This is a genomic window from Lactiplantibacillus nangangensis (assembly GCF_005405065.1).
GTDB lineage: Bacteria > Bacillota > Bacilli > Lactobacillales > Lactobacillaceae > Lactiplantibacillus > Lactiplantibacillus nangangensis.
The window spans coordinates 1-57671 of record NZ_BJDI01000008.1 but is presented as its reverse complement, the minus strand read 5'-3'; the positions used below and the strand labels follow the sequence as shown (position 1 = coordinate 57671).

The 57671-nt window shown below is 45.2% G+C and carries 56 protein-coding genes and 1 tRNA gene (1 of these 57 running past the window's edge); 44 read left to right on the top strand and 13 right to left on the bottom strand.

Annotation, left to right across the window (positions count from 1 at the left end; genetic code table 11):
* A protein-coding gene (uvrC, locus tag FFM70_RS07960; RefSeq protein WP_137616322.1) for an excinuclease ABC subunit UvrC crosses the window boundary here: on the top strand, positions 1 to 1015 show its 3' portion. It extends 800 nt beyond the left edge of the window; the window shows 1015 of its 1815 coding nt (coding positions 801-1815); the start codon falls outside the window, past its left edge; it ends in the stop codon at positions 1013 to 1015.
* A 65-nt stretch (positions 1016 to 1080) separates the two neighbouring features.
* Here the strand turns inward: uvrC and FFM70_RS07955 are convergent, their stop codons facing one another.
* The 4 genes from FFM70_RS07955 to FFM70_RS07940 form a co-directional block, all read right to left on the bottom strand.
* Entirely contained in the window at positions 1081 to 2403 is a 1323-nt protein-coding gene (locus FFM70_RS07955; RefSeq protein ID WP_223877459.1) for a metallophosphoesterase family protein, read from the bottom strand.
* A 544-nt stretch (positions 2404 to 2947) separates the two neighbouring features.
* Positions 2948 to 4912: a PTS fructose transporter subunit IIABC gene (locus FFM70_RS07950; RefSeq protein ID WP_137616320.1), complete on the bottom strand. Its 1965-nt coding sequence runs from the start codon at positions 4910 to 4912 to the stop codon at positions 2948 to 2950.
* A 28-nt stretch (positions 4913 to 4940) separates the two neighbouring features.
* Positions 4941 to 5858, bottom strand: coding sequence for a 1-phosphofructokinase (gene pfkB, locus FFM70_RS07945; protein ID WP_137616319.1), 918 nt, complete (start codon positions 5856 to 5858; stop codon positions 4941 to 4943).
* A complete protein-coding gene (locus tag FFM70_RS07940; RefSeq protein ID WP_137616318.1) occupies positions 5855 to 6610 on the bottom strand; it encodes a DeoR/GlpR family DNA-binding transcription regulator in 756 nt (251 codons plus the stop codon). The genes pfkB and FFM70_RS07940 overlap by 4 nt, the downstream gene beginning before the upstream one ends.
* 451 nt (positions 6611 to 7061) lie before the next feature.
* Here FFM70_RS07940 and obgE point away from each other — a divergent pair, with 451 nt between their 5' ends.
* Positions 7062 to 8357 carry a GTPase ObgE gene (gene obgE / locus FFM70_RS07935; RefSeq protein ID WP_137616317.1) on the top strand — a complete coding sequence of 432 codons (1296 nt, stop codon included), beginning with the start codon at positions 7062 to 7064 and terminating at the stop codon, positions 8355 to 8357.
* A gap of 91 nt (positions 8358 to 8448) precedes the next feature.
* Here the strand turns inward: obgE and FFM70_RS07930 are convergent, their stop codons facing one another.
* Complete coding sequence (locus FFM70_RS07930; RefSeq protein WP_137616316.1) at positions 8449 to 8730, bottom strand: hypothetical protein; 282 nt, start codon at positions 8728 to 8730, stop codon at positions 8449 to 8451.
* A gap of 145 nt (positions 8731 to 8875) precedes the next feature.
* On the opposite strand from FFM70_RS07930, the gene rnz reads away from it, so the two are divergent.
* From rnz to FFM70_RS07905, 5 genes are read left to right on the top strand one after another with little or no spacing between them, the layout of a single operon-like run.
* Positions 8876 to 9811 (top strand): ribonuclease Z, encoded by a 936-nt coding sequence (gene rnz, locus FFM70_RS07925; RefSeq protein WP_137616315.1) that lies wholly within the window; start codon positions 8876 to 8878, stop codon positions 9809 to 9811.
* Between the two features lie 9 nt (positions 9812 to 9820).
* Complete coding sequence (locus tag FFM70_RS07920; protein ID WP_137616405.1) at positions 9821 to 10612, top strand: SDR family NAD(P)-dependent oxidoreductase; 792 nt, start codon at positions 9821 to 9823, stop codon at positions 10610 to 10612.
* 15 nt (positions 10613 to 10627) lie between these two features.
* Complete coding sequence (locus tag FFM70_RS07915; protein WP_137616314.1) at positions 10628 to 10972, top strand: LapA family protein; 345 nt, start codon at positions 10628 to 10630, stop codon at positions 10970 to 10972.
* Positions 10973 to 10999: 27 nt separating this feature from the next.
* On the top strand, positions 11000 to 13336 hold the full coding sequence (recJ, locus tag FFM70_RS07910) for a single-stranded-DNA-specific exonuclease RecJ (RefSeq protein WP_137616313.1): 2337 nt from the start codon (positions 11000 to 11002) through the stop codon (positions 13334 to 13336).
* A gap of 18 nt (positions 13337 to 13354) precedes the next feature.
* Entirely contained in the window at positions 13355 to 13873 is a 519-nt protein-coding gene (locus FFM70_RS07905; RefSeq protein ID WP_137607236.1) for an adenine phosphoribosyltransferase, read from the top strand.
* A 49-nt stretch (positions 13874 to 13922) separates the two neighbouring features.
* Here FFM70_RS07905 and FFM70_RS07900 read toward each other — a convergent pair whose 3' ends face one another.
* A complete protein-coding gene (locus FFM70_RS07900) occupies positions 13923 to 14504 on the bottom strand; it encodes a winged helix-turn-helix domain-containing protein (protein WP_137616312.1) in 582 nt (193 codons plus the stop codon).
* Between the two features lie 115 nt (positions 14505 to 14619).
* On the opposite strand from FFM70_RS07900, the gene FFM70_RS07895 reads away from it, so the two are divergent.
* From FFM70_RS07895 to FFM70_RS07855, 9 genes are all read left to right on the top strand, one after another.
* Entirely contained in the window at positions 14620 to 15849 is a 1230-nt protein-coding gene (locus FFM70_RS07895) for an MFS transporter (RefSeq protein WP_137616311.1), read from the top strand.
* A gap of 88 nt (positions 15850 to 15937) precedes the next feature.
* Positions 15938 to 16360 (top strand): Rrf2 family transcriptional regulator, encoded by a 423-nt coding sequence (locus tag FFM70_RS07890; RefSeq protein WP_137616310.1) that lies wholly within the window; start codon positions 15938 to 15940, stop codon positions 16358 to 16360.
* A gap of 91 nt (positions 16361 to 16451) precedes the next feature.
* A complete protein-coding gene (locus tag FFM70_RS07885; protein WP_137616309.1) occupies positions 16452 to 18206 on the top strand; it encodes a thiamine pyrophosphate-binding protein in 1755 nt (584 codons plus the stop codon).
* Between the two features lie 145 nt (positions 18207 to 18351).
* Positions 18352 to 18741, top strand: coding sequence for a GntR family transcriptional regulator (locus FFM70_RS07880; RefSeq protein WP_137616308.1), 390 nt, complete (start codon positions 18352 to 18354; stop codon positions 18739 to 18741).
* Positions 18725 to 19618, top strand: a complete 894-nt coding sequence (locus tag FFM70_RS07875) for an ATP-binding cassette domain-containing protein (protein WP_137616307.1) — start codon at positions 18725 to 18727, stop codon at positions 19616 to 19618. The genes FFM70_RS07880 and FFM70_RS07875 overlap by 17 nt, the downstream gene beginning before the upstream one ends.
* Complete coding sequence (locus FFM70_RS07870) at positions 19619 to 20692, top strand: hypothetical protein (protein ID WP_137616306.1); 1074 nt, start codon at positions 19619 to 19621, stop codon at positions 20690 to 20692.
* A complete protein-coding gene (locus tag FFM70_RS07865; protein ID WP_137616305.1) occupies positions 20679 to 21755 on the top strand; it encodes a hypothetical protein in 1077 nt (358 codons plus the stop codon). The genes FFM70_RS07870 and FFM70_RS07865 overlap by 14 nt, the downstream gene beginning before the upstream one ends.
* Before the next feature lie 165 nt (positions 21756 to 21920).
* On the top strand, positions 21921 to 22334 hold the full coding sequence (locus FFM70_RS07860; RefSeq protein WP_137616304.1) for a PTS sugar transporter subunit IIA: 414 nt from the start codon (positions 21921 to 21923) through the stop codon (positions 22332 to 22334).
* Between the two features lie 119 nt (positions 22335 to 22453).
* A tRNA-Ser gene (locus FFM70_RS07855) sits at positions 22454 to 22541 on the top strand.
* 252 nt (positions 22542 to 22793) lie between these two features.
* Here the strand turns inward: FFM70_RS07855 and FFM70_RS07850 are convergent.
* A complete protein-coding gene (locus FFM70_RS07850; protein ID WP_223877458.1) occupies positions 22794 to 23495 on the bottom strand; it encodes a site-specific integrase in 702 nt (233 codons plus the stop codon).
* A 458-nt stretch (positions 23496 to 23953) separates the two neighbouring features.
* Here FFM70_RS07850 and FFM70_RS07845 point away from each other — a divergent pair, with 458 nt between their 5' ends.
* The 3 genes from FFM70_RS07845 (at position 23954) to FFM70_RS07835 (ending at position 26249) form a co-directional block, all read left to right on the top strand.
* Entirely contained in the window at positions 23954 to 24571 is a 618-nt protein-coding gene (locus FFM70_RS07845) for a hypothetical protein (protein WP_137616302.1), read from the top strand.
* Positions 24572 to 24665: 94 nt separating this feature from the next.
* The gene (locus tag FFM70_RS07840; RefSeq protein WP_137616301.1) at positions 24666 to 25820 is read left to right on the top strand and encodes a hypothetical protein; all 1155 of its coding nucleotides are present in this window, start codon (positions 24666 to 24668) and stop codon (positions 25818 to 25820) included.
* 69 nt (positions 25821 to 25889) lie between these two features.
* The gene (locus FFM70_RS07835; RefSeq protein ID WP_137616300.1) at positions 25890 to 26249 is read left to right on the top strand and encodes a hypothetical protein; all 360 of its coding nucleotides are present in this window, start codon (positions 25890 to 25892) and stop codon (positions 26247 to 26249) included.
* 71 nt (positions 26250 to 26320) lie between these two features.
* Here FFM70_RS07835 and FFM70_RS07830 read toward each other — a convergent pair whose 3' ends face one another.
* Complete coding sequence (locus FFM70_RS07830) at positions 26321 to 26941, bottom strand: hypothetical protein (protein ID WP_137616299.1); 621 nt, start codon at positions 26939 to 26941, stop codon at positions 26321 to 26323.
* A gap of 161 nt (positions 26942 to 27102) precedes the next feature.
* On the opposite strand from FFM70_RS07830, the gene FFM70_RS07825 reads away from it, so the two are divergent.
* Both FFM70_RS07825 and FFM70_RS07820 read left to right on the top strand, forming a co-directional pair.
* Positions 27103 to 27489, top strand: coding sequence for a hypothetical protein (locus FFM70_RS07825; protein ID WP_137616298.1), 387 nt, complete (start codon positions 27103 to 27105; stop codon positions 27487 to 27489).
* A 34-nt stretch (positions 27490 to 27523) separates the two neighbouring features.
* The gene (locus FFM70_RS07820; RefSeq protein ID WP_137616297.1) at positions 27524 to 28693 is read left to right on the top strand and encodes a hydroxymethylglutaryl-CoA synthase; all 1170 of its coding nucleotides are present in this window, start codon (positions 27524 to 27526) and stop codon (positions 28691 to 28693) included.
* Positions 28694 to 28739: 46 nt separating this feature from the next.
* Here FFM70_RS07820 and FFM70_RS07815 read toward each other — a convergent pair whose 3' ends face one another.
* Positions 28740 to 29366, bottom strand: a complete 627-nt coding sequence (locus FFM70_RS07815; protein WP_137616296.1) for a hypothetical protein — start codon at positions 29364 to 29366, stop codon at positions 28740 to 28742.
* 97 nt (positions 29367 to 29463) lie between these two features.
* On the opposite strand from FFM70_RS07815, the gene FFM70_RS07810 reads away from it, so the two are divergent.
* A complete protein-coding gene (locus FFM70_RS07810) occupies positions 29464 to 30111 on the top strand; it encodes a DNA alkylation repair protein (protein WP_137616295.1) in 648 nt (215 codons plus the stop codon).
* Positions 30112 to 30140: 29 nt separating this feature from the next.
* Here the strand turns inward: FFM70_RS07810 and lexA are convergent, their stop codons facing one another.
* Positions 30141 to 30770, bottom strand: coding sequence for a transcriptional repressor LexA (gene lexA / locus FFM70_RS07805; RefSeq protein WP_137616294.1), 630 nt, complete (start codon positions 30768 to 30770; stop codon positions 30141 to 30143).
* A 154-nt stretch (positions 30771 to 30924) separates the two neighbouring features.
* On the opposite strand from lexA, the gene FFM70_RS07800 reads away from it, so the two are divergent.
* Positions 30925 to 31164, top strand: coding sequence for a DUF896 domain-containing protein (locus tag FFM70_RS07800; RefSeq protein WP_137607226.1), 240 nt, complete (start codon positions 30925 to 30927; stop codon positions 31162 to 31164).
* Between the two features lie 97 nt (positions 31165 to 31261).
* Complete coding sequence (locus tag FFM70_RS07795) at positions 31262 to 31498, top strand: YneF family protein (RefSeq protein WP_137616293.1); 237 nt, start codon at positions 31262 to 31264, stop codon at positions 31496 to 31498.
* 20 nt (positions 31499 to 31518) lie between these two features.
* Here the strand turns inward: FFM70_RS07795 and FFM70_RS07790 are convergent, their stop codons facing one another.
* Positions 31519 to 32154 carry a lysophospholipid acyltransferase family protein gene (locus FFM70_RS07790; protein WP_137616292.1) on the bottom strand — a complete coding sequence of 212 codons (636 nt, stop codon included), beginning with the start codon at positions 32152 to 32154 and terminating at the stop codon, positions 31519 to 31521.
* Positions 32155 to 32264: 110 nt separating this feature from the next.
* On the opposite strand from FFM70_RS07790, the gene FFM70_RS07785 reads away from it, so the two are divergent.
* From FFM70_RS07785 to FFM70_RS07765, 5 genes are all read left to right on the top strand, one after another.
* Positions 32265 to 33017 (top strand): tRNA1(Val) (adenine(37)-N6)-methyltransferase, encoded by a 753-nt coding sequence (locus tag FFM70_RS07785; RefSeq protein WP_137616291.1) that lies wholly within the window; start codon positions 32265 to 32267, stop codon positions 33015 to 33017.
* A complete protein-coding gene (locus tag FFM70_RS07780; RefSeq protein ID WP_223877457.1) occupies positions 33007 to 33297 on the top strand; it encodes a GIY-YIG nuclease family protein in 291 nt (96 codons plus the stop codon). Before FFM70_RS07785 ends, FFM70_RS07780 begins: the two co-directional genes overlap by 11 nt.
* Before the next feature lie 66 nt (positions 33298 to 33363).
* Positions 33364 to 34362, top strand: coding sequence for a D-2-hydroxyacid dehydrogenase (locus tag FFM70_RS07775; protein ID WP_137616289.1), 999 nt, complete (start codon positions 33364 to 33366; stop codon positions 34360 to 34362).
* A gap of 196 nt (positions 34363 to 34558) precedes the next feature.
* Complete coding sequence (locus FFM70_RS07770) at positions 34559 to 36283, top strand: ABC transporter ATP-binding protein (RefSeq protein ID WP_137616288.1); 1725 nt, start codon at positions 34559 to 34561, stop codon at positions 36281 to 36283.
* Positions 36280 to 38061 carry an ABC transporter ATP-binding protein gene (locus tag FFM70_RS07765; RefSeq protein ID WP_137616287.1) on the top strand — a complete coding sequence of 594 codons (1782 nt, stop codon included), beginning with the start codon at positions 36280 to 36282 and terminating at the stop codon, positions 38059 to 38061. Before FFM70_RS07770 ends, FFM70_RS07765 begins: the two co-directional genes overlap by 4 nt.
* A 76-nt stretch (positions 38062 to 38137) precedes the next feature.
* Here FFM70_RS07765 and FFM70_RS07760 read toward each other — a convergent pair whose 3' ends face one another.
* A complete protein-coding gene (locus tag FFM70_RS07760) occupies positions 38138 to 38860 on the bottom strand; it encodes an HAD family hydrolase (RefSeq protein WP_137616286.1) in 723 nt (240 codons plus the stop codon).
* A 223-nt stretch (positions 38861 to 39083) separates the two neighbouring features.
* On the opposite strand from FFM70_RS07760, the gene rpsB reads away from it, so the two are divergent.
* The 15 genes from rpsB (at position 39084) to rbfA (ending at position 57108) form a co-directional block, all read left to right on the top strand.
* Positions 39084 to 39890 (top strand): 30S ribosomal protein S2, encoded by an 807-nt coding sequence (gene rpsB / locus FFM70_RS07755; protein WP_137616285.1) that lies wholly within the window; start codon positions 39084 to 39086, stop codon positions 39888 to 39890.
* Positions 39891 to 39992: 102 nt separating this feature from the next.
* Positions 39993 to 40871: a translation elongation factor Ts gene (gene tsf, locus FFM70_RS07750; RefSeq protein ID WP_137616284.1), complete on the top strand. Its 879-nt coding sequence runs from the start codon at positions 39993 to 39995 to the stop codon at positions 40869 to 40871.
* 167 nt (positions 40872 to 41038) lie between these two features.
* Positions 41039 to 41761: a UMP kinase gene (pyrH, locus tag FFM70_RS07745; RefSeq protein WP_137616283.1), complete on the top strand. Its 723-nt coding sequence runs from the start codon at positions 41039 to 41041 to the stop codon at positions 41759 to 41761.
* 1 nt (position 41762) lies between these two features.
* Entirely contained in the window at positions 41763 to 42326 is a 564-nt protein-coding gene (gene frr / locus FFM70_RS07740; RefSeq protein WP_137616282.1) for a ribosome recycling factor, read from the top strand.
* A 119-nt stretch (positions 42327 to 42445) separates the two neighbouring features.
* The gene (locus tag FFM70_RS07735) at positions 42446 to 43225 is read left to right on the top strand and encodes an isoprenyl transferase (protein WP_137616281.1); all 780 of its coding nucleotides are present in this window, start codon (positions 42446 to 42448) and stop codon (positions 43223 to 43225) included.
* A 15-nt stretch (positions 43226 to 43240) separates the two neighbouring features.
* The gene (locus FFM70_RS07730; protein WP_137616280.1) at positions 43241 to 44026 is read left to right on the top strand and encodes a phosphatidate cytidylyltransferase; all 786 of its coding nucleotides are present in this window, start codon (positions 43241 to 43243) and stop codon (positions 44024 to 44026) included.
* 42 nt (positions 44027 to 44068) lie between these two features.
* On the top strand, positions 44069 to 45346 hold the full coding sequence (rseP, locus tag FFM70_RS07725) for an RIP metalloprotease RseP (protein ID WP_137616279.1): 1278 nt from the start codon (positions 44069 to 44071) through the stop codon (positions 45344 to 45346).
* A gap of 41 nt (positions 45347 to 45387) precedes the next feature.
* Complete coding sequence (locus FFM70_RS07720) at positions 45388 to 47097, top strand: proline--tRNA ligase (RefSeq protein ID WP_137616278.1); 1710 nt, start codon at positions 45388 to 45390, stop codon at positions 47095 to 47097.
* A 145-nt stretch (positions 47098 to 47242) separates the two neighbouring features.
* On the top strand, positions 47243 to 51559 hold the full coding sequence (locus FFM70_RS07715; protein WP_137616277.1) for a PolC-type DNA polymerase III: 4317 nt from the start codon (positions 47243 to 47245) through the stop codon (positions 51557 to 51559).
* A 91-nt stretch (positions 51560 to 51650) separates the two neighbouring features.
* Positions 51651 to 52172, top strand: a complete 522-nt coding sequence (rimP, locus tag FFM70_RS07710) for a ribosome maturation factor RimP (protein WP_171002333.1) — start codon at positions 51651 to 51653, stop codon at positions 52170 to 52172.
* Positions 52173 to 52191: 19 nt separating this feature from the next.
* Positions 52192 to 53427, top strand: a complete 1236-nt coding sequence (nusA, locus tag FFM70_RS07705) for a transcription termination factor NusA (RefSeq protein WP_137616275.1) — start codon at positions 52192 to 52194, stop codon at positions 53425 to 53427.
* An 18-nt stretch (positions 53428 to 53445) separates the two neighbouring features.
* The gene (rnpM, locus tag FFM70_RS07700) at positions 53446 to 53745 is read left to right on the top strand and encodes an RNase P modulator RnpM (RefSeq protein ID WP_137616274.1); all 300 of its coding nucleotides are present in this window, start codon (positions 53446 to 53448) and stop codon (positions 53743 to 53745) included.
* On the top strand, positions 53735 to 54040 hold the full coding sequence (locus tag FFM70_RS07695; protein WP_137616273.1) for a YlxQ-related RNA-binding protein: 306 nt from the start codon (positions 53735 to 53737) through the stop codon (positions 54038 to 54040). The genes rnpM and FFM70_RS07695 overlap by 11 nt, the downstream gene beginning before the upstream one ends.
* A gap of 13 nt (positions 54041 to 54053) precedes the next feature.
* Positions 54054 to 56729, top strand: coding sequence for a translation initiation factor IF-2 (gene infB, locus FFM70_RS07690; RefSeq protein WP_137616272.1), 2676 nt, complete (start codon positions 54054 to 54056; stop codon positions 56727 to 56729).
* Positions 56730 to 56754: 25 nt separating this feature from the next.
* Entirely contained in the window at positions 56755 to 57108 is a 354-nt protein-coding gene (gene rbfA, locus FFM70_RS07685) for a 30S ribosome-binding factor RbfA (protein ID WP_137607206.1), read from the top strand.
* Between the two features lie 155 nt (positions 57109 to 57263).
* Here rbfA and FFM70_RS07680 read toward each other — a convergent pair.
* A partial coding sequence (locus tag FFM70_RS07680) for an IS66 family transposase (RefSeq protein ID WP_137616271.1) occupies positions 57264 to 57671 on the bottom strand: 408 nt, incomplete at its 5' end.

Below are 57671 nucleotides of genomic sequence, written 5' to 3'. Positions count from 1 at the left end.
AGCACGGTTGATGAAACGGGAAAAACGGTTATTCCCAATCGTCTCAACTGCCCCGGAAGAAATGACAAGTTTTATTTTGCAATTTTATAATCGTAAAAACAATGTGTTACCCCGCGAAGTGCTGGTCCCAGCCGGACTAGATAAAGAAGTCCTGAGCGATATTCTTGGGATTCCTGTGCGGACGCCGCAACGCGGCCAAAAGCGGGAATTGTTGGACCTAGCCGAGAAGAATGCGCGCATCGTATTGGAAGAAAAGTTCCGTTTGTTGGAAATGGATGAGCAGAAGACGACCGGTGCGATGAAAGAAATCACGGATGCTTTGGGGTTACCACCTGGTCACAAGATTGAAGCGTTTGACCACTCACACATTCAAGGGTCGGATTTGGTTTCAGCGATGGTCGTCTTTACGGATGGCCAACCGAATAAAAAACTTTATCGAAAATATAAATTGCGAACGGTCGATCATGCGGATGAAGCCGCTTCGACGCGTGAAGTCATCCGACGACGTTATACACGAGTGCTAAAAGAGCACGCAGCCTTGCCTGATTTAATTTTAATGGATGGTGGGGACATTCAGTTGGATGCGGCTAAAGACGTCTTAGAAAACGAATTAGGGCTATCAACGCCAGTAGCGGCGATGGTCAAAAATGATCATCATAAGACGGCGGATCTGTTGGCCTCAGCTGGCGATGCCCATTTAAATCTGGATCCTAAGAGTCAAGGCTTCTACTTGTTACAACGGATTCAAGACGAAGTGCACCGGTTTGCGATTACGTTCCATCGACAAGTGCATACGAAGCACTCTCTAAGCTCACGCCTGGATGAAATTCCAGGGGTAGGGCCCAAGACGCGGAATAAACTCTTACGTAAATTTGGGTCGATGCCTAAAATTGCGGCAGCGCCCATTGAAGAAATTCAGAAGTTGGGGATTTCAAAGCCCGTTGCACAAACGGTCAAGTTTTCATTAGCTGGCGGTGGGGTGACACCGAAACATTATCAGAAGGGTGCTACATAGACCCCGATTTAAACAATCAAAAATCCTTCAGAAATCTAACCAGATTTCTGAAGGATTTTTTTAGGTTAGCGAGTAGCGCCAGACCAACTTAAATTACCATGTAGGTTCTTAGTTCTTAAAATAAATTCTTTCAAGCCAACCGAATTAGGCAGCTGTTCCCAAGCTTTGACTGCGGCAGTTTGCTTTACCGGAGTGCCACGGAACATGGCGATATTCGCTTCACCCATGCCGGTGGCTAACGTTTTGATCTTTTTAGCCGAATAATGGGTCTCATCACGATCTTCATATAGTGAGCTGAGGGCAGCATTATAGCCGGCGGCATAGAGGACGTCATGATCGTACTTCTGATAAGCCTTGACTGCCCGAGTACCTTGATGTTGCTTGATATAGGTGCTGACATTCAGCGGTGTCGCGTGATAGGTAGCTTGACCGGTCTGCTGGTTGAGCTTCAAGGTGCCATAATAATGCTGGCCTAAAATTAACGCCCCGCTGGCAATATCCGTTAATTCTTGACCGTTGACCGTCTTGTGTTTGATACTTTGGGCGTGAATGTGCCCGCTCAGCGTCAGCTTGATGTTGGCTTTGCTAAAGACATTGCGAACTTGATCAGCGTAACCAATCGTGTAGCCCTGGTTGATCATCGTATGGTTCATAATATTGTGATGCAGGACTGGAATTAACGTGGCGTGTTGCTTTTTAGCTTCACGGCCAACTTTGGCGACCCACTCTAAGGTGCCATCCGGCAAGCCACCACCAACAGTCGAGCTGCCTTGTTGGTAATTACTCTTGTAAATAGCGGAGTTCAACATTAAAAACCAAGTTTTCTTACTAGGTTTAACGAGGTAGCTTAAAGAATTGCTGTCATGCGAAACAGCCTCATTATAGCCAGCTTTGGCATAGATTTCTTTGAACTGAGCTGCGTCAATGGCATCGACTTCGTACTGCTTTTTACCCTTGAAGCCACGTGTCATCGGGTTATTTAAATCATGATTACCAGGGATGACGTAAACGTGGATACGTTGTTTAGTGAGTCGCTTAAGCTGTTTAGCGACGTATTCATGGCTGGCTTTTTCGCCGTTGTTCGTAATGTCACCGCTGACAATCACGACATCAGGCTTGGTGGCGAGCACTTTCGCGATAAAAGCCTTGAAAATGGTCGCACTATACTTTAAATCGGCCCCAGCGTCATTGCCGGCGTAAGTGTCAAATGATTGCCCATTGTCGTGCAAGCTTGGCGCAATCACGTGGTCGTCACTGATCACCATGGCGGTCAAGTTGTTTCCGCGGACTGGTGGGAGCGTCTTTGAGTTCTTCTGATGGCAACCGGTTAATAGGAGGGCACTGCTTAGTAGAACTGTTAGCGTCAGTGCTCGTAGTTTGAATTTCAAAAAATCGTCTCGTTTCAATAAATAGATTAATAATCTCATTATACCCGTATCATTGCAGGGTTGGATAGTTATTTGTCCAAATTAGCTTGACTAAAGACTGCAGATGGTGAAACTGTTGTAATCCGTTGAACCCCTCAAATGGACTCATACGGGAGGACGGTGCCAACCAGAGCACAGTCGGACGTAGCCATTGTCAGATACTTACCTCTTCAGCATACCCAATCTGATTGATTCCGCCGAATCTTAATAACCGGTGGATTATTCAAAGCAGTTTACTAGCTGTAGGTTGTTGTTGATGGCATCGGCCGTGTGGGTGGCGTTTGACCGGTGGTTTTCCGGTCTTACACCACGGACCGGCCGGAAGACTTGCGGTTTATGCAAGGCTCCCGGGCGAGGGGCAAGACGTCTCTGAGGCTTGAACCGGTCCCTCGGCCGCATGTCATCAGCAACAACCGGAAGCGGCAATCAGCGACTAACGTTCTAAGTGCTCCCAACAAAAAGTTCCGACCATCAATTGACAGTCGGAACTTAAAAGGTAACTTATTTAAGCTTTTTTAGCAGGCTTCCAAAGACCTAAGACGACTCCGGCAATTACGGCCCCAATGACCGTTGCACCAACGTAACCCCAAATATTAGTAGCGAGTAAGGCAACCCATAACCCACCATGAGGGGCAGGGACGGAAACATGCCATAATTGGGTTAAGCCACCGGCAATGGCAGCACCAAGTACACCAGAACCGATAACGTGCAATGGATCGGCAGTCGCAAATGGAATCGCACCTTCAGTAATGAAGGAAATCCCTAAGATCCAGTTCGAAATCCCGGCTTTACGTTCATCATCAGTGAACTTCTTTGGCCAGAAAGCGGTCGCGATGGCAGTTGCCAATGGTGGCACCATCCCACCGGCCATAACAGCAGCCATCAAATTCCCATCTTGTGTGGCCGTAAAGGCACCAGTAGCGAAGACGTAAGCAGCCTTGTTGAAAGGACCACCCATATCGATCGACATCATCCCACCAAGGATGATCCCTAAGATCACGGCATTCCCAGTACCCATTGAGTTCAAGAAGTGGGTGATAAATTGATTAATAACAGAGAAGATTGGGTTGATAATGAAGAACATCAACGCAGCGACGATCAATAGGCCAATAATTGGGTAGATCAGCATTGGCTTCATGCCTTCAAGTGATTGTGGCATGTGCTTCGTCCACTTCTTCATCCAAACGGTGACATAACCAGCTAAGAACCCAGCGGCGATCCCACCTAAGAACCCGGCTGGACTCTTGGCATGTGCTGATAAGGAAGCGACATAGACGCCACCGTATGCACCACTATAAACGGTCGCCATGAAACCACCAACGAACCCGGGCATTAACGCAGGACGATCACCAATTGATTCGGCGATGTAACCGGCTAAGACTGGCACCATGAAGGCAAAGGCCATATTCCCAGCTTGGTTGAAGAAGGTAAAGGCTAAACTCTTGTCACCGGCAAATTGTTCGATGACGAAGGAGAGGGCCATTAAAATCCCACCACCAACGACGAATGGTAACATATGTGAAATTCCGTTCATTAAATCTTTGTAGATTTCACTCCAAACGCCGCCGTTACTGCTTTCAGCATCATCGCTGTCAGCAGCACCACCATCAGCATCGTGATAGACTGGCGCTTTGCCTTCTAAGACTTCGTTGATGAGTTCTTCTGATTTGTTGATCCCATCAGTGACTGGGCGGTTAACCAGTGGCTTACCATCAAAACGCGCCATCTTAACTTTTTTATCAGCGGCAATGATGACCCCTTTAGCACGGGCAATTTCATCGGCAGTCAACAAATGTTTGACCCCTTCAGAACCGTTCGTTTCGATCTTAATGTCAACGTTCATGGCTTCCGCTTGCTTGATTAATGCGGCTTCAGCCATGTAAGTATGGGCAATCCCATTAGGACAAGCGGTGACCCCAACGATGTAAGGGCGTTGTTCGTCAGCAGCTGCACTTGAGGCATCGGCTGCTTTGCGTGCTTTAGCAGCCGCGTCTTTAGCTTCTTTTAATTCTTTAGCAGCTTGCGCATCACCGAAGAGTTGTTGAACTTCTTCAGGCGTGGTTGCTTTTTTCAGTTTACCAACTAACTCGGGGTCAATTAACAAGCTGGACAGAGCAGCCAAGGCGGCCAAATGAGTATTGTTGGCTCCTTCAGGCGCAGCAATCATGAAGAACAAATGAACAGGTTGGCCATCTAAAGCATTAAAGTCAACACCGGCGGCACTTTTAGCAAATAGCACTGTGGCGCGTTGAACCGCTTTGTCTTTGGCATGTGGCATGGCAATACCATCACCAATCCCAGTGGTCGATTCAGCTTCACGTTTGATAATGTCCTTTTTGTAGAGGGCTTCATCATTGATGACACCTTGTTCGGCATATTTATGAACTAACTCATCAATTGCCTCGTCTTTGGTCGTGGCGTGCATGTCCATGATCATGACATTTTTTAATAATAAGTCGCGAATATCCATGTGTGTGTAACAGTCCTTTCTAAAGCAACTACTTAGTTACAGTTTCAATTTTGATTAATGGTAAGATTTCGTCGATCTTAGCGCGGGTCGCGATATCTTCAGAGAAGGCGGTCGCGGAACCACAGGCTAAGCCGTAACGAAAGCTTTCAACAGCGTCGTGTGTCTTTGCAAAAGTCCCCACGAAGCCACCAATCATTGAATCACCAGCCCCAACGGAATTGATGACGTGACCCTTAGGTGCGGGGCTGAAGTAAACGTGATCAGGGGTGATCAGCAGGCCACCATCGCCAGCCATTGAAATCAACACATGTTGGGCGCCTTCTTTCAGCATCCGTTTCCCAGCGGCAATGATGTCGGCTTGGCTGTTGAAAGTGGTGTGATAATAATCAGCTAATTCATGATTATTTGGTTTGACCACTAATGGTTGGCTTGGCAAGGTCTTCTTCAACGCCTCACCAGTCGTATCGATGACGAAGTTGGCACCGGCCGCTTTGGCTTTTTGAATGATATCGTAATAGAACGTATCTGGCAGGCTAGGTGCTAAGCTCCCAGACATGACCACCACGTCATCGGCGGTTAAATGCGACAATTCTTCATAGAACTGGTCAACTTCAAGACTCGTAATGTCCGGACCAGCCCCGTTCAATTCCGTTTCTTCATCGGCGTGAATTTTAACGTTGATGCGAGTGTCATCAGCAATCTTGGTGAAGTGACAATCAAGACCCTTGGCTTTCAATGCTTCACTGATAAAGGTGCCAGTAAAGCCACCAATGAAACCAAGTGCGCGATTAGGTTGATTGAGATCATTTAAAATTTGTGAAACATTGATGCCTTTGCCACCAGGTAATTTGGCGGTGTGGGCCAGGCGGTTAACGCTGCCGAGTGTCATGTGTGGTAGTTGAACCACGTAGTCGATCGACGGGTTAACAGTAATGGTGTAAATCATGATTTGACCTCCTGGATAGTGGTTAATGGTTGGTACTGTTCAGCCAACTTTGGCATCAGTTGGTCGGTAATGATCGTCGCACTGGCGAGATCACCGACACGTGCAAAGGAAACATGGTCGAACTTAGTATTGTCAACCAGAATGAAGGCTTCTTCACTCTGGGCGATTGCGGTTTTTTTAACGATTGCTTCGTCGGGATCGGGGGTCGTCAAGCCAAACTTCAGGTGGACGCCGTTGATTCCGAGAAAGACCTTATTGAATCGGTATTCTTGTAACGATTTGACGGCTTCAGGACCGATGACGGCTTTAGTGATGCCTTTGAGGTTACCACCAAGCAAGTAGGTCTTGATGCCCATGTCCGCCAAGGCGGAAGCATGGACGACCCCGTTCGTCACGACGCGCAAGTTATAACTGGGATTTAAATGATGAATCATCGCGAGCGTCGAAGTTCCGGCGTCCAAATAAATCACATCATCAACCTGAATATTAGCCACAGCTTGCTGGGCAATGCGGTCTTTAGCGTCCACATTACGTGAAACCTTATCGTTCATGGCCGGTTCTTCTTGGAGCGAGTTCATATATTTAGCGCCACCATGGACGCGCAATAAGTCACCCTGTTCTTCCAGTTGTTGGAGATCCCGGCGAGCCGTGGATTCGGAACAATTGGTTTCTGAACAAATGTCCTTGATTTTAATAATGCCTTTGAAACGGATCGTATTTAAAATGTATTGTTGACGTTCTTCTGTAAGCACTTTCAAATCCCTCCAACGACTAATATACACGCTCACCTATCAAAACACAACAAAAACCTTCAAAAAACGTCAAAATAATTCACAACCCGTCATTGACCAGTCATTTTACGGTGAACAACCGCTATGGAAAGGGGTCGACCACTGTTTGAGTTGTGGGAGAGAGTGCTGAAAAGATGGCTTTTCCGGAAGTCTCATAAGTTATAGTGGTCAATCATCGTCGTAAAAGGACGAATTTCTGCGATCTGATGATTGAAACCGCTTAAGCCGTCGCTAAACTGTGGCCGTCAGTGGTGGCAGAAAAACGGGAATCGCCAACCGCTAAATTTTGAATCCGACCAACTAACGCGGATACTTTGACGGCGGGCGCGAACATTTGTATACTAGGTCAGGTATCTAATTTCGCACGGAGTCATTTCGTAGATAAATAATATAGAAGAAACAGGAGAAAAACATGTTTGTAGATCAAGTCAAGGTAGATGTAAAAGCCGGTAACGGTGGTAACGGCATGGTCGCATTTCGGCGCGAAAAATTTGTGCCCAATGGTGGCCCAGCTGGTGGTGATGGTGGCCGCGGTGGGAGTGTGATCGTGGAAGCAGATGAAGGTTTGCGGACGTTAATGGATTTTCGTTATACGCGTAAATTCAAGGCGGACAATGGCGGCAATGGGATGATCAAGCAAATGACTGGTCGTTCTGCCAGCAATACGATTATCAAAGTCCCACTTGGCACCGTCGTGACCGATTTCAATACCGGCAAGATTATTGGTGATATTGTCGATAAGGATCAGAAACTCGTCATTGCTAAAGGCGGCCGTGGCGGTCGTGGCAATATTCACTTTGCCAGTCCTAAAAATCCGGCGCCAGAAATTGCTGAAAACGGTGAACCTGGGGACGAATTGACGATTCGAATGGAATTAAAAGTTTTGGCGGATGTTGGCTTAGTTGGGTTCCCATCCGTGGGTAAGTCAACTTTGCTGTCAGTCGTTACGAGTGCTAAGCCTAAGATCGCGGCGTATCACTTTACGACTTTGGTCCCTAATCTTGGGATGGTGCGGCTGGATGACGGCCGTGATTTCGTCATGGCGGATTTGCCGGGATTAATTGAAGGCGCTGCGAACGGGGTTGGCTTGGGAATTCAATTCTTGCGCCATATTGAGCGGACGCGGGTTATCTTGCATCTGATTGATATGAGTGGTGTTGAAGAAAATGATCCGTTTGAAGATTATTTGAAGATCAACCATGAATTGACAAGCTATGATCCAGAACTGTTGAAACGGCCCCAGATCGTCGTTGCAACTAAGATGGACATGCCGGATGCTGCCGATAATTTAGCGAAGTTTGAAGCGAAATTAAAGACGGATCACACATTGGCAGAGGTACCAGCCATCTATCCAATCTCATCGATTACGCAACAAGGAATCAAGGCCTTGCTTGCGCAAACGGCGAACTTGCTCGATACGACACCACAATTCCCAGTTAAGGGTGTTGATGACGTTGAACATCGTGACTACAATAGTGACGTGACGCAAGACTTCACGGTCGACAATCCAGAACCAGGGTTGTTCGTCTTGTCTGGTGAAAAGTTGGAACGCTTATTTAAGATGACCAACTTGGAGCACGAAGAAAGTGTCATGCGCTTTGCTCGTCAATTACGTGGGATGGGGATCGATGATGCGTTACGTGCCGCCGGTGCTAAGAACGACGATACGATTCAAATCTTAGATTATCAATTCCAGTTCATGGATTAAGCGAACTGGTTTAAAAAGTTTCATTGAAGCTAAAAGGGCCTGTAATTGCGTCAGTAATTACAGGCCCTTTTATGGGCGCTGGGATAAGTGATTAGCCCAGTAGCAGTTGGCCATCACTGAGTCGGTAGCCAAACAATGGGACGACACCGTCACCGGTGAGGACAAATAGCTCAGTGGGGCCATTGACTTGCCGTGTGCGGGCAGAAAATTGGTCTAAGGTCATTGGTTTGGTATTCGCTTTGAGTGTGAGGACCAAGCGCTGTTGTGTGAGGGTCAACGCAATAATCGGTAGCCGGTCATGATCGTGTTCCCAAAAGAGTGGCAACTGTCGGTCAAGGTCGGCGGTTGAGAGGTTGAAATCAATGAGTCGCATAGGGAGGCCTCCAATAATTCGTTATCGTTATTACTGCTTGAAATGATACAATAGTGTGAGTGCAAAAACAAAGACTAATCGTTGTTAATTATCATTATCTTCGGTAAAATAATTAGCAGACTGTACAGATAAGGACGAACATAACATGCAATTAGAATTTCTAGGTACCGGTGCCGGTTCGCCGGGTAAATTTCGAAATGTGACTAGCACGGCATTGCGTTTGCTAGATGAACGTAATGAAGTCTGGCTCTTTGATGTGGGCGAAGGGACCCAACATCAAATCTTGCGGACGACCTTAAAGCCACGCAAAATCACTAAAATTTTTATCACCCATCTCCATGGTGATCATATTTTTGGGTTGCCGGGCTTTTTGAGTTCGCGATCGTTTCAAGGTGGCGAAGAACCACTGACCATTTATGGTCCCGTTGGGGTGAAGGATTTTGTGAAGACCTCATTACGGGTGTCTGGGACGCGACTATCGTATCCACTCAACTTTGTTGAACTCGGTGACGATGGGGTGATTTTTGAAGATGCGACATTCAAGGTTTCATTTCAACATCTTGAGCATCGGATCGAGTGTGTCGGCTATCGGGTCGAGGAAGCGGCCCATCCCGGTGAACTCCAAGTGGCCAAGCTCAAAGCCATGCAGATTCCAAGTGGGCCAGTTTATGGTCAGTTAAAAGCCGGTCAGACAGTGACCTTGCCAGATGGTCGCACAATCAATGGGCAAGACTTCATTGCGGCACCGCAACCCGGTCGCATCGTCACAATTCTTGGCGACACCCGGCAGACGCCTAATGCGGTCAGCTTGGCTCAAAATGCGACGGTGCTAGTGCATGAAAGTACCTTTGGTAAAGATGAGGGCAAACTGGCACATAATTATTATCATTCAACGAGTACGCAAGCGGCCCAAGTGGCGAAAAAAGCCGGCGTGCATCAATTACTATTGACGCATATTTCGGCGCGTTATACGGGTAAGTTATCAAAAGAATTGCAAAAACAAGCGCAACAAGTTTTTAAAAAGACCAAGGTCGTTCGTGACTTTGATTTGATTGAGGTCCCATTAACTGAGAAAGCTTAGGTGATTGAAATGGGTGATTTGACTGGGCAAACGGTTCTAGTGACTGGCGCATCCAGTGGCCTAGGTGAGCAGCTGGCTTATGCCGCAGCGGCGCGAGGGGCCAACTTGGTTTTAGCGGCACGACGACAAGCTCAACTTAGCAGCGTCGCCGATCAGTGTCGTTTGTTATCTAAAGCTCAAGCCGTGGCGATTCGCTGCGACCTCGGCCGAGTGAGTGAAATTGATGGGTTGTTCGCGCAAATTGATGCCTTATTCGGTCGGCTAGATCTAGTGATCAATGCCGCGGGCTTCGGTTATTTAGCCCCGGCGGTCGAGATCGATGTTGCGACGATGGCAAAAATGCTGCGGGTTAATAGTTTAGGTGTGATGGTCGTGAGTCAGTTGGCCGCGCAACGGATGCTAACAGCGAAACATGGGGAAATCGTCAACATTGCCTCAATCGCGGGTAAGATTGCGACCCCTAAGTCGGCGGTGTATGCCGCAACCAAGGCTGCGTTGATTGCCTACGACAATGCCTTACGGTTGGAACTCAAACCGGCTGGTATCAATGTGATGACGGTCAATCCCGGCCCAATTGAAACGGCGTTCTTTAAAACGGCCGATCCAACCGGGCACTATTTGGACTCAGTTCGCTGGTTAGCACTGAATCCTGTTAAATTTGCTGAAGTGATCATGAGTAAGGTGGGTCACCATCATCGTGAGCTTAATCGGCCACGATTGATGGCGGCGGCCAATCTAGGCTATCAAGTTGCCCCCAAATTAGGCGATTGGTTAGCTGGGACAGTTTTTAATTTTAAATAAAAGGGGGCCGTTGAAATGAAAAATCAATGGCGGTTAGTGAGTGCGTTAGTAATTGTGTTAATTATTGTGGTCTTTGCCATCTTGAATGTCGATTCAGTGGCAGTTAACTTTGGGGTCGCAACGGTACAGTGGCCATTGATTTTGGTCATTGTCATTACGCTGATCCTAGGGGTCGCGATTGCGGCTTTGATGGCAACCTTCAATTCTGTCAAAACGGCGAACGCTCATAAAGAAGCCATGGCAGCTGCGCAAGCAAAAATCGACAAGTTAACGGCTGAAAACAAAAGTTTAACGTTACGTTTGAATAATAAAGGCAAGCAAACGCGTGGTAAAGCAGTCGAACCGACCACTACTAAATAAATCTGAGTTTAAGAAAGGAAGGATGCCATGTTAGCGGCCAAGAAAAAATGGGTGACACGTCCTGCAACGGAACCCTCAGCTGCGACGGTTGAAACCTTAGCAACAGCGTTATCAGTCCCAACTTTAGTGGCAAAGTTGTTAGTTGAACGTGGACTCACGACGACCGCTGCTGCGGAGGCCTTTTTACATGCGGATCAGCAGCCATTGAATGATCCGTTAGCGATGCATGATATGGCACGGGCTGTTGAACGGATTCAAGCGGCGGTCATGGCCGGGGATCAAATTACCGTCTATGGGGATTATGATGCCGATGGCTTGACCAGTACCGCCATTATGTATGAGACTTTGGACCAGATTGGTGCGCAGGTCAACTACTATATTCCAGATCGGTTTAAGGATGGTTATGGCCCAAACCAGGCCGCTTTTGACCGTTTGATTGCAGCTGGCACCAAGCTTTTTGTGACGGTTGATAACGGGGTCGCCGGGAATGCGGTCATTGACGCCGTTCAGGCACAAGGTGTGGACGTGGTCGTAACTGACCATCATGAGCTACCGGCAGTGTTACCGAAAGCTTATGCGATCGTGCATCCGCGTCACCCAGAAGGCCATTATCCTTTCGGCGACTTGTCTGGTGCAGGCGTGGCTTTTAAAGTCGCCACTGCGCTCCTTGAAGAAGTTCCAGAAGATTTAATGGACTTGGCCGCGATTGGGACTGTTGCTGATTTGGTCAGTTTAACGGCCGAAAATCGGACCATTGTCACGTTAGGTTTAACGGTTTTACGTCAAACGGCGCGACCGGGTTTAGCTGCGTTGATCAAAGCAGCGGGGTTAGATGCTGACAAATTGGATGAAACGAGTATCGGTTTTGGAATTGCCCCACGTTTAAATGCGTTGGGACGTCTGCAATCCGCTCAGAGTGGTGTCGAATTGTTGACGACCTTTGACGATGAACGGGCGACTGAACTAGCAACACAGGTCAATCAGTTGAACGAAAAACGGCAAGGCTTAGTGCGGGATATTGCGACAAGTGCTTTGCAACAAGCCCAAAATGCTGATAATCAGAGCCGTCAAACTTTGGTCATTACGGGCCATGATTGGCATGAAGGGGTCTTAGGGATTGTTGCAAGTCGCATTGTTGAAAGTACAGGTAAGCCGACGTTGGTCTTAAACGAAGATACAGATGGTCGGTTAAAGGGCAGTGGCCGTAGTGTCGAAGCTTATAACCTCTTTGCGGCCATCGATCCGGTTCGTGAGTCATTAGTGGCTTTCGGAGGACATCACATGGCGGTTGGCTTAACCGTGATGGCTGATCAATTGCCGACCTTGAAAGCGGCCCTTGAGACAGTGGCGAGCACGCAGCATCTCGCTGAGCACGCACAACCAGCCCTGACAATTGACGGGGCGTTGGCGATTAAAGATGCGAGTCTGGACACCTTGGCGGCGATTCAACAATTGGCGCCATTTGGGACTGATAATCCGGCACCGTTGTTTGAACTCAAGCCCACTAATGTGCCACAAGTGCGGGCGATTGGGAGTGACCACCAACATTTAAAGTTGCAACTGACGGATGGTCAAACGCAATTAGATGCGATCGCCTTTTCAATGGGGGCAGCTGCACCCGCGATTGAAGCCAGTCCTGCTGATGTTGCAGTCGTTGGTGAACTGAGCTCGAATACTTGGCAGGGGCGGACGAAGCCTCAGATCATGGTGAAAGATTTGGCCGTGACTGGCACGCAGGTAATCGATGCGCGAACGCATCATTTGACAGCCCAGCAATTTCGAACTGCCGGCGTCTATCTGTTCTTCCATCAAAAGCTGATGAAACAGTTGGCTGATTTTATGGGGTCACAGACCCAAGCTATTCTGGTCACGGATCAAACAACGGATCTAAGCGCCATCAGTGCTGATCAGCCAGTGTTTGTCGTTGACTGTCCAGATACGTTAGCTGACTTTACACAAGTGTTGACGGCCTTGCCACTCAATCAGCTCACCTTATATTTGTACCGACGTGATTCAATCTACATGGCAGGCATGCCCAGCCGTGATCAATTTGCGAAATTGTACAAGTTCACGCTGAGCCAACATGATGTTGATATTCATCATCAACTGGCGTTGGTCGCTGGTCACTTGCATTTAGACCGAAATCTACTTATTTTTATGATACAGGTGTTTTTTGAGGTCGGATTTGTTAAAATAAATGATGGTGTCATGAATGGCGTTTCGAATCCGCCGAAAGCGGATCTCCATCACGCCCCAAGTTATCAGCTACGCGAGCAACAACTCGTCGCTGAAGAAACGCTTTTGTATAGTAAATCTGCAGCGCTTCAAATCTGGGTCAAAGACCAGGCTGCAGTTAAGAATTAAAGGAGCTGTTAATAAGCAATGGCATTAGATTTAAAAAAATATATTGCTAGTATTCCGGATTATCCAGAACCTGGCATTATCTTTCGGGATATTTCACCATTGATGGCGGACGGCGAAGCTTACCGTGAAGCTACGGATCAAATCGTCAAATTTGCGCGCGACAAGCAAGTGGATATGATTGTTGGTCCTGAAGCCCGCGGATTTATCGTCGGTTGTCCGGTGGCCTATGAATTAGGCGTTGGATTTGCACCTGCTCGTAAGAAGGGTAAGTTGCCACGGGCGACCGTTAAAGCCACTTATGACTTGGAATATGGTCAATCAGCCCTTTATCTCCACAAGGATGCCATCAAGCCTGGCCAGAAAGTTTTGGTGACGGATGATTTATTGGCAACCGGTGGGACGATTTCAGCAACCATTCAACTCGTTGAAGAATTGGGTGGAATTGTGGTTGGAACGGCCTTCTTGGTTGAACTCAAGGATCTCCATGGCAGTGACAAACTCAAGGGTTATGATAAATTGAGTTTAATGGAATTTTAAAACAAAAAAGTACGCAAAATCAGCACAAGTGATTTTGCGTACTTTTTGTTTACCATGATTTAATTAAAAGATGCAGTGGGGCCCGATGCTCTGGGTCAGGATCGTTTTTTTCAGCATCAGCCATGAGCTTTAAGATGGCTTGTCGCAGTTCATAGCGTCCTTTGGCTGAAAGCTGGTAATCGGCATTCGCTAGCATAATGGTCGACTCGTCAGGATTAGTAACAGGCTCTTCTTTAAAGTCGTGCGTCAGACTAGTTAAAAATTGTTGGTCTAAATAAAGTAACCAGCGGGTCATCTCATCAAAATGCGCGGTTGTCCAATTGGGAGCAATATCCGTGATATCCGGATAGTCAGCCATGAGCGCGCGTTCATTAGTTGGCTGTTCAGTGAGTAAGTAACTTGAATAGTAATACTCGTCTAAATTTTTAACTTTGGTTTGTTTCACGACAGTCAGTAGGTCGGCTGCTAGCATTTTTTTGATTGTGTAGTACAACTGGTTAGTTGGTAATTGTGTGGCCTTAGCAATTTGCTTAGGTGTTAGGCCAGTGGGCGCCTTGGTGGCATTGATAATGGCGGTCACTTTTTCATCGGCCATTAGTTGAGCTAACTTTGACACGGTCAATTTTGGCATGTTTTTCACCTCTTCTTCAGAATAACCGATTGACAAAATAAAATCAATCGGTTATATTTTATTCATCGTTATAAAATATTCAAACGATAGATAAAAATTATACGAGGCGATTAAAATGACTCAATTAGTAAAAAATCGCGCGTTCATGACATTGACGGGGGCCGACGTGTTTGAAACGGTTGGGATGAGCTTGTTTAATATTGCGTTACTCATGTATGCGAAAACATTTCAGCAGGCGTCCTTACTTGTCAGTATCGTTTCCGTGGCCACTGTGTTACCGGCGCCACTTGGGATTGTGACCGGTCGTTTGGCAGATTTGACCGGACACAAACGGGACTGGCTGATTGGGACTAAGTTTGTCCAAGCTGGCCTGTACCTTGTCTTAGCCCAAGTCATTGATCAGCGTAGTTTAGTCGTTTTCGGCATTGTGATTGGGATCAATATGTGTTCGGATGTGTTGGGACTCTTCAGTAGTAGTTTACGGTTGCCGATCATTCAGGCAAAAGTCGCACGTGATGACCAAGAACAGGCGACGGGACTCAATCAAGGGGTAATGGTCTTGATGGAAACCGTGGGTCAGGCGCTCGGCGTCAGTTTGCTGGCACTGACGCATGACTATCAACTAACTGGATTAGTGAATGCGGGAACATTTTTGCTGGCGGGCCTGATTCTTTTAAGCGGTCGCCGTCAGTTGTCAGTGGTAGTTGCGCCAGCGTCACATCAGTCATTCTGGGTGCTGATCAAACAAGTTAAACAGGTCTTAGCACAAAGCGCAGGAATCAACGTGGTGGGGCTACTATTGAGTATGGGGTTCATTAATGCCGTTGGGGCCAGTATTGATGCAGTGTTAAATTTGTTTTTGCTCCAAAAAGCGACGCAGCTGCCATTATCATTTAGTCTGGGAGTATGGGTTTTAAATACAGTATTTGTGATTGGGACGATTGGCGGCAACTTGTGTCATACCGGCTGGTTTCAGCGGTTTTCATTTCGAGCGGTTGAACTGATGACTTTGGCGGTGCTAGGATCAATCTATCTCGACTTACTCACGTTTCAAAATTATTGGGTGATTGTCGTCGGGATGGGCGTTGCTGGTTTTGGGATGGGACAGATGAATCCCCAATTATATGCCAATTTGATGAAGATTGCGGCCGCTGACGAGCTTGGCAGTATCAATGGGGTTTTAAGTGCACTCGCGACGATCTCAATTCCGGTTGGTAGTGTTGGGATCGTCTTGATTTATAACGCTATTTCACCAATCGCGGCTTACGGGGTATCACTGGGACTGTTGGGGCTTTCGGCTGTCAGTTTGTTCTTACCAATGTCGCATGAGCGGGGACTTGACTAGGACTAACTCGTTGAACAAATTAGTGTCGTTTTTATGACTGCTGTGATATTATTTAACACAACAAAAGGGTAGAAAAGTGGTGATAAAAATGGCGAATACACAGTTGAGTGATGCGACGCACATCATGGCGTATGTCGCATTACATGCTAATGACAATTTGAAGAGTGATCGGATTGCTAGTAGCTTGAATACTGATCCGACCATGGTCCGCCGATTGATGAGCAAATTGCGCAAGGCTGGGCTATTATTATCGACTAAAGGGGTTGCCCGGCCAACACTTGCTTGTGCGCCGGAAGATATTAATTTGAGACAGATTTATTTAGCCGTTAGTACGCGACCGGAGTTATTATCAGTTGATCATGATACATCGCAGGACTGTCCGGTTGGCAGCGTGGTCCCCAAAGTGATGGCCGGTTATTATCGGGAAATTCAAAGTAGTGCCGAGGGGCGAATGGCACGCATTACCTTACAGGACGTGATGAATGACATTGAAAATTATCAACACAGTTAATCACTGAAGCCAAATCGTTGACAGGCAACAGTGATTGTTTTACCCTTTACATGTGCTTAAAAAGTACACAACAAATCTGGGAGGATTACATATGACAAAAATGACAGCAGGCCAAGCGTTGGCCAAGGTTTTGGAAGATTGGAAAATTGATCATTTGTACGGCATCACCGCGGATTCCATCAATAATACGGTCGATGGTTTGTACCAAGAACGGGACCAAATTAAGTATATTCAAGTTCGCCATGAAGAGGTCGGGGCCTTAGCGGCGGCGGCCGATGCCAAGTTAACCGGTAAGATTGGGGTTAGTTTTGGGTCAGCCGGCCCTGGTGCAGTCCATTTGTTGAATGGTCTGTATGATGCAAAGATGGATCATGTTCCAGTTTTGGCCTTAGTGGGTCAATCTGCAACGGGCATCATGAATACGAACTTTTTCCAAGAAATGAATCAAGATCCAATGTTTGCTGATGTGGCTGAATTTCATAAACAGGTCACTAATGCTGAGCAAATTCCTTATGTCGTTGATGAAGCCATTCGTTCCGCCTATGCGAGTCGTTCGGTTTCGGTCGTGATTTTACCAGATGATTTATCCGGACAGACGATTGATTTTGACGGTTTCAAGACCGCGCCACTCGCAACGGTGCCACAAAAGCCAGTATTAGACTCAGCAACGGTCAACGATGTGGCTGAACAGCTCAAAGCGGCTAAACATCCGATTATGTACGTCGGCAAAGGGGCTCGGCATGCACGCGAAGCTGTGATCAAGGTGGCTGAACAGTTTAACTTGCCAACATTGAGTACGGCGCCTGCTACTGGGGCGATGCCTACCGACCATCCTTTATTTATGGGGTCACGGGGGCGGTTAGGAACGAAGCCTGGATTTGAAGTTTCACAAGCCGCCGATTTGGTGCTTTTCGTCGGGACCAACTTCCCATTTGCACGCTACTTCCCAGCAAATATTAAGTTTATTCAAGTTAATAATAATTTGGCTGACTTGGGCAAGCAACGCGACGCAGATACGACGGTTTTGGCGGATGCTGGTGAATTCTTGACCAACTTAGCCGCAACTGGTGTTACTCGGCCAGAAACGGCCTTTGTTAAAGCTGCGAAGCAAGACAAAGCCAACTGGGATGCTTGGTTGACCAAACTAGCTGAGGATGATAAGGACGGGCTAGCGGCTGAAGGCGTTATGGCGGCAATCAAAGCTGCTGCGACCGATGATGCGGTCTTTGGCCTCGATGTCGGTAACAACACTGAATGGGCGATTCGCCAATTGCCATTTAACCATGATCAACGTTTTGCGATGTCAGGTTGGTATGGCACGATGGGCTTTGGGTTACCAGCTGGGTTAGCTGGCCAATTGAGTTTTCCAGATCAACAAGTTTGGAGTGTTTCTGGTGACGGTGGTTACGCGATGGTTATGCCAGATATTTTGACCGAAGTGAAGTATCAATTGCCAGTGGTCAATGTGGTGCTTGAAAACAAAGTGCTTGGATTTATCGCTCATGAAAAGATCACGGCTGGTCAAGCGCCATATGGGATTGACTTGTTAGGTGCTGACTGGGCTGGGATGGCCGACAATATGGGCGCCATTGGGTTACGTGCCACTAATTTGGCAGAACTAAAGACTGCTATGGCTAAAATTAAGTCGTTGCAAGCGGCTGGTAACAAGCGGCCAATTGTATTGGATGCTAAGATCAAAAATGTTGATCCCATCGATACAAGTTTTGTCCCCGTTGACCCTGACAATTTTGATGCTAAAACGATTGCGGGTTATCGGCAACAATATGCGGTCGATGAAGCGACACAACCAGCATTTTCAACCTTATTAAAACAAGTTAAAGCTTAATTAAATTAAGTCAGCACGCGGCACTGCGTTTGGAAGAACTTTCTTTCAAATGTGGTGCTTTTTTTGGTTGCAATTGTGTCCGTGACATGATAATGTACTAGTTGAAATAGAACACACCACACACAGATTGAAACGAGGTGGCAAAATGGCATTTGCAACGACTGGTGCGCCGTATTATGAACAGTTGTTGATGCAGATCAAGCAACAGATTGTGGATGGGAGTCTACGACCAGGAGATAAATTACCGTCGATTCGGGCAATGGCCATGGAGATGCATTTGAACCCGAATACTGTCAGTAAAACGTATCAATTATTAGAAAGTCAACAAGCAGTCTATACCGTGAAGGGACGGGGAACTTTTGTGAACACACCAACGAAAACGATGATCAATCCGATTGCGGTGGCGGAAATGCAAACGAAGTTAGAAACCGTATTAACAGAAGCACGATTCTTGGGCGTGACGGAGGAGCAAGTCCAAGCTTGGGTCACTAAAGCTTATCGAACGGGGGAACAGGCGGATGAGCATCAAAGTTGAAGGACTAAGTAAGACAATCGGCCGGCAGCCGATTTTAACGGCGCTGAATTTTGAGTGGCCAGCGGGCCGAATTGTGGGGTTAGTTGGGCGCAATGGTGCCGGCAAGACCACCTTGTTTCGGACGTTAGCAGATCATTATTTACCAGATGCTGGGACGATTATGATTGATGAGCAAGATGTTGTCAAAAATCCAATTATGCGGCAACAGTTATTTTATGTGGATACGCAGCATAATTTCTTTGGCACATTAACCTTGGGGCAAATCGCAGCCATTTATGCCCAAGGTTATCCGAATTTTGACCGTGATCGATTTGAACAACTGCTGACAACGGAACAATTGTCAGCCAAGCGTCATTATCGCCAATTATCAAAAGGTCAACGGATGCTCAGCCAGATTTTGCTTGCACTTGCAAGTGGGACGCCCTATGTGATTTTGGATGAACCGTTCGATGGCTTGGATATTTTGGTTCGAGAACGGATCGTCGCTCGCATTGTGAGTGATGCGGTTGACCGCCAGACCAGCTTCTTGATTTCATCACATAATCTGGAAGAGTTAGATGGGTTATGTGATCAGGCTTTGTTTTTGAAAGATCATCGGCTGGTCGCAAACTATGATTTAGAACTGTTACGGCAACGGGCTAAAAAACTACAATTGGTTTTCAAAACCAAGGCAGTTCCGGCAGTGGTCAAAACGTCTGGTCAACTAATTAAGGTTTATGGCCGAGTCCTCGAGGTTTATTTTGATGATTATACGACTGAAATTGACACGGCCCTCAAAGCAGCTGATCCGGTGATGATGACCGTTTGTCCACTCACGATCACGGATGTTTTCCGAGTGAAATTAGGTGACACGCGTGCTGTTTTAGGTGGTGATTAGATGACGTTCAAACAAGTCAATCGGCTTTGGTGGGCACAAAGTTGGCACTGGTTGCTAGGCTTTATGGCGATTATGTTGCTCATTGGCCTTGGAACGGCCGTCAAAACCACCCAACAGCACGTCCAGAATACGCACCAATCAGCGACAATGCACGCACAAGAAGTTGAAGAATACCGGAAACATCCCGAAGACTTTCAACTGGATGGGCATCAGGTTAGCTTGTCGGCTTATAATTCTGAGCAAAATCAGATTTTTCCAAAGAATCAGTTTAAATTGCACAGTTACATGCTCCGGGCGGAAGTGCCATCAAACAATTGGCTCTATTTAGTGATGGCCGTCGCGGGACTGATTTTAGCGTTTTGGGGTCGGCGAACACACTACACCGAATTGATGCTAAGTTTTGGGGTAACGCGGACTCAGCTATTTTTGGTGCAGTTGCTGCAAGGCTTGGCATTGGCCGCAACCGTGGCAGTGGCACAACTATTGCATTGGACTTGGATCATCATGGTTGTGCCAAAAAATTATCAAATTTATCGTGACCTACCTGGTTTATTTGGCAATAATGTTGCCATCGTGACGATCAGTTTTGGGCTGTTAGCGCTTGGTTGGCTGATGGGGCAATTGACGGACCGCTTTTGGTTGGCCGGGCTACTAGCAGCGTTAAGTTGGCGGTTTATGAACGGTGTTGCTTCCAGCTATGGCTACGCCGCGTTTTTCTTCGGTCAATCGGTGATTCCGCCAGAGTTTTGGTTTTACGCGCACTCTTACGTGGCCAGCGCCGTCAGTGCGGGGTTAGCGCTGATTGCGATTGGACTCATTTGGCGATTAAGTGTGACGTGGAGTGCCGATCAACCGGCGTTTACACGTCAAAGCGGTTTGAAAAAGTGGGCCATGATCGCCGTAATGACGATTGCAGGTGGTGCTTTAGTCGGGGATGTCTTGTTTCAGCCGTTTGCGAAGAGTGGCTTGCCATGGTTCGAATTACTAGGAATGGCGGTCCTTTGTGGCGGACTGTTAGGCGGCTTAACTTATCAGCAGCACCGCTCAAAGGAGGCTCACTATGACGCATCATAACTTACAAAACTTAATTTGGCGGCAACATTGGCCGATACTTTTAGTTGTCGTGCTCGGGTTATTCGGCTTAGGCGCATCCCAAGGGGTGTCGGGTAGCCGGGCCTGGTCGTATCAAAGTGCGCCAAATTTGATTGAAGCGCAGGTGCATTATCAGAAATGGACCAAGAGTTATGTCGATGCAACTGGTCGGCATTATCCTTCCAAAGCTGCGTTTATGAAAGCCTATCGCGCTGATCATTTGCAACTGTATCGTCAGCACCCAAGTAAAAGTACGGGGTCCACCCGTGGCCGCTTTGGGACTGGAATTAACCAGAATTATTTTTTTCTCAGCTTGTTGGTTGGGTCGGTGATGATTTGGATGTCACGGCGGCGCTTTTTGAATGAGTTTTTACAATCGTTAGGGTATCGACGGGCGGCAATTTATCGCCAACAGAGTTTTAATTACGTGGGGGCCGTCGCAGTCGGCGTTATCGCCGGTAGTATGGCAAATTTAGCCCTGATGTGGCTGCGAATTCCAGCCGCTTACTTCCATTATTTTAGTTGGTGGCTTTGGCTGAAAGATTTAACGAGTGATGTGTTGGTGGCGAGCTGCCTAGTGATACTAGCTAGTTTGGGCACGATTGTGGTGAACAACATTCTCATCGTCTGGGCATTTGGGCTGGTTGGCTACTTGTGGTGGTGGATGCCACTGGTAGTCATTAAAAATGCGACAACTCGTCTTGGGGCCGATTACTTGTCTCGTCATTGGGTCATTGGCTTCGGGTTAACGCTTGTCTTGATGGGCTTGGCCTGGGGGCTGGCACAGTGGTGTGCGACACGCTATTCTGCTGAACAGTACTCACAAACGGTCCTTTTTAACTGGTGTCGGCTACCACTAGTGGTACTTTTGAGTATTCCGCTGAGTGTTGGTTTGAGCCGGTTGTTCACGGGCTTTATTCCAGGCGAAAACGGCTGGCCAGGGTTATTACTCGGTTGGTTGCTGGGGTTAGTTGGTTTGATTGGCTGGTTTTATCGACCAAAATGGTGCCAGCGATTATGGCAACTGGTGGCACAATTACGATAAGCGTCTCTAAATTGAAGCAATTGCTGAAACTTGGTGATTGCTTTTTTGCGTTCAACTTTGAAGCAAAAGCTGAGTCGTAACTTTTTAGAACTAAGCCCTTGACCTGGGACGCGTTTCACAAGTTATTCTAACAGTGTAAGCAAATGTGATGGGAGGTTTTATAAAATGCGATTATTTAAACGGATGAGTACTAGTGATCGTTTATCATTGCCAGTTAGTGGGCAATCACTTTCACTTGCTAATGAACCTGCTAAATGTCGACTAGCAATCAAGCCAGCGAATATGGCCGTATATGCCCCAGTTAATGGTGAAGTTCGTGAAATCACCGCAACCGGGCTAACTTTGATGTCGATTAATGGTAGGCAGTACTGGTTAGGGCTACATGTTCAGGATGATCAATCGGCTGGACATTTTGACTGGCAAGTACGGGTCGGGGATTCAGTTTCACCGTTGACGTTACTAGGGACGCTCAGCTCAGCTGCAATGATGGCGACGGTCGTCGTTTACGATGAATTAATAACCGCTCCCGTAACAACTGTGCGCAGTGACCATTCCAGACTACGGGCGCTCTTTGGCTAGCAGTTGACTGGTCATTTAGCTGTAAAAATGAGTCTATTTTTCGCCAACTTCAAGTGGAATTGTTTTGAATAATTATTTGTTCTCAACAAAAATTATGCTATACTATTTAGGTACCACATGGAGAGTTGGCAGAGTGGTAATGCACCGGACTCGAAATCCGGCGAACCGGCTAATACCGGCGCGCAGGTTCAAATCCTGTACTCTCCTTAAATTGAACAGCTAGAACTATTCAGAACCCCGCTAATCGTTGAGATAGCGGGGTTCTTTGTTACTCGTAAAACGTTGTAAAACGGCATAAATAGATATCTTGGTGCACTTTTTGGTGCATTCGTACATAAAAGTGAGCAATTTGACCATTTGAAGTGATTTAAAAGTGCACCATTTTTTAATTTTGAAATTGTTGTACTCCTTTGATACCAACTGATACAGCCGATATTTGGAGTGCACAAATCGTACTTTTTAATTGATCTTTCTAAGTGCATTAATGGTTCTGGAGTCTTCTTGTGCTTGGTCTTCCTGCATCAAGTGTGCGTATACGTTTCGAGTTATGGAACTGTTTTTATGCCCCAACCTCTTGGAAATGTATTCCATTTTCACACCACAATAGAGTAGGTAGCTAGCATGAGTATGACGGAGGCCGTGGAAACTAATACGCTTAATACCTAGTGTATCGTGATACTTCTTTAGCAAATTGTCACAGGCACCTGGAGTAGGAATGCGTCCACGATTATTTAAGAAGACAAGATGATCGGAATTTTCAAGACCAGCACCAATCTGTAAGGCATGTAGTTGTTTTAGATGGTTCAATAATTCGTCGATGACTGTGATTGTACGGATGCTCGACTCAGTCTTAGTCTTCTTGAATTTTTTACCATAAACATAGTCCCATGATTTATCAACATGGATAGTCTTTTTTTGCCGATCAATATCTGGCCAAGTAAGAGCGGATACCTCGGCGACGCGCATTCCAGTCATGAGTCCGGTAAAAATCATTGACTTACTAGTAGAAGTTAGCTTGATGTTCTGATTGACTTCCGTAGCAAGTTTTTGCATATCGGCTGCATCCAAGTATTTGAGCTGTGCGGCTTTTCCACTGTGCCTGCCTAGTTCGACGTGAAAGCAGAAATCAGAATGGATAATTTGATCTGCAACAGCGTCCACGATTGTGGCATGGATATGACCGTGTAACTTCTCAACTGAGGCTTTGCTATGATATGGCTCAGTAGCATCGCACAAAAATGGACGTTTATGAAAATTCCTGACTATTTCAACGTGTTAGAGAAGACCATTATGCCGGATCAAAAGAAGCTATTCAGAAATTTTCAATCTTTTTGTTTGGAATTGTCAGCTTGGAAGAAATGGTTAGATAATTGTCCGTTTATAGATGGTCTATTGATAGCGTAAATGAGTGGGTGCTCGAAAGTCACCCGCACGTTTTTTCTCCAAATATTAATACAGACGTACGGTGTTGCCGTGGCTAATTGATAAGTCACAATGTGATGCGGGTTCGAGTCCTGCCGGCGGTATAGATGTAATTTTCTTCATTTCTAACATCATTTAATACATCTAGTGATAAGTTAAGACTTTTGTTATGCTTATATCTGGAAGGCAGGACAGAAATGAGAAAAAAAGATATTAAAGAAATGAATAGTAGATTAAAGGCTGCAATGAAAGAAAACTCTCAACTGACCAATTCTGAGAAACAAGATTTATTGGAAGAAGCAGAAAGCATGCTGGGGAAAACAAAAAGAACACAAAAAAGTATTGACATAATCAGTATGGTATCTGAAAAAATGATGTTATATTTGACGGTGCCCGTTGGAGTAGTTTTTTCTTTTTGGGGAGGACTGTTCCTCTTTCAAAATAATAAAAGTGTGATACTTTTAAATGATAACAAAGCTTCATATTTAGGAATACTTGGAATGGGTATTGGAGTATTTTTGCTAGGTATTTCATATTTTTTAGACTTAAATAGTCTTATACGGGCAACAGATGCTTTCATAACTTTCACTTCTATTGTTGCTTTTGCAATTTCATTTGTTGGTATTTCTTTTATGTGGTTAAGCCCGACACTTTGGATAAGCCTAATAATTTATTCAATAGTGATTTGTTTGATTCAATTTATAAAGGCTGGAATTGCTGCACTTCATAAATCAGTAAAAGACCCTAAGGACAGGCTTACAATTATTGTAGCAATTATTGGTTCCTTGATTGCGTTGATAGCATTATTTAAATAAGTTATCATGATTTTTTAATTGATATATTTTCTTCAAACTAACTCTCGCTTAATGGTGGGAGTTTTTGTATAGTTATAGTTTGGAGGAACAAATTATGAAGTATTACAGTCAATCTCTAGAGTTTTCAAGTTATCCTGACAGAAAAGATTATTGGGGTGTTAGTTACAATGAAATTAGATTAATCCTTGATGAGCTTTGTCAATTCATTATGTCCGACGGTCTGGATGCGTCTTTCACAAAGAAACAGTTGCGAGTTATTAGTCCATATCATTGTGCTATGGGGGCTAATAAGAATACCGTTATTGTGGCTATTTCAAATAGTATGGCGTTGAGGGGAAATACAATACTCTCAACGTTTGCAAAAGATCAAGATATAAGCGATGATCAATTAAAGCTATCTTTGGGCGAAATGACAATGAATCAAATTGGGTATTCCAACAATATATTTACTAGTTTTCCTAAGGACTTTTTTCTGAATCCGTATTTAAAAAGTATTTTGAATAAAGCAGGCGACTCATTGAGTTTTGTTGACGCTTTTAATAAATTGGTGAAAGAGACAAATCAAGAGTCTGAGGAAAGCCAACAAATTCTTGGTGATTTGATGTCTCAAGGACAATCAACAATTGAAATCGAGACAGCAACAAAACGGCTTGAAAAAATTTCTAATACACAAACTGGAATTTCTGAAATCATTAACATAATTAGAAAAGCTGCTGCGGAGTTTATCAAAAACGTTAAACAGGAGGAGCATAAGATGGAATTCAATCCAATTTTTAAGGCAAGGGATCTTGTCGTTGATGACACACTTATATTTGTAGCGTTACCATTTTCTAAAGATAGGTTGGAAATCTTGGATGATGTAGTTAAGCCGGCATTGGAACGAGATGAAAATATGTCGGTTTTACGTTCTGGAAACATGTTTGACGCAAATTTGGATATTATGGAGAACATTTGGACGTATCTCAATAAGGCACGGATTGTGATTGTAGATATTAGCGAAAAAAATCCGAATGTTTTTTATGAGCTTGGTATCTGCAACACCATTGGCAAACCAGTGATTACAATTTGTGATGAAGAAAGCTACCACAAGGATTATTTTGATAAGCTTCCTTTTGACATAATTGGAAAGAATGTTATTTTTTATCGCAATCATGGCAATGGTATGCAGGAGCTGGTAGACTCCCTTGAAAAGACAATTGATTCAGTAATCAAAGGATCTCCAGTTATTGATTCATCATTAAAATCATAAATATTCAAGGTGCCTATAACGCTTTGTACTAGTAATTTATGTATAGTTATCACTTGGAGGGTCACAATTATGAATGCATTTTTAGATTTTATTAATTTCGAGTATACCAGAGAAGAATTAATTGAACGAGTTCAAGACTATTTAGGCTATTATGTTGAGGCTGATAAGTTGCTCAATGAAAAAGGGCCAAATAGCGCGGTCAAGTACATTCGACCAATTCGTCAGCAAATTGATAATGAATATAGTAATTATTCGCGACCAACTGTTCAAAAAATTGTCAGCAAGAACGAGGGCATGCGCAGTTATTATGACTGGTTACAAGCGGTCTCAACGAAGACGATTGGACCAGTCACGTCTAAAAATATTGAGTCATTTTTAGACAATATGAAAGCTTATGCCCACTTTTATTTTCCAGATGCCATTAACTAATTGGTTACAAAGAAACTCTCGCTTAACGGTGAGAGTTTTTATATGGCGCGATTTAATATCGAACAGTATAGTTACTTCAAGCTGATTGTTGTCGGCACATCAACGGTAGCGTGGTTACCGCTGTCTTTAGTCAGCTCCGCGGAGACTAAGCGATATTTTGAGAGCTGATTAATGTCGTTCTTCTGAGCGACCGCTTGTAAAATGCCATTTTTTTTGTGATCAGATAGTAGCTTTTCGTCAACCAGACCGTCAATGGCACCGCGATTTGACAGTTGCTGAGTCCCTTGGGGCGTAATCAATTCAACGCCATTTGATGTGACGCGTTGATGGCTATTGTTTTGTAGTGTATATTCCAGTTGATACTCGTAGTAAGTGGCTGAGAGCGTTTTGCCAAAATTGTTGGCGTCAGCTTCACGTTGCGAGGGCTTGGTGGTTTCAATTTTAAGTAATTTTGCGTCTTTAAAATAATATGTTGCTGATTTGGTCTTAACGGATCGGTGGTGGTAATTTTTAATCGCGAGTAATGTAATCTTCCCGGAGTCATGGTCCTTCGTGTAAGTGCCAACTTTTTTCAGCGGCCCGGAGACTTGCTTCGTTGCCGGTGTACTAGTATCAGTAGCTTTCGAACAACCAGCCATGACTGAACCTGTTAATAATGTGGCACCGAGGATTAGGACTTTGTTAAAGGTCATTGAAATTGAGACTCCCTTGATAAAATGATTTATCAATAATTATAAGTGAATCATTTTACCCTGCAAAGCTGACTAGTGATGAGACTCATTTCAAACTGGTCACTTGCCGAATCAGGCCGAGTTAAGTACACTTAGGCATAGAAGTTTAAGAGGTGACTCGGATGGATTTTATTGATCTAAAGCCGATTGATTTGCAACATACGCCACTGGGCACGCATATCAAAAATCCCAATCGCCACGAGTGGCAGCTTGATTGGGAACGGTTGGCATGGCTAATACACGACAATCAAGATGTGATCGCCATGGTCCAAGCTGGCCTAGCTGAAGACTGGTTAAATACGCATGGGACAATTTGGGATGACAAGTGGGGCTATTACCGCTACCCCAACGATTATCGTGAATTTGATGATACGGTCTTTTGGGCCGCGTCAACTTGGGAGACCCCCGCAATTTTGGTAACCTTTCATAATGAACTAGCCAAGTCATTTGCGTGCTACAAACATGGCGCTGACCCGGACTTTCACTATCTGGGGCGGGACCATGACTGAAACTAATTGGGACTAACAAATTGGAGGAATTGTGTTGAAAGTTGGGATAGATAAGCTACATTTTGCCAGTTCACATTTATATGTCGACATGGCCGAACTAGCGACTGCGCGCAAAGAAGCGCCAGACAAATATTTAATTGGTATCGGTCAATCTAAGATGGCCGTGATTCCGCCTAGTCAAGATGCGGTCACACTGGCCGCAAATGCTGCGGCGCCAATGTTAACAGCTGAGGATATTGCTGCAATTGATCTTTTAATTGTGGCGACTGAATCTGGCGTGGATAACTCTAAGGCTGCCGCTATCTATGTAGCGCAGTTATTGGGCCTTGACCGGCGTGTTCGTACCGTTGAGATGAAGGAAGCCTGTTATGCGGCGACCGCTGGGGTGAAGTTGGCCCAGGACCATGTCCGGGTTCATCCAGCCAAAAAGGCCCTAGTTATTGGGACTGATATTGCGCGCTATGGGCTACATACGCCGGGAGAACCGACCCAAGGTGGTGGTGCGATGGCAATGTTGATCAGTGCTGAACCACAGGTGTTGGCTCTAGCAGATGATTCGGTGTTGCTCAGTCAAGATGTCATGGACTTTTGGCGGCCATTGTATCATACGACAGCCTTAGTTGACGGCAAATATTCGTCAAACATTTATATTGATTATTTTCAAGATGTCTTCAAAACTTATCTCAATGAGCAGCAGGCTAATATCGCAGATTTTAAAGCATTGACGTTCCATTTGCCATATACAAAAATGGGCTTGAAGGCATTACAGAGTGTATTACCACTAGCTTCAGAAACACAACAAGCCGCTTTATTAGCTCACTTTGAACACGCCCGTCAGCTAAATCGACAGGTGGGCAATCTTTACACCGGATCATTATATTTAAGCCTGTTGTCATTGTTATTGACCGATGCCAGTTTAGCCGCCGATGATTTGATTGGGCTCTTTAGTTATGGGTCTGGCGCTGAAGGCGAGTTTTATACTGGTCGATTACAACCTAATTATCAATTGGGCTTGGACCAAGGCTTACCGCAACGGTTAGCTCGTCGTCGGCGTGTCAGTGTCGCTGAATATGAACAATTATTTAATGGTCAGCTTGCCTTGACGGCGGCAGATCAAACCATCGACATTGCTGATGATCCCCATCGATTCGTGTTGGTTGGCCAACAAAATGAACAACGCCAGTATCGAGATCAATGGTTGTAAAAAAACTCGTTGTCAGTAACAAGAAGGCGTTACGACAACGAGTCTTTTATTTGAAGTTAGACGTTACGACGGCACCGTCTTTGACACTTAATAGCGTCGTGTTGGGGGTGCTTGGGTCTAGCAAACGAACTGTGTAGCCCTTGGCAAGATGCTTCTTAATGGAAGTTGAGAGTGATTCAAAGTTTTGCGTAATCGTGGTGATGGCTTTTTCATTCTGGTCAGGATATTTTTTAACTGTTTTTAGTGATTTGACGTATTTTTTATCGGTTGGGGTAACGGTAAATGTTTTGGTAGAATCATCAAAACTGACGGTTCCCATCGATCGATAGTTTGCTTTTAGCTGTTTGAGAATACTTTCTTCTTTTAACTTAGTGGTCGCGGCCGCTTTTTTCTCGTTTGCTTCATTAAAGACGACCTGCGAAGATCCAATTTTAGCACTCTTTGCCGCGGCGCTACTGCTACTTGCGGTCGCGGTCGTTTTAGTGGCTTTGGCAGCGTGCGTTTGGTTATAGGGCCAGTATGGCAATTTGATAATTGCAAAAATCGTTAGCAAAGCACTCAGAGTCGCAACTGTGGCTAAGAATTTCCAACCGCCACCATTTTGACGGGCAGATAGGACTGAAAAAAAGGCAAGTAGAAAGATAAGTAAGCCAATAATGGCTAAGAATAACATGTCATCAACTCCTGAGTTTTAAATTAGTGTCACTATTATACCATTGACTGCTTAGCTCTCGCGGCCAAATTGACAAAATCAAAAGGAGGTTATTAAAATGCCACCCTTATTTTTACCGACACATCCAGAAAACCAAGCGGCAATGGCCGCGTACATGCGAAACCAATTTCCTTTTTTAGGCGTCAAGACCACTGAACGACGTCAATTAGCCCGGCCAATTGTTCAGGCGAGTCGTCAATTGCCCCTTGTCCAGTTACAAAACTGGTTGGCGGGTTATTATCAGCAACCAGAACGTGAATATCAGTATGTTGCGATTGATTTGGCACTCGCCAATGTTAAGCGACTGACACCAGCGACATTTGCCTGGTGTCAGAACCAAATTCCAGTCAAGGCTTGGTGGGATAGTGTTGATGCTTGGCGTAAACTGATGACGGTCTATTTAGATCAACAGGGTGACTTAACGACCAAAGGCAAAGCTTTCATTGGCGTTGAGAACTACTGGCTCCGGCGCGTTGGGATTACTTTACAGTTAAGTCTAAAAGCGCGCACGAATCAAGCCTTTTTAGTTACCGCCATTGAAGGGTCACAAGCTGATCCACAATTTTTCATTCAAAAAGCGATTGGTTGGGCATTACGCGACTATAGCAAAACGGATCCCAGTTGGGTCACTGACTTTATCAAGCAACATGATCTGTCAAACTTAGCCGCGCGGGAAGGTCTCAAATTTCTGACACAAAAAAAGTAATCACCAGTGGCGATTACTTTTAGATAAATTTAGTAGAGCATGTCACGATAGAGACCAACAACTTTTCCTAACACGGAAACATTAGTTAGGATGATTGGCGCCATCGTGTCATTTTCAGGTTGTAAGCGATAATGATCGGCTTCTTTGAAGAATCGTTTGCAGGTTGCTTCATTTTCATCGGTCATTGCGATGATGATGTCACCATTGTCGGCGGAGCTTTGCCGCCGAACAATCACTTGATCACCATTTAAGATGCCGATGTTGATCATACTTTCACCACGGATGGTTAGCATGAACAAGTCACCGCCGAAAGTTTCGAGATCTTTTGGAATCGGGAAGTAATCAGTGGCTTCTTGCACGGCTAAGATTGGTTGTCCAGCTGCAACAGTCCCTAAAATTGGGATTTGATGGGGTGTGGTTTCAACACCGAGGGCATCGTAGCCGGCAGGAGTGACTTCGATTGCCCGTGGTTTAGTTGGGTCTTTTTGGATTAAGCCCTTTTTTTCAAGTCTAGCAATGTGACCGTGAACCGTTGAAGTCGAAGATAAGTCAACGGCTTCACCAATCTCACGGACGGTTGGCGGATAACCTTTTTCATTGACGCGTTCATAAATAAAACGTAGAACGGCCATTTGTTTGCTTTCAGATGTTTTACTCATCTTGGCACCTCATTTTAATTTTCTTTAGTTGTTAGAATCATTGTAGCATAGCTTTTTCACGCTTTCAAACAAATGTTCGGTTGACAAATACTTTTAATTGATTTAAGGTCAAAAATCGAGTATTCTATTCATGCTTTTGAAAGGAGTGAGTTGATTGATTTCAAAAGAACTATTGAGCCGTATCAACGAATTGGCACACAAGGCCAAGGCGGAAGGGCTGACTGAGTTAGAAGAGCTCGAACGCAAGGATTTGCGTCAAAAATACTTAAAAGAATTTCGGGCCGGTTTCCGGCAACAAGTCGAAATGTTACAAGTGTACGATAAAGATGGTAAGGAAGTTACGCCAGAAAAGGTTCGTCAAGTTCAGCGTGACCGTGGCCTGCGTGACGATTAGCGCTTACATGGAAGATTTGTCAATTGACAAATTTTCCTTTTCTTTTAGCCTTAATTTGTGTAGACTAGTTTAATGAAGTCTATAAAAAGGGAGGGGAATGACTGTGTCTACTGGTATTTGGATCTTAATCGTGTTGATTGGCGTGTTAGTTGGTCTGACCGGTGGTTTCTTTGGTGCTCGGCACTACATGCAAAACTACTTGAAGCAAAATCCACCAATTAGTGAAGAAATGTTGCGCAGCATGATGATGCAAATGGGTCAACGCCCATCCGAAAAGAAGTTGCATCAGATGTTAAATTCTATGAAAGCTGCGTCTAAAAACGACAGCAAGTAATGGCAAATAAAAAACACGCCTTAATTGGCGTGTTTTTTTTCGGCTGGATCAATATAATGGAAGCTAGGATCGATTTGTTGATCTAGCTCATCAAAAGCGGTGAGCATTTGGGTTTCGATTTGTTTCTGACCAGCAACATCGAGCTTTAACTTACGGTCGATGTAGATTGGCTTGCCAAAACGAACAGTGACCCGCTTACGACTGAATAGCCGCTTAAAGGTGAGTGGCCCTTGATAGACGGTTGGCACCAGTGGTACGCCTGCCATTTTAGCAATGACGGTTGCGCCACCTTTGAGTTCTTGTGAGTGCCGAGTGCCTGAAGGAAACATAATCAGAGAATATTGGCCCTTACGTAAAAATTTCACGGGTGTCTTAATTGCTGATGGTCCTGGGTGCTTGCGGTCAACCGGAAAGGCATTGGCATGGGTCAAAATATAACGTAATACTGGATTTTTGAAAAGTTCTTGTTTGGCCATGAAACTAAATTGCATCGGGCTCCCCGCTAAGGCAAATAACAGCGGATCAAACCACGTGCGATGCGGCCCGACGAGAATATAAGCACTGTCTGGTAAATTTTCGCGACCTTGGTAGTGGGTATTACCATTAATTATGGCAACAATGACCCGCACCAATCCGCGCATAAATGAGTAGAACATCGCAAACTTCCTTTCGATAACTGACTGCCATCAGTATGACGAAATTTGCCGATTTCTGCAAGTGAATTATGTTAAGCTGAGGACGAGTTTTTTATGAAAGTAGGAAGCATATGACACGAGTAACGTTGAAGGCCGATGAACGGATCGACCAATTGTATAGTCAAACAATTCAAATTATTCAAAGCCCGACCGTTTTTTCTTTCTCATTAGATGCGGTATTATTGGGGGCATTCGCCCAAGTGCCATTGGCCGCCAAAACTCAGACGGTCGATCTATGTGCGGGCAATGGGGCCGTGGGGTTATTTGTCAGCGCGAAGACGCGTGGTCACATCACGGCAGTGGAATTACAGCCACGTTTGGCCGATATGGCCGCTAGAAGTGTCATTCTGAATGACCTGACTGATCAAATCACCATTTTAAATGAAGACTTATTGACGGTCACCAAAACGATTAAGAAGGATTCGATCGACGTCGTCCTGTGTAACCCACCGTATTTTAAGGATCAAGCGACGAGTAAAAAAAATCCCAATCCACATTTGGCGATTGCGCGTCATGAAATTACCGCGAATCTTGATCAAATCATGACGGTGACGAGCGACTTATTGAAGACAAACGGAAAAGCCTACTTTGTGCATCGTCCTGAACGGTTGGATGACTTGTTCATGACGATGCGGGCACATCATCTGGCCCCGAAGCGCCTCCGATTTGTCCATCCTAAGGCTGACCGTGAAGCAAACATGGTTTTAATTGAAATGATCAAGTCAGGTCGCCCAAATGGGGTCCGAATCTTGCCGCCGGTCATTGTTTATGATACAGACGGTAGTTATGGGGAAGAGGTGCACCAATTACTCTATGGCAACTAAACCGTATTACTTTTATGTGTTACTCTGTGCGGATCAAACATTATATGGTGGCTTTACGGATGATTTGGCTCGCCGACTAGCCACCCACAACGCTGGTAAGGGGGCCAAATATACGCGCCCACAAACTCGGCGGCCTTTAAAAATGATCTATCATGAAACTTTTGACACGAAATCAGCCGCCCTTAAAGCCGAATATGCTTTCAAACATCAGCCAAGAAGTGCGAAGCTGCGGTATTTAGCTACCCATGGCGTGAAAGTTTCGCAAAGTTTTCATAAATAGTCATTCTTTTTCTGACATTTACTGTTATAATATTTAATGTATCAATATATAGGAGGAATTTTTGTAATGAAAATTATTGCTTATGCTGTACGTGATGACGAACGTCCATTCTTCAAGACATGGATGGAAGAACATCCCGATGTTGAAGTTAAGTTAGTTCCAGAACTACTTGACGAAAAGACGGCCGAATTGGCTAAAGGTTTTGACGGTGCCGATGTATACCAACAAAAGGATTACACCGCTGCTGTTTTGAACAAGTTGGCTGACGAAGGTGTTAAGAACATTTCACTACGTAACGTTGGTGTCGACAATGTTGACGTCCCAACTGTTAAGGAACGTGGATTAAAGATTTCTAACGTACCTGCATACTCACCAAATGCGATTGCTGAATTATCAGTAACCCAATTGATGCAATTGTTACGTCAAACCCCAATGTTCAACAAGAAGTTGGCTAAACAAGACTTCCGTTGGGCACCAAACATTGCCAAAGAATTAAACACTATGACTGTTGGTGTTGTTGGTACTGGTCGGATTGGCCGCGCTGCTATCGATATCTTCAAAGGTTTCGGTGCCAAAGTTATCGGTTACGATGTTTACCGTAACGCTGAACTTGACAAAGAAGGTATGTACGTTGATACGTTGGACGAATTATTCGCTCAATCAGACGTTATTACCTTGCATGTTCCTGCTTTGAAGGACAACTATCACATGTTAAATGCTGATGCCTTCAGCAAGATGAAAGATGGTGCCTACATCTTGAACTTTGCCCGTGGGACGCTCATCGATTCAGAAGACTTGATCAAGGCCTTAGACAGCGGCAAAGTTGCCGGTGCTGCCCTTGACACTTATGAATACGAAACTAAGATCTTCAACAAAGATCTTGAAGGTCAAACGATTGATGACAAGGTCTTCATGAACTTGTTCAACCGTGACAACGTTTTGATTACACCACATACTGCGTTCTATACTGAACCAGCTGTTCACAACATGGTGCACATCTCAATGGACAACAACAAACAATTCATCGAAACTGGTAAAGCTGACACGCAAGTTAAGTTTGACTAATTTCTCCTGAATTAATTAAGGGCACGCGAATCTTCGGATTCACGTGCTTTTTTTGGTTCTAAATCGCAAATGAGGACGATAAGTAGATTATTTTACTGGTATTGTAGATAAAATATTGAAATATTCATTTATTAATTGTGAAGTGCTGAGAATTCAGGTACGCTAAAGGGAGCTAAGCTTAAGGGAGTGATTGACAATGAAGGTGTTGATGCCGTATTTTAAACGCTATCGTGTTGACGTCAGTGTCGCGTTGCTGTCGGTGATTGTGCTAGTATTTGCAACGTTGTGGCAACCGAGACTATTACAGGTCGTGATGACGGCAATTATCAAGGATGATCAGCAAACGGTGATGCGTGAGGGACTATTATTGCTCGGGCTAGCAGTGCTCGGCATTGCTGGTGGCGTGATCAATACTATTTATTCGGCACGGGTTGCACTGGGCGTTGCGACAGATTTGCGATCGGACTTGTATGCGAAAATCCAGTCATTTGCTTATGCAGATGTGGAAACTTTTTCAGCGTCTAATTTAGTGGTTCGGATGACTAATGACATTAATCAGGTTCAACAGATCGTGATGGCCGGGTTTCAACAAATTACGCGGATCCCGTTGTTGTTCATTGGGGCATTGGTTTTGGCAATTGTGACGATGCCTGAACAATGGTGGGTAATTGTTGTGATGATGGCGATTATCTTGTTTGCTTCTTGGATTGCGGTTGGTCGCATGACCAAGTATTTTGGCCAAACGCAACAAGATATTGAGAATGTGAATACGGTGACCCGTGAAAATTTGATGGGAATTCGCGTGGTTAAATCGTTTGTCCAAGAAACGAACGAAATTAAAAAGTTCTCACATGCTTCCGATGAACTAACAGCGGTAACCGCCAAAATTGGCTATTGGTTCTCGATTTTGATGCCAATTTTCTTTTTGACAGCTAATTTAGCCGTTGGTGTGGCAGTGTATCTGGTTGGTCAAAATATTACTGTCCATCCGAGTTATTTGGCGGCAATTACGAGTTTTATTTCTTATTTGATGCAAATCTTATACGCGGTTATTAATGGTGGCTTTTTAATGACGTTTGCTTCTCGAGCAGTGATTTCACTGGGACGGATCAATGAGGTGCTGGCGACACAACCTAGCATGAGTTACGTGGAAGGTGATGATGCCACGCCATTAGTCGGTGACATAAGTTTTGAACACGTTACATTCACTTATCCAGGTGATGACCAGCCGACTTTAACGGATGTCAGTTTTCACATTGCTGCGGGGGCGATGTTAGGAATTGTCGGCGCTACTGGTTCCGGCAAGACAACGTTGGCGCAGTTGATTGCGCGTTTGTATGATCCCGATAGTGGTCGGATTACGATTGGCGGGGTTGATGTCCGCCAAATTCCAGAAAAGGCGTTGCGAGCGACTGTCGCATACGTTCTACAGCGGTCGACACTCTTTTCAGGGACGATTGCGGCCAATTTAAAACAGGTCCGGCCAGATGCTGAACTAAGTCATATGCGTTGGGCAGCCAATGTGGCTCAAGCTTCCGAATTTATTGAGCGGTTACCAGAACGTTATGAAGCACCAGTCGAAGAACGGTCACAAAATTTCTCTGGTGGTCAAAAGCAACGGTTAGCAATTACGCGGGGCATCATTGCCAATCCGGAAGTGTTAATTTTAGATGATGCGACTTCTGCGCTCGATGCAAAGTCCGAAAAGCTCGTTCAAGAAGCGATGGATCGTGATTTGACTGCGACAACAACGGTGGTCATTGCTGAAAAGATTGCCTCAATCATTCGGGCTGATCAAGTTTTGGTGTTGGATCACGGCCGAGTCAGTGGCATTGGGACACATCAAGACTTATTACAAACCAATTCAATTTATCAAAAAATTTATCAAACGCAAAAAGCACGTGAGGAGGCGGCCAAATGAGTGATTTACGAAATGCTGGTCGCTATTACTGGCACTATCTCAAAAAATATTGGCGGGGCTTCATTATCAGCACATTACTGATTGCTTTTTCAACTTGGTGTATTGTGGTTGCACCGACTTATTTGGGCCGTGCGGTTGAACAATTGACGACATACCTTGGTCAGTGGACAAATCCAGCGACACGCGCACAGGCGAGTCTCAGCCCATTTAATCACACGTTAGTGATATATGTGTTGTTGTATGTCGGTGATGCTACGACCATCTTTATTGCCAGTCTAATTTTGGCACGAGTAACGGCTTATTCAACTGGGACGATGCGAGTGGGTTTGTTCCGTAAAATGCAACGAATGCAAGTGAAGTATTTTGATACCCACAGTGATGGCGATATTTTAGCGCGGTTTACGTCAGATTTAGATAACATTTTTAATGCGATGAATCAAGCATTACTGGAAGTCTTACTGGCGGTCGCACAGTTTGTGGGGTTACTGATTGTGATGTTCAATCAAAATGTGACGATGGCTTGGGTGACGATGGCGTCAACGCCGGTTGCACTCGTGATTGCGGCGCTCGTTATGCGCAAAGCAGGAACTGCCGTCAACCAACAACAAGATGATATTGGTCGCTTGAATGGTTATATCAACGAGCAGATTACTGGGCAAAAGGTCTTAATTACGAACGGTTTGCAACAGGACTCATTCCGTGGCTTTGAAACGTATAATAATCAAGTTCGAAAGTCAGCCCTAACTGGACAGATTTGGTCAGGTATTTTAAATCCATTGATGCAAGGCATGTCGCTATTGAACACGGCAATTGTGATCTTTTTTGGGTCGTGGTTAGCGTTAAATGGCAGTCTGTCAAAAGGGGCAGCATTGGCCTTGGTGGTTGTATTTGTGAATTATGCGCAACAGTATTATCAGCCGATCATGTCGTTAACGAGTTTATACGGCATGATTCAACTGGCAATCACAGGGGCTCGGCGCATTGATGAAGTGCGTAATCAGCCCGATGAGGTCAATCCAGTTGCAGGCAGTCATCCGGACGGCATTCAGCATGAGCTGAAAATCGATCAGGTTCATTTTAGTTATCTCCCGGGTAAGGAAATCTTGCACGGTGTGACGATTGACGTTCAACGTGGCGAGATGGTGGCGTTGGTGGGGCCGACTGGTTCTGGGAAAACCACTGTGATGAATTTACTGAATCGTTTTTACGATGTTGATCAGGGTCAAATCAGTTTTGATGGCACGGATATTCGGACCTTTGATCTAAACGCCTTACGTCAAAATGTGGGAATCGTTTTACAGGAACCACAGCTGTTTACTGGCACCATTGCGGATAACATTCGCTATGGCGATCCGGCGGCTAGTATGGACCGGGTGATTGATGCGGCTAAACAGGCCAATATCCATGACTTTATTGAAAGTTTGCCGGATCGCTATTTGACGCGGGTTTCTGATGAACAAAGCATTTTCTCGGCGGGCCAGAAACAATTGATGTCGATTGCGCGGACCATCTTGACCAATCCACGGTTATTGATTTTGGATGAAGCCACTTCCAACGTTGATACCGTGACTGAAGCCAAGATTCAAGCGGCGATGGATAATGTGATTCAAGGGCGAACCAGCTTTGTGATTGCGCATCGTTTGAAAACAATTTTAAATGCTGATAAGATTGTCGTCTTGAAGTCTGGTAGGATCATCGAACAGGGGACCCATGCGGAGCTTCTGGCCGAAAATGGGTTTTATGCGGAACTTTATCGTAATCAGATGGTCTTTGACTGATTGGAATTTAGAATGGTGAAATTAAAACAAGCGTCTAGGAAAAAATCCTAGACGCTTGTTCATTAGTATGAATAGATTAAGCGCTGGCTGCTTGAATGAGTGCTAATAATAACTCACGTAGCTCAGCGGGAGTTTCAATAATCTGATCGGGAATGACCGTGGGTTGGCCTTGTGGTATTTGGCGATGATTGAACCAAAACGTTTGCCAACCAGCGTGTTTGGCGCTAGTCATATCCAACAAAGCGTTATCGCCAACGTATGCGGCTTGATTAGCTTTGATTCCCGCCTGATGGGCCCAAGTGGTGAAAATCGATGGGTCTGGTTTGGCGAGTGCTAATTCGTCGGAAATAAAAATATCATCAGGATGAACATAACGTTCAATTTGCAATTGATGGAGCTTTTGACGCTGAATCTTGGCAGGACCATTGGTGATGATGCCAATTTTAAAACAATGGCTCAGCTTTTCAAGCACCGGCCCGAGTTCCGGAAAAAGCGTAATTTGGGTGAGGGCTTGATGATAAGCAATTTCAAATTGGATTGCCCAATTGGTGGTGATTTCTTGTGTTCCTAAACCAGTCAAGGCATGTCGTAAACGGGCAGTTTGCCAAGCTTCCAGACTGAGTTCATTGGCAGTGACTTGATGAAAGGTCCGGTCGGTAAAATCACGAAAACGGTTAAAAACGTCAGCCAATTCAGTCGCCGTCAAACGCCACTGGGTCGTTTGAGTCAAGGCCGTACTGAATGGTGATTTTTGATCGTAGAGGGTATCGTCTACATCAAAAATGATGGCTTTGATCATTGTAATTGAGCCTCCTATGCAAGATAGTATCTTAACACACTTTGTGAAATTCACAAATTCCTGATGAAAATTCTTGCAAGCGAGGCCAATTTTCGGTATACTAATTTTCGGTGTTAAAACCAATTCACACTCGTCGGGATGACATTGGTAGTGCTCGGGAGAGTTCCAATGTCAGTTGAGCGGCGGGGAGGATAAAAACAAATTTTTTGGAGGCACATTTATTATGGCTGTTATTTCTATGAAACAATTGCTTGAAGCCGGTGTCCATTTCGGTCACCAAACTCGTCGTTGGAATCCAAAGATGAAACCATACATCTTTACGGAACGTAACGGAATCTACATCATTGACTTACAAAAGACGGTTAAGATGATCGATTCAGCTTACAACTTCGTTAAGGATGCTGCGGCTGATGACGGTGTGATCTTGTTCGTTGGGACTAAGAAACAAGCTCAAGACTCAATCGAAGAAGAAGCGACCCGTGCTGGTCAATACTACGTTAACCATCGTTGGTTAGGTGGGACTTTGACTAACTGGAACACCATCCAAACTCGGATCAAACGTCTTAAAGATTTAAAGAAGATGGAAGAAGACGGGACTTTCGACCGTTTGCCTAAGAAGGAAGTTTCATTATTAATGAAACAACGGGCAAAGCTTGAAAAGTTCTTGGGCGGTATCGAAGATATGCCTCGGATTCCAGATGTTGTCTTTATCGTTGACCCTCGTAAGGAACAAATCGCGGTTAAGGAAGCTCAAAAGTTGAACATTCCGATCGTTGCGATGGTTGATACCAACACTGATCCTGATGATATCGACGTCATCATCCCATCAAACGACGATGCCATCCGTGCCGTTCGTTTGATTACTTCTAAGATGGCTGACGCTGTCATTGAAGGCCGTCAAGGTGAAGATGAAGACGTTACAGAAGACTCATTCAAGGGTGACAAGGACGCTAAGAAGTCCGCTGACTCTTTGGAAGACATCGTTGAAGCCGTTGAAGGCGACAATGACAAGAAGTCTGACAATAAATAATTGAAATAATTAGGCTGTCTAAAAAATCGCGGACCTCATCGGCCTGGTTTTGTGGGCAGCCTTTTATAAAAAAATTAACCGGACTCAAAGGAGAGTAACATTATGGCAAAGATTTCTGCAGCACAAGTTAAAGAACTTCGTGATAAAACCGGCGTTGGTATGATGGATGCTAAAAAAGCCTTAGTTGAAGCAGAAGGCGACATGGCAAAAGCCGTTGACGTTTTGCGTGAAAAGGGCGTTGCTAAAGCTGAAAAGAAGAGTGGCCGTGTGGCTGCTGAAGGGATGGCAGCCGTTGCAATTCATGGCGACCATGCTGCAATCGTGGAAGTTAACTCTGAAACTGATTTCGTTGCTTCTAGTGACCCATTCAAAGATTTGATTGCTAAAATTTCAGATCAAATCGCTTTGGAAGCCCCTAAAGACCTCGAAGCTGCTTTGGCTTTGAAGACTGAAAAAGGCACGATCAACGATGATATTATTGAAACCACTCAAGTAACTGGTGAAAAAGTTAGCTTACGTCGTTTCAAGGTTATCGAAAAGCAAGCTGACCAGAACTTTGGTGCTTACATTCATAATGGTGGCCAAATTGGTGCCTTGGTTGTCTTAGACGGTGCTGATGAAGCGACTGCTAAAGACGTTGCCATGCACGTTGCTGCCATCAACCCAGAATACGTTTCTCGCGACCAAGTTCCTGCTGAAACTTTGGCTCACGAAAAAGACGTCTTGGTTAAGGAAGCCTTAAATGAAGGCAAGCCTGAAAAAATCGTTGAAAAGATGGTTGAAGGCCGCTTGAACAAGTGGTTGGCCGAAATCAGCTTGGATGATCAAGAATTCGTTAAGGATTCTGACCAAACGGTTGCACACTACGTTGAATCTAAAGGCGGCAAGGTTAACACCTTTGTTCGTTTTGAAGTCGGCGAAGGCATTGAAAAACAAACTGGTAATTTCGTAGACGAAATTATGAGTCAAATCAAAAACTAATTAACGCTTTCTGAAAGCTAATTTGGGGATTGCGACAAACTTTGTTTTGTGGTGATTCCCTTTTTTTGCGAAAAAATCGTGATTTCAGTGGTGATTTAAGGCTTTGCTATAATGGCTATTGATAATATGGTAGAATGGTTACAGATAATCTCGAGGAGGACGAAACGATGTCGGAAGTAAAATATAAGCGTGTGATCCTAAAGTTGAGCGGTGAGGCCCTGGCTGGTAAAAAAGGTTTTGGGATTAACCCACCTGTGATTAAAACTGTCGCAGAAGAATTGAAGGATGTTTATGAAATGGGCGTCCAGATTGCCATCGTCGTTGGCGGTGGGAACATGTGGCGTGGTGAAGCTGGTGCACAAATGGGTATGGAACGTGCGCAGGCCGATTATATCGGGATGTTAGCCACCATCATGAACGCCTTGGCACTCCAAGACAACTTGGAATCCATTGGGGTCCCAACCCGGGTTCAAACCTCAATCGAAATGCGCCAAATCGCTGAACCTTACATCCGGCGGAAGGCCATGCGCCATCTTGAGAAGCGCCGCATTGTGATTTTTGCTGGTGGGACGGGTAGTCCATACTTTTCAACCGACACGACGGCCGCTTTACGCGCTGCAGAAATTAACGCTGATGCCATTTTAATGGCGAAAAACGGCGTTGATGGTGTTTACTCAGCTGATCCAAATAAGGATGCCACTGCGGTTAAATACGATACATTGACTCATCTTGATATTATCAACAAAGGCTTACAAGTGATGGACACCACGGCTAGTTCATTATCGATGGATAACGATATTCCCGTAGTGGTCTTCAACTTGAATGAACCAGGAAATATTCGCAAAGTTGTCGCCGGTGAACACATCGGGACAACAGTCAGGGGGAAATAACATGGCTGTTACAGAACCAATCTTAAAAGATGCACAAGCTAAAATGAAAAAAGCGGAAACCGCTTTGCAACGTGAATTAGGTAATATTCGGGCTGGCCGGGCCAACGCTTCTCTGTTGAACCGAATCTCTGCCGATTACTATGGCACCCAAACGCCACTTAATCAAATGGCTTCAATTACGATTCCAGAACCACGGGTCTTAATGGTGACACCATTTGATAAGAGTGCCTTGAAAGAAATTGAAAAGGCCATTTTGGCATCAGACTTGGGCATTAGTCCAGCAAATGATGGGACGGCAATTCGGTTAGTCATTCCACAATTGACTGAAGAACGTCGTAAAGAATTGGCCAAAGATGTCAAAGCTGAAGGCGAGCGCGCTAAGGTTGCCGTTCGAAACGTGCGTCGTGATGCGATGGACGATTTGAAGAAGGGAAACAAGGCTGGGAACTTTACTGATGACCAGTTACATGACTTGGAAGACCAAGCCCAAAAGTTAACGGATGCTGCCGGTAAATCGGTCGATGCAATCGTGGCTGATAAAGAAAAGGAAATTCTTGAAGGCTAAGGCTGTGCCACAATTTGTTAAGGCTTGAAGAAATTCAAGCCTTTTTTTGTTGACGAATAGTTTAATGTGGTTTTTTTTGGTAAAATAGGGCTTGGTTAAGCTATTTTTGGAGGTGCAACTTGTTCGCTTTTTTAAATAAGAAAGATCCAGCAGAAACAACTGATTTAGAATTAGATCCAAAGCGGATTCCGGCCCACATCGCTATTATCATGGATGGTAACGGCCGCTGGGCTAAAGCACGCCATTTGCCACGGATTGCCGGTCACAAGGAAGGCATGAATACCGTCAAGAAGGTCACGATTGCTGCCAGTGATCTCGGGGTTAAAGTGCTCACCTTGTATGCCTTTTCAACAGAAAACTGGAAGCGTCCCACTGACGAAGTCAATTATTTGATGCAGCTACCGGTAAGCTTTTTTGATACCTTTGTTCCGGACTTGATTAAGAACAATGTGCGGGTGCAAGTCATGGGTTATACGGATAGGTTACCGGCTAGTACCCAAAAGGCAGTCGAGGACGCGATTGCTGACACCAAGGACTGTGATGGGATGGTGTTAAACTTTGCGTTAAACTATGGCTCACGAGCTGAAATCGTTACCGGTATTCAAGCGATTGCGCAACAAGTTGTCGATGGTCAGCTTGACGTTGCCGATATTGATACGGACACGGTCGACCGAGCCTTGATGACGGCGCCGTTAGCACCATATCATGATCCAGACCTGTTGATTCGTACGAGCGGTGAAGAACGCATTTCGAACTTCTTACTTTGGCAAATTGCCTATAGTGAGTTAGAATTCACAGATGTTAAATGGCCGGATTTCACTGCGGCGACTTTGCAAGCCTGCATTGCAGACTATCAGAGCCGTGATCGTCGTTTTGGCGGTTTATCGGCAAAAAAATAAAAAGGAGTTTTTGATATGAAACAACGGGTCATAACAGCGGTCGTTGCGCTGGCCTTGTTCATCCCAGTAATTTTTAAGGGTGGGCTGATCTTAGATATTGTGGCCATGCTATTAGGCGCGATCGCGATGAGTGAACTGTTGATTATGCGTAAAAAGTTACTCATTTCTTTTGAAGCAATTGTCAGCATGTTGGCAGTCATGATTCAAATTGCACCAAGCAAGTGGTTTAACGGCTTACCAGATCAATTGAATAAAGGCTACGTCGTTTACTTCTTAATTATTTTAATGTTATTACACACGGTTTGGTCGAAAAACCGGTTCTCATTTGACGATGCTGGGGTCTTGACCTTGGGTATCTTCTACATTGGGATGGGCTTTAACTACTTTACGGCTGCCCGTGGCATCAATGTTGAAACATTACTTTATCTCATGTTTATCGTTTGGGCGACGGATAGTGGTGCTTATATGGTTGGCCGGAAATTGGGCCGCCATAAGGTTACGCCAATCAGCCCCAACAAGACTTGGGAAGGTTGTATTGGTGGGAGTTTGATTGGGGTCGTTATCGCGACTGCCTTTGCCCTCTGGTTCAGCGTTGGGTATCAAAACTGGTTCAGTATGCTTTTGATCACAATTGCGTTATCGATTGTCGGTCAATTTGGTGATTTAGTAGAATCTGCTTTGAAACGCTACTACGGTGTTAAGGATTCTGGTAAAGTTTTACCTGGTCATGGTGGGATTCTTGACCGCTTTGACAGTATGTTACTCGTTTTCCCAATCGCCCATTTATTCGGATTGTTTTAACGTCGCTGCCGCTCACCGGAGCTGAAAGAAAGGAACGTTGATTTGATAGTTACTATAATTACGTTCATTATCGTTTTTGGTATATTGGTCATCGTCCACGAATTTGGTCATTTTTACTTTGCCAAACGGTCAGGCATCCTCGTGCGTGAATTTTCCGTCGGGATGGGGCCAAAAGCAGTGGCCTTCCGCCATAACGCGACGACTTACACCTTACGTTTCCTGCCAATTGGGGGCTACGTACGGATGGCGGGGGTTGCGGATGACGAAGATGACGAACTCAAACCCGGCACGCCGGTCAGTTTGCAAATTGGTGACGACGGTTTAGTTCAGTCGATTAATGCCAGCAAGAAAACCACGCTATTCAACGGTATTCCATTGTCAGTCACAGCGACCGACCTAGAGCAGGACTTATGGATCGAAGGCTATGAAAATGGCGATGAATCTGAGTTAAAACGTTATCGAGTCCATCATGATGCGACGATCGTTGAAAGTGATGGGACTGAAGTTCAGATTGCACCCGTTGATGTGCAATTTCAGTCCGCAAAACTTTGGCAGCGGATGCTGACCAACTTTGCGGGGCCAATGAATAATTTCATTTTGGCCATTATCACCTTTGCGATTCTGGCATTTATGCAAGGTGGCGTGACCTCGGTCACCACGAAAGTGCAATCGACGACGGCTAACTCGGTCGCTCGTCAAGCGGGGATTAAAGCCGGCGACGAGATTGTTGCGGTCAACGGCAAACGAAATACCAGTGCGCAGTCGATCTCATTGCTGATTCAAGATAGTCCGAATAAGACGGTTGATCTGACAGTCAAACGAGCTGGTCAAACGCGGCAGATTGCGGTTAAACCAGCGGCAAAAACTGTTTCTGGTAACCGCGTCGGTCAGATTGGCGTCCGTTGGGCTACCTCGACGGATACAAGTCTAGGTGCTAAACTAGCTTATGGTTTTACTGGTTCTTGGAATATTACCAAACAGATTTTCCAAGTTTTAGGTCGGATGGTCACCCATGGCTTCAGTTTGAACGACTTGGGTGGACCAGTTGCCATCTTTGCGACGACTTCGCAAGCAGCTAAATCTGGGTTACGCCAAGTGATCTATTTGTTAGCGGTCTTATCGATCAACTTAGGTATCGTGAACTTATTACCGATTCCAGCCTTGGATGGCGGGAAACTGTTACTGAACGTGGTTGAAGGGATTCGTGGCAAACCACTGCGAGTCGAAACTGAAAGTGTCATCACGTTGATTGGCTTTGGCCTCTTAATGCTCTTGATGGTTTTAGTGACTTGGAATGATATTCACCGCTATTTCTTTTAAACGTCAGATTAAATTGGAACAATTAAGGAGAAGATTTTTAGATGAAACAATCGAAATTGTTAATTCCAACATTGAAAGAAGTGCCTAATGACGCCGAAGCGCTTAGTCATCAAATGATGCTACGGGCTGGCTACATTCGGCAGATTTCTGCTGGGATGTACGCGTATTTGCCATTGGCTTACCGCGTGTTAACACACATTGAAACCATTATTCGCGAGGAAATGGAAAAGATCGATGCTGCTGAAATGTTAGTACCAGCAGTGATTCCAGCCGAATTATGGCAAGCTACCGGTCGTTATGAGACCTATGGCCCAGAATTATTTAAGCTGAAGAACCGGCATGATCGCAAATTCATCTTAGGTCCGACCCACGAAGAAACGTTCACTTCGATCATTCGTGACGAAGTGAAGTCGTATAAAAAATTACCATTGACGTTGTATCAGATTCAAGCAAAATATCGTGATGAAGACCGTCCTCGTTATGGGTTGTTACGTGGTCGCGAATTTATTATGAAGGATGCCTACTCATTCCATGCGGATGAAGGCTCATTGGATGAAACGTTCCAAGATATGGCCCAAGCTTATCAAAACATCTTCGAACGTTGTGGCTTGAAATTCCGCTCGATCATCGGTGACGGTGGTGCGATGGGTGGGAAAGACTCCCGTGAATACTCTGCCATTGCGCCCGTTGGGGAAGATACGATTGTCTATTCAGATGCCAGCGACTATGCCGCAAACCTTGAAATGGCACGCAGTTTGTATGTGCCAAAGAAATCGCATGCCTCACTCAAAGACATGGCCAAGATCGACACCCCCGGCGTGGGCACGATCGATGAATTGGCGGACTTCTTAAAGGTTGGCGCTGACCAACTAGTGAAGAGTATCTTATTTATGGCCGATGACGAACCGGTCTTAGCTTTAGTCCGTGGCGACCATGAAGTTAACGACATTAAGTTGAAGAACTACTTGGGTGCCGACTTCTTAGAAATGGCGACGCCAGAACAAGCTAAGCAATATTTAGGTGCTGGTTTTGGGTCACTCGGTCCGGTCAATGTTTCTGACGAAGTCAAGATTATTGCTGACGTTTACGTTAAAGACATGGTCAACATTACAGTTGGGGCCAATGAAGACGGACACCACTTTACGAATGTGAATCCAGAACGTGATTTCCACGCCGCTGACTATGTCGACATTCGTTTTGCTCAAGAAGGCGAATTGTCACCAGATGGTGCGGGCGTGTTGAAATTTACTAAAGGGATTGAAATTGGCCACATTTTCAAACTAGGTACTCGTTATTCGAAAGACTTGCATGCCGAAGTCTTGGATCAAAATGGGCGTAACATTCCCGTTATTATGGGTTGTTATGGGATTGGGGTCTCACGGCTCTTGTCTGCGATTGCGGAACAACGTGCGGATGAAAACGGTCTGGTTTGGCCGAAAGACATTGCGCCATTTGACGTGCATGTCATCCCAGTTAACCCTAAGAAGGCGGAACAAGTCGAAGTTGCAGATCAAATTGAAGCGACTTTGGAAGCTGCTGGTTACAAAGTGCTCTATGATGATCGTAAAGAACGGCCCGGCGTCAAATTTGCTGATTCTGACTTGATGGGGATTCCAGCCCGCATCACGATCGGTAAAAAGGCGAGCGAAGGGATCGTTGAAATCAAATTGCGTCAAACTGGTGAAACGCTTGAAGTTAAGCAAGAAGAAGTTGCGAATAACTTGGCAGTTTTACTTAAAAATATTGACTAAACAACGCGACTTGAACGTTGCAAGTTAATTAAAAAATGCGTACACTTAACTCATTGTGTCGCAGAAAGTCACCTAGTTTCGGCAGCCTAGAAACTAGGTGATTTTAGTTAGATAGGACTTTTTAGTCTACAAAGGAGGAGCAAGCGTGAGCTTAAATCAGCAAGAAATGTTTGAGAAATTGCTCGAACAAATTGAGATGCCGATGGGGGACCCGTTTCAGGGTGCTGCCATCGAAAAGCTGACCGTTCATCAAGCCTCAAAAGTTTGGGAGTTTCATCTCCATTTTCAACATGTCTTACCATTTTCAACTTTTATGACTTTTCAAAATAAGTTACAACTGGCGTTTCATGAGGTTGCCGGGATTGAGTTAGCCTTGACCACTGATGATACCGAAGTCGAGCCGCGCGCTTTAGCTGACTATTGGGAATGGATCGTACAACACAGTGGTATCTCGTCGCCATTAGTTCAATCACTTTGCAACAGCAACGTACCATCTTATGAAGATGGCCGGGTGATCTTGCTTGCCGAAAATGAAGTGATTCAAAACTTTTTGACGAATCAAGCACTGGGACCAATTGAAGCGACCTATCGCCAATTAGGTTTTCCTAAATTTTCTGTGCACACGCTGATCGATGAGACGGCGTCACAAGAAAAAATCAAGGCCTTCCACGCGCAAAAAGCGAAGTCGGATCAAGCTTTAGCACAAAAAGCGGAAGCCGCCATTAAAAAGGCTAACGAAAAGCGTGCCCAACAAGCGGATTCACCGGCCCCAATCGATGGTCCAGTCCAACTTGGGAAGCAGATCAATCCGCAAGAGCCTGCCAAGCAGATGGTGCAGATTACGGAAGAGGAACGCTCGGTCGTGGTTGAAGGCTATGTGTTCGATATGGAAGTTCGGACGTTACGTTCTCAACGGCAATTATTGATCTTGAAAGTGACCGATTATAGTTCGTCAATGGTCATCAAAAAGTTCTCACGGAACAGTGATGATGAAGCCCAGTTTGCGGCGCTCAAGCAAGGCATGTGGGTACGTGCGCGTGGGTCAGTCCAAGAAGATAGCTTCATGCGTGATTTAACGATCAATGCTTATGATATCAATGAGATTTCGCACGCATCGCGGCAGGATAAAGCCCCTACGGATGAAAAACGGGTCGAATTACACTTACATTCCAATATGAGTACGATGGATGCGACTAATAGTGTGTCTGATTTTGTTGCGCAAGCAGCTAAATGGGGTCAGCCGGCAATTGCGATCACCGATCATTCGGGTGCGCAGGCCTTCCCTGAAGCTTTCGCGGCTGGTCAGAAAAATAAAATCAAAGTTTTATATGGCGTTGAAGCGAACATGGTCGATGATGGTGAACCAATTGCTTTCAATGATGCACATGTTGACCTAAAAGAAGCCACTTATGTGATTTTTGATACTGAAACGACAGGGCTGTCAGCGATCTATGATAAGGTCATCGAACTGTCGGCCGTCAAAATGGTTAAAGGCAACGTGGTGGCACAATTTGAAGAGTTCATTGATCCCGGGTTCCATTTATCTGAAACGACGACGAACTTGACGAGTATTACCGATGACATGGTTCGAGGGTCCAAATCTGAGGAAGAAGTTTTTAAACTTTTCCGCGACTTTTGTGATGATGCAATCGTGGTCGGTCATAATGTCACTTTCGATATGGGCTTCATGAATACTGGATACGCCCGTCACAACATGGGACAGATTGAGAATCCGATTATCGATACCTTAACATTGGCGCACTGGTTGTATCCCGAACTTAAACGGTTCACTTTGAACACCTTAGCGAAAAAATTTGGCGTTAACTTGGAACATCATCACCGGGCCATTTATGATGCGGAATCGACGGGCCATTTGAATCATATTTTCTTAAAAGACGCGGAAGAACGCTACGGTGTCCAATTCCACGATCAATTAAACGATCATATGAACGAAAATGCTGCTTATCGACGGGCCCGGCCATTCCATGCGACCCTATATGCCCAAACGCAAGCTGGCTTGAAAAACTTATTCCGAATTATTTCGATGTCAAACGTGGATTACTACTACCGGGTGCCACGAGTGCCCCGCAGTATTTTAAACAAATATCGTGATGGGATTATTGTTGGTTCAGCTTGTTCACGGGGGGAAGTCTTTACCTCGATGATGCAAAAAGGGCAAGCGGAAGCCCGTGAAAAGGCGAAATATTACGACTTCTTGGAAGTGCAACCTAAAGCAGCTTATGCCCCCTTGATTGAAAGTGGGTTAATTGCGGACAATGACCATCTGGAAGATATCATTAAAAACATGGTCAATTTGGGTCATGAACTAAATATTCCAGTGGCTGCCACCGGTGATGTGCACTATTTGAATCCCGAGGATAAGATCTACCGGAAAATTTTGATTCATTCACAAGGTGGGGCCAATCCGCTGAACCGGACTGAACGACCCGATGTTCATTTCCGGACGACCGATGAAATGTTGCAAGCCTTTAGCTTTTTAGGTGATGATGTTGCTCACGAGATCGTCGTAGACACGCCACGGCAAATTGCGGATAGTTTTGAAGTTGTTCGACCAGTGAAAGATAAACTGTATACACCACGGATGGCGGGTGCCGAAGCCGAAATCAAGCAATTGACGATGGACCGGGCACATGCCTGGTATGGCGATCCGTTACCGGAGATCGTGCAGAAACGGGTCGACAAAGAGCTAAAGAGTATTATTGGGAATGGGTTCTCCGTGATTTATTTGATTGCGCAACGACTGGTTTTCAAGAGTAACAAAGATGGTTACTTGGTTGGGTCACGGGGTTCCGTTGGTTCGAGCTTGGTGGCGACACTGTCTGGGATCACGGAAGTTAATCCAATGCCACCGCATTACCGTTGTCCAAATTGCCAGTATTCACATTTTTATACGAATAATGAATACGGTTCTGGCTATGATTTACCACCGAAGGATTGCCCTAAATGTGGGACCAACATGGTTCGTGACGGCCACAACATTCCGTTCGAAACTTTCTTGGGCTTTTATGGGAATAAAGTGCCCGATATTGATTTGAACTTCTCTGGCGATTACCAGCCAATCGCGCATAATTATACGAAAGTCTTGTTCGGTGAGAAGAACGTCTACCGGGCCGGGACGATTGGGACGGTTGCTGATAAAACGGGTTACGGTTACGCGAAAGCTTACGAGCGTGATACCAATCAGACGTTGCGAACAGCCGAAATTGACCGGCTCGCTAAGGGAATCACCGGGGTTAAGCGTTCAACTGGACAACATCCGGCCGGAATCATTGTTGTGCCAGACTATATGGACATTTATGACTTTACACCAGTCCAATATCCAGCTGATGATCAGACTGCCGCTTGGCAAACGACTCATTTTGATTTCCATTCGATCCATGATAATATTTTAAAAATCGATATTCTGGGACATGATGATCCGACGATGATTCGGATGTTACAAGACTTGTCCGGGATCAAACCAGAAAGCATTCCGCCGGTCGATCCTAATGTCATGAAGATCTTCTCTAGTCCGGAAGTCTTAGGCGTCACGGAAGATCAAATCTTTTCGAAAACGGGGACCCTTGGGATTCCTGAATTTGGGACGCGGTTTGTCCGTGGAATGCTAGAGGAAACGCATCCGTCAACCTTTAACGAATTACTTCAAATTTCTGGCCTTTCTCATGGGACGGACGTGTGGTTAGGAAATGCCGAAGAGTTGATCAAGGACGGGACGGTTACCTTGGCGGAAGTTATTGGTTGTCGGGATAACATCATGACCGACTTGATTCACTACGGTATGGAATCGGACATGTCTTTCCAGATTATGGAACATGTTCGTAAAGGCCGTGGGATTCCGGATGACTGGCAACAAGCGATGAAAGATTCAAACGTGCCAGATTGGTACATTGAATCTTGCCTTAAGATTAAGTACATGTTTCCACGAGCCCATGCGGCGGCTTATATTTTGATGGCGTTGCGAGTGGCTTACTTTAAAGTTTATTTCCCAATGATCTATTACACGGCGTACTTCTCAGTGCGGGCTGATGACTTTGACTTAGTGGCGATGGCACATGGTAAAGAAGCCGTTAAAGCCTCAATGAAGGCCATCACCGACAAAGGGATGGATGCGTCGACTAAGGAAAAGAACTTATTGACGGTCTTGGAACTCGCCAACGAAATGTTGGAACGCGGCTTCAATTTCTCAATGGTCGACTTGGATAAATCAGACGCGGCGGATTGGTTGATCGATGGTAAAACGTTGATCGCGCCATTCCGAGCAATCCCTGGTTTGGGACTCAACGTGGCTAAACAGATCGTGGCGGCACGGGCCGACAAGCCGTTCTTGTCAAAGGAAGACTTATCGAAACGTGGGAAGGTCTCGAAGACGTTGATCGACTTTATGACGACCAACGGGGTTTTGGAAGGCTTACCTGACGAAAACCAACTTTCACTCTTTTAAAAAAAGGGGCCAAGTCGCGTCGAGTTGCGGATTGTGACCGTTTATGATAATATATGAGTGTAATTTAAAACTCGTTAACGAGTGAGCAGCGATGCTCACTCTTTTTATTGGACTAATCTGGATAGGAGGCGCAAACGTGAGCAATAATGTTGTTGAGACTATTCAGCCGTTGGCACAAGCCATTGTGGCGGCCCACCAGTTTGAATTGGTTGATGTTGAATTTGTGCGTGAGGGTCAGAGTTGGTATTTACGACTCTATATCGACAAGCCAGGGGGCATTAATATTGAAGAATGTGCCATGGTCAGCGATGAATTAAGTGAAAAATTAGATGGAATGGATCCTGATCCAATTCCACAAGCCTATTTTTTGGAAGTTTCTTCGCCCGGTGCTGAACGGCCCCTTAAAAAAGAGGCTGATTATCAGCAAGCGATTGGCAAGTATGTCCATGTTGGGCTATATCAAAAAGTTGATGGTAAAAAAGTTTTCGAAGGGGACCTTGCCGCTGTGACCCCCGAGACTTTAACAATTAATTACTTAGATAAAACGCGGCACAAGACCGTGACGATCGACCGTGAACAGATTTCACAAGCACGGTTGGCAGTGAAGTTTTAGTTAGCAAAGGAGTTTACACATGAGTAAGGAATTATTAGGGGCGTTAGACACCCTTGAATCAGAAAAAGGCATCAAAAAAGAAGTTGTGATCGATGCCTTGGAAGCAGCGTTAGTTTCTGCTTATAAGCGTAATTACGGCCAAGCCCAAAACGTGGAAGTTGACTTTGACCAAGTTAAGGGTAATATTCATGTTTATGCCGTTAAAGAAGTCGTTGAAGATGTCTTTGATTCACGGCTAGAAGTTAGCTTACAAGACGCTTTAGCCATTAACCGGGCCTATGAAGTTGGCGATGATATCCGGTTCGAAGTGACACCTAAAAACTTTGGTCGGATTGCTGCTCAAACCGCTAAACAAGTCATTATGCAACGGGTCCGTGAAGCAGAACGTGGGATTATTTTTGACGAATACAGCCAATACGAAAATGAAATCGTGACTGGTGAAGTTGAACGTCAAGATAACCGTTTTGTCTACGTGAGCTTAGGTAAAGTTGAAGCCGTGATGGGTCGTTCAGATCAATTGCCTGGTGAAACTTATCGGATCCATGATAAAATCAAAGTCTATGTTTCAAAGGTTGAGAATGCCACCAAGGGTCCCCAAGTTTTTGTTTCTCGGACTGCGCCTGATTTGTTGAAACGGTTGTTTGAACAAGAAGTTCCTGAAATTTTTGACGGCATCGTTGAAATTGTCTCAATTGCGCGTGAAGCGGGCGATCGGGCCAAGGTAGCGGTGCGGTCAAACAATCCAAACGTTGACCCAGTCGGGACCTGTGTGGGACCTAAAGGCCAACGGGTGCAAACCATCGTCAACGAATTACATGGTGAAAACATGGATATCGTTGAATGGACCGATGATACGGCCGTCTTCATTGCGAACGCTTTGAACCCAGCTGAAGTCTTAGATGTGATTTTTGATCCTGAAAATGAACGTGGCTGTACCGTTGTGGTTCCTGATTACCAATTGTCATTGGCCATCGGTAAACGTGGTCAAAATGCCCGTTTAGCTGCAAAATTAACTGGATTTAAGATTGATATTAAATCAGAAACTGAAGCATCTGATATAATGGATGAGAACCCCACGGATGTTGCAGCGGCTGAAACGGCTACTGAGACTGAAACTGAGGATGCAACGGCCGATCAAAACGAAGATAGTGCTGTTGCCGCTGAACCAACATCAACCATTGATGACGAAGCTTCGACTGATACGCCCGTCGCATCAGCCGATGATAGTGAAGCATCAGCGAGTGATGCTGAGTAACTAGAGGAGGTCTGGGAGTTGAAAAAAAGAAAAGTGCCGTTACGTAAAGATATTGTAACGGGTGAAATGCATCCCAAGAAAGAACTCGTACGTGTAGTCAAAAACAAGCAAGATGAAGTTTCCGTTGACCCAACTGGCAAAAAGCCAGGTCGCGGGGCTTACATTGCCTTAGACGTTGCGGTGGCTGAACAAGCTAAGGCGCAAAAGACTTTTGATAAAGCCTTTGGTGTCAAGGTTGATGCGGCTTTCTACGATGACTTAGTGGCTTACGTTGATCACCAACAAGCCCGAAAGGAATTATTCGGTGATGACGCCTAAACAAGCTTGTTTAAACTTACTGGGCCTTTCACGGCGTGCCAAACAACAGATTGCCGGTGAAAATTTAACGTTGACGGCAATTCGTAATCAATCAGCGAAGCTCGTTTTTATCGCGAGTGATGCTGGTCCCTCGACAGCCAAAAAATTTCATGATAAGGCCCAATCTTATGATGTACCAGTGATCGATACTTTAACGCGTGCCGAACTAACGGCGGCAAATGGTAAACCACGAACTGTGATTGCCATTACCGACGCCGGTTTTGCCAAGAAAATGGTGTCGATCATGACAAAGTAAGGAGGGTGAAGATATGGGGAAAAAGCGAATTTATGAATTAGCGAAGGAGCTACATGTCCCAAGTAAACAGTTGATCGCGCAAGCGCAACAGTTGGGATTCTCCGTCAAAAATCATATGTCGACACTCGGTGACAATGAAGCCCGTCAGTTAACTGGCGCGCCCGTGGCACCCCATCCTAAATCTCAAACGACTGGGGAAACCAGTCCAGCTTCGAAGTCGGAAGCTAAAAATGTGACACGAACTGCTAATCAGCAGCAATCCAACTCGCGTCATCAACAGAGTGGTGATTCTTTGAATAATAATCGAAATAATAATAATCAAAGTCAAAATAATCGTAATAGTAACAGTAGTAGCAATGGTAGCCGTGCTAACCAGGCGGGGTCACGTTCAACGACTTCACGGTCGTCAAACAGCAGTACTCGGAATAACAGTAGCAACGGGACGCGGACGAACAGTGCCAACCGTTCATCTAGCAGCCAAAACCGGAACAGTAGCCAGAATCGGTCAAATAATTCATCAGCTAACCGGAGCAACAATAGTAACCGGACTAGCAATGGCAACAGTTCTCGGCCAAATAGTAATGGCAACCGGACGACTAGCAGCGCTAACCGTTCTAACAGTAGCCAGAATCGGTCGAATAACAGTCAGAACCGGTCATCAAATGGTCAAAACCGGTCTAACAGTTCACAAAACCGTTCGAACAACTCAACGAACCGGAGCAGTAATAGCAGCACCGGCAGTAACAACAGTAGCCGTAACGGGAGCGGTCGCTTTGGCGGCAGCTTAAATAACAATAACGGCGGTGGTGGCCGTTATCGTGGCGGAAACAATAATAACCGTCGTCGTAACAACCGTAAGCAAAGCCGGAAGAATCAACGGATTCGGCAAGTAAGTAACAAGCCAGTCTCAGTTCGGAAGGATAAGCCGTTACCAGAAACGTTGGTCTACACGGTCGGCATGAATGCCCAAGATTTGGGTAAGATTTTGCACCGTGAACCAGCCGAAATTATCAAGAAGTTATTTATGTTAGGTGTGGCGGTCAACCAAAACCAATCCCTAGATAAAGACACGATTGAAGTTTTAGCTGCTGATTATGGGATCAACGCTGAAGAAAAGGTCGAAGTTGATGTGACTGACTTGGACAAGTTCTTTGATGAAGAAAACCAGAACATGGAAAACGCCGTTACTCGGGCCCCAGTGGTCACTGTAATGGGACACGTTGACCATGGTAAGACGACCTTGTTGGATAAACTTCGGCATACACACGTTACCGCTGGTGAAGCTGGTGGGATCACTCAAGCAATCGGTGCTTACCAAGTGAAGCATGATGGCAAGACGATCACCTTCTTGGATACCCCAGGACATGCGGCCTTTACCGAAATGCGGGCCCGTGGTGCTGACATTACTGATATTACAGTCTTAGTGGTTGCTGCTGATGATGGCGTGATGCCACAAACCATCGAAGCCATCAACCATGCCAAGGCTGCCAAGGTACCAATTATTGTCGCAGTCAACAAGATCGATAAGCCGGGTGCTAATCCGAACCATGTGATGGAACAATTGACCGAATACGGTTTGATTCCTGAATCATGGGGTGGCGAAACGATCTTCGTTGAAATTTCAGCTAAATTCGGTAAGAATTTGGATGAATTATTAGACATGATCTTATTGCAAGCTGAAGTGCTTGAATTGAAGGCTAACCCTGATCAAAACGCCGCTGGTTCTGTTTTGGAAGCTAGTTTGGATCGTGGGAAAGGCTCAACCGCAACCTTGTTAGTTCAACAAGGGACGATGCATGTGGGGGACCCAATCGTTGTTGGGAATACCTATGGGCGTGTTCGGACGATGACTAATGATAGTGGTCGTCGAATCAAAGAAGCCATTCCTTCAACCCCAATCGAAATCACTGGTTTAAGTGATGTGCCTGAAGCTGGGGATCGTTTCGTCGTCTTTGATGATGAGAAGACCGCTCGTGAAGCCGGTGAAGAACGGGCTAAACAAGCTTTGATGGATGAACGGAAACAAACGAACCATGTCACTTTGGATAACTTGTTTGATTCAATGAAGCAAGGTGAAATCAAAGAAGTTGACGTGATTATTAAGGCGGATGTTCAAGGCTCCGTTGAAGCCTTAGCAGGTAGTTTGAAGAAGATCGAAGTCGAAGGTGTGCGGGTTAACATTATCCATACAGCGGTTGGGGCTATCAACGAAAGTGATGTCGCTTTAGCGGAAGCAAGTAACGCCATCATTATCGGGTTCAACGTGCGGCCAACGCCACAAGCGAAGTCCCAAGCTGACACTGACGATGTTGATATTCGTTTGCATCAAGTCATCTACAACGCGATCGACGAAATCGAAAGCGCGATGAAAGGGATGCTCGAACCTAAGTATGAAGAAAAAGTCACTGGTCAAGCCGAAATCCGTGAAATCTATAAGGTTTCTAAGGTTGGGACGATCGGTGGTGGGATGGTTACCGACGGGGTCATTCATCGTGATTCTGGTGTCCGGGTCATCCGTGATAGTGTCGTTATCTACGATGGTAAGCTTGCTAGCTTACGTCGTTTCAAGGATGACGTCAAAGAAGTTAAACAAGGCTTCGAATTAGGACTTCGGATTGAAGACTACAATGATATTCGTGTGAACGATGTTATTGAAGCCTATATCATGAAGGAAGTTCCAATCGAATAAGCAATCCCTCAAGGAGGTGCACGCAATGGCACAACATTATCGGGTTGGTCGGCTTGAACAAGAAATTCAAAAAGAAGTCGATGATATTCTTTTGAAGCGGGTGCGTGATCCCCGGGTTGCTGGATTAACCATTACCGGTGTGACGGTAACTGGGGATCTCCAACAAGCCACGATTTTCTACAGTATCCTATCAGATAAAGCTTCTGATGGTGAGAAGACAGCTAAAGGGCTTGAAAAAGCTAAAGGGTTGATTCGTAGTGAATTGGGTTCACGTCTCAGTATTTATAAGACGCCTGAACTTACTTTTGAACGGGATACATCTGTTCAATATGGGAGTCGTATCGATCAATTGATCAACAACTTAAAACGCCAAGATTAATCATTAGGCTTGGTTATATTAAGACCGTTTCGGGTTCGCTCGAAACGGTCTTTTTTTTCGCCCTTTTTCGGTTAGGTCGTAAGCAGTAAATAAGATGACGTATTGAAACGCCCCCTCTGGTCACGTATTCTGTGACTAAAGGGGGCGTTGATTTATTAAATGCAGTTTGTCTGTACCTGTTCGGTCCATGGCAAATAGGCCTTCAGTTGCTCTTGATTATTGATCATTGGTAACTGAGGAATCTTATTGAGAAGATATTCGATATATTTAGAAGGGTTAAGTCCATTCATTTTTGCAGTTTCAATTAGGCTTAAAAACAAAGTATTGGCGTGGGCACCAGCTTGGCTAGTGCTGAATAGCCAGTTTTTACGTCCCATCACTGCTATTTTGATATGCCTTTCGGCTGTATTATTACTTAACTCAATTTTTGGATCATCCAAGAAATGCATCAAGTACGCTTGTTGCCCTAGGGCGTATCCAACAGCCTTACCAAGTCCCGACTTTTCTATTACGGGCGTCTTATTGAGCCAATCGAAGAATTCATCCACGATTGGTTTACTTTC

Coding starts and splice junctions, on each gene's coding strand:
- FFM70_RS07950 (WP_137616320.1), bottom strand. CDS start 4,912: ATGGATATTCGCGACTTATTATTAAAAAATGTCATGATCATGGACATG.
- pfkB (WP_137616319.1), bottom strand. CDS start 5,858: ATGATTTACACCATTACTGTTAACCCGTCGATCGACTACGTGGTTCAA.
- obgE (WP_137616317.1), top strand. CDS start 7,062: ATGTTTGTAGATCAAGTCAAGGTAGATGTAAAAGCCGGTAACGGTGGT.
- FFM70_RS07930 (WP_137616316.1), bottom strand. CDS start 8,730: ATGCGACTCATTGATTTCAACCTCTCAACCGCCGACCTTGACCGACAG.
- rnz (WP_137616315.1), top strand. CDS start 8,876: ATGCAATTAGAATTTCTAGGTACCGGTGCCGGTTCGCCGGGTAAATTT.
- FFM70_RS07920 (WP_137616405.1), top strand. CDS start 9,821: ATGGGTGATTTGACTGGGCAAACGGTTCTAGTGACTGGCGCATCCAGT.
- FFM70_RS07915 (WP_137616314.1), top strand. CDS start 10,628: ATGAAAAATCAATGGCGGTTAGTGAGTGCGTTAGTAATTGTGTTAATT.
- recJ (WP_137616313.1), top strand. CDS start 11,000: ATGTTAGCGGCCAAGAAAAAATGGGTGACACGTCCTGCAACGGAACCC.
- FFM70_RS07905 (WP_137607236.1), top strand. CDS start 13,355: ATGGCATTAGATTTAAAAAAATATATTGCTAGTATTCCGGATTATCCA.
- FFM70_RS07900 (WP_137616312.1), bottom strand. CDS start 14,504: ATGCCAAAATTGACCGTGTCAAAGTTAGCTCAACTAATGGCCGATGAA.
- FFM70_RS07895 (WP_137616311.1), top strand. CDS start 14,620: ATGACTCAATTAGTAAAAAATCGCGCGTTCATGACATTGACGGGGGCC.
- FFM70_RS07890 (WP_137616310.1), top strand. CDS start 15,938: ATGGCGAATACACAGTTGAGTGATGCGACGCACATCATGGCGTATGTC.
- FFM70_RS07885 (WP_137616309.1), top strand. CDS start 16,452: ATGACAAAAATGACAGCAGGCCAAGCGTTGGCCAAGGTTTTGGAAGAT.
- FFM70_RS07880 (WP_137616308.1), top strand. CDS start 18,352: ATGGCATTTGCAACGACTGGTGCGCCGTATTATGAACAGTTGTTGATG.
- FFM70_RS07875 (WP_137616307.1), top strand. CDS start 18,725: ATGAGCATCAAAGTTGAAGGACTAAGTAAGACAATCGGCCGGCAGCCG.
- FFM70_RS07870 (WP_137616306.1), top strand. CDS start 19,619: ATGACGTTCAAACAAGTCAATCGGCTTTGGTGGGCACAAAGTTGGCAC.
- FFM70_RS07865 (WP_137616305.1), top strand. CDS start 20,679: ATGACGCATCATAACTTACAAAACTTAATTTGGCGGCAACATTGGCCG.
- FFM70_RS07860 (WP_137616304.1), top strand. CDS start 21,921: ATGCGATTATTTAAACGGATGAGTACTAGTGATCGTTTATCATTGCCA.
- FFM70_RS07845 (WP_137616302.1), top strand. CDS start 23,954: ATGAGAAAAAAAGATATTAAAGAAATGAATAGTAGATTAAAGGCTGCA.
- FFM70_RS07840 (WP_137616301.1), top strand. CDS start 24,666: ATGAAGTATTACAGTCAATCTCTAGAGTTTTCAAGTTATCCTGACAGA.
- FFM70_RS07835 (WP_137616300.1), top strand. CDS start 25,890: ATGAATGCATTTTTAGATTTTATTAATTTCGAGTATACCAGAGAAGAA.
- FFM70_RS07830 (WP_137616299.1), bottom strand. CDS start 26,941: ATGACCTTTAACAAAGTCCTAATCCTCGGTGCCACATTATTAACAGGT.
- FFM70_RS07825 (WP_137616298.1), top strand. CDS start 27,103: ATGGATTTTATTGATCTAAAGCCGATTGATTTGCAACATACGCCACTG.
- FFM70_RS07815 (WP_137616296.1), bottom strand. CDS start 29,366: ATGTTATTCTTAGCCATTATTGGCTTACTTATCTTTCTACTTGCCTTT.
- FFM70_RS07810 (WP_137616295.1), top strand. CDS start 29,464: ATGCCACCCTTATTTTTACCGACACATCCAGAAAACCAAGCGGCAATG.
- lexA (WP_137616294.1), bottom strand. CDS start 30,770: ATGAGTAAAACATCTGAAAGCAAACAAATGGCCGTTCTACGTTTTATT.
- FFM70_RS07795 (WP_137616293.1), top strand. CDS start 31,262: ATGACTGTGTCTACTGGTATTTGGATCTTAATCGTGTTGATTGGCGTG.
- FFM70_RS07790 (WP_137616292.1), bottom strand. CDS start 32,154: ATGTTCTACTCATTTATGCGCGGATTGGTGCGGGTCATTGTTGCCATA.
- FFM70_RS07785 (WP_137616291.1), top strand. CDS start 32,265: ATGACACGAGTAACGTTGAAGGCCGATGAACGGATCGACCAATTGTAT.
- FFM70_RS07780 (WP_223877457.1), top strand. CDS start 33,007: ATGGCAACTAAACCGTATTACTTTTATGTGTTACTCTGTGCGGATCAA.
- FFM70_RS07775 (WP_137616289.1), top strand. CDS start 33,364: ATGAAAATTATTGCTTATGCTGTACGTGATGACGAACGTCCATTCTTC.
- FFM70_RS07770 (WP_137616288.1), top strand. CDS start 34,559: ATGAAGGTGTTGATGCCGTATTTTAAACGCTATCGTGTTGACGTCAGT.
- FFM70_RS07765 (WP_137616287.1), top strand. CDS start 36,280: ATGAGTGATTTACGAAATGCTGGTCGCTATTACTGGCACTATCTCAAA.
- FFM70_RS07760 (WP_137616286.1), bottom strand. CDS start 38,860: ATGATCAAAGCCATCATTTTTGATGTAGACGATACCCTCTACGATCAA.
- rpsB (WP_137616285.1), top strand. CDS start 39,084: ATGGCTGTTATTTCTATGAAACAATTGCTTGAAGCCGGTGTCCATTTC.
- tsf (WP_137616284.1), top strand. CDS start 39,993: ATGGCAAAGATTTCTGCAGCACAAGTTAAAGAACTTCGTGATAAAACC.
- pyrH (WP_137616283.1), top strand. CDS start 41,039: ATGTCGGAAGTAAAATATAAGCGTGTGATCCTAAAGTTGAGCGGTGAG.
- frr (WP_137616282.1), top strand. CDS start 41,763: ATGGCTGTTACAGAACCAATCTTAAAAGATGCACAAGCTAAAATGAAA.
- FFM70_RS07730 (WP_137616280.1), top strand. CDS start 43,241: ATGAAACAACGGGTCATAACAGCGGTCGTTGCGCTGGCCTTGTTCATC.
- FFM70_RS07720 (WP_137616278.1), top strand. CDS start 45,388: ATGAAACAATCGAAATTGTTAATTCCAACATTGAAAGAAGTGCCTAAT.
- rimP (WP_171002333.1), top strand. CDS start 51,651: ATGCTCACTCTTTTTATTGGACTAATCTGGATAGGAGGCGCAAACGTG.
- nusA (WP_137616275.1), top strand. CDS start 52,192: ATGAGTAAGGAATTATTAGGGGCGTTAGACACCCTTGAATCAGAAAAA.
- FFM70_RS07695 (WP_137616273.1), top strand. CDS start 53,735: ATGACGCCTAAACAAGCTTGTTTAAACTTACTGGGCCTTTCACGGCGT.
- infB (WP_137616272.1), top strand. CDS start 54,054: ATGGGGAAAAAGCGAATTTATGAATTAGCGAAGGAGCTACATGTCCCA.
- rbfA (WP_137607206.1), top strand. CDS start 56,755: ATGGCACAACATTATCGGGTTGGTCGGCTTGAACAAGAAATTCAAAAA.